This window comes from Peribacillus sp. NPDC046944 (assembly GCF_050272735.1).
Lineage (GTDB): Bacteria > Bacillota > Bacilli > Bacillales > DSM-1321 > Peribacillus.
Genome location: NZ_JBNNML010000001.1, coordinates 1 through 57245, shown reverse-complemented (window position 1 = coordinate 57245; position 57245 = coordinate 1). Strand labels below are relative to the sequence as shown.

Here is a 57245-nt window from a genome sequence, read left to right as displayed (position 1 = left end):
TAATGGAACAAATTAAAATTTTTACACCAGAAGAAATTGAAGCAAAGGTTGAGGCAGGAGAAGCGATTGAACTTGTCGATGTCCGTGAAGACGAAGAAGTGCAAGAAGGCATGATCGAAGGAGCGAAGCACATTCGCATGAATGATATCCCTGCCAACCTTGACTACTTCGATAAGGATAAAGAATATATCTTCATCTGTCGTTCAGGACGCCGCAGTGAGAATGTATGCCATTACCTTCAGGAGCAAGGCTATAAAGTGGCAAACATGGATGGCGGAATGATGCATTGGACAGGGGAAGTCATCGTTAAGTGATGGGGTTTTTCAAGAAGCCTTGTTACTTTTGCAAACGGAAGACGAAAGACGTCACGACCTATCTGAACGAAGATCGAAAAAAGATACATGTTTGTGCACAGTGTAAGGGGTATGCGGAAAGACGTGCATATTTCCGAGCTAAATGAGTGGGGCCCTTCTTTCGGAGGGCTCTTTTTTCTGGGGATATGTTAAAATAAGGATGTTGAAGTCAGAATATATAGACAAAGGGGAATCTGTCAAGTGCATGTACATAAAGTAGCGGTCATCTCGGGAGATGGAATTGGTCCTGAAGTAATTGATGAAGGTATAAAAGTATTGAATAAAGTAGCTGAATTAGCGGGCGACTTTTCGTTTGAATTCACCTATTTTCCATGGGGGTGCGAATATTACCTGGAGCATGGGAAGATGCTTCCTGATGATGGGCTGGAACGGTTGAAGGAATTCGAGGCCGTCTATCTTGGGGCAGTCGGTTATCCTGGTGTTCCAGATCATATTTCCTTACGGGAACTGTTATTGAAAATAAGGAAGCAATTCGATCAATACGTGAATGTCCGTCCCATTAAGTTGCTGAAGGGTGCGCCTTGTCCACTGAAGGATGTGACTCACGACCAAATCGATATGGTGGTCATCCGCGAAAACAGCGAGGGAGAATATGCCGGTGCAGGGGATTGGCTATTTAAAGGAAAGCCAGAGGAAGTGGTGTTACAGACAGGTGTCTTTTCCCGTAAAGGTACGGAACGGATTATCCGTTACGCCTATGAATTGGCACGGAAGTCGGGAAGAACGCTAACGAGCATCAGTAAAGCGAATGCCTTGAATTATTCGATGGTTTTTTGGGATGAGGTGTTCGAGGAAATTGGACAGGAATATCCGGAAGTGGAAACGCATTCTTACCTGGTTGATGCGGCGAGCATGTTCTTTGTCAAACAGCCTGAAAGGTTTCAAATCGTCGTCACCTCCAATTTGTTCGGTGACATCATCACCGATTTAGGCGCCGCCATTGCTGGAGGGATGGGGCTGGCTGCCGGGGCCAATTTAAATCCTGAACGAGCGTATCCGTCCATGTTCGAACCCATCCATGGTTCTGCACCGGATATAGCGCAGCGAGGCATCGCCAATCCGCTTGCCGCCATTTGGTCTGCGAGCCAGATGCTTGATTTCTTCGGTCATGAAGATTGGGGCAAGAAGGTACTGGGTGTCATTGAACAAGTGATGGTCGATAAAAAGGTGCTCACTCCTGATATGGGAGGAAATAGTTCTACTGAAGAAGTCGGCAATGAAGCGGTGGCTTTACTATCGGATTTATAAGTAACACGTATAATCCATGAATAAAATGGGCACCCTGCTCAATAACCATCAAACGTTAAAAAGGCAGGGGAAAGCCAATGATTCAAGTGAAGTTGTTTGATTATGAGCATGAAAAGGATTTGGAAGAGGAGATGAATGACTTTCTCGTCGATATCCGTGATAGTCAAATCGTCGATATTAAATACAATGTCGCCACGACCGGTGAAGAGGAACATGAACAGATTTATTGTTTTAGTGCGATGATCATTTATAAAAAAAGGTGAAATCCGACCCATATGACTTGGTGTCGGTTTTTTTTACATGTAAAAAACAGGCCATACTGTTCAAGGGATTTGTCTTCTGCGAAGAGAATAGGTAAAGTTAGACGTAATACAGTGTGATGGTGTATTAAAAGGGGAGATCCATTTTGGATAACAATATGAAGCAACTCATGAAAGAACTAAAGAAATCAAACGGAGGCCATGTGTTCTACTGTTTCGATGAACTGGAGACTTATATTCATAACGAAACCCTATTCATTATTTCCGGTGTTGAACAGGGAAACGATATAATGGTCGTCGAAAATGATCGGATCTTTCCTTTCGTATATAAGAAATTACAAGGACAATTAAATGACGAACAGCTGAAGAAAGTGCACCATATCAATAATTTTGATTTTTACTGCTTTGAAGGAGACTTTCATCCTAACACGATGGTCGAGTATTTTTTAAGGAATGTGGAGGGATACATGGCGAATGATGTTTCCCTGCAAACCTGGGGCCACGTTGAATGGGGGGGAAGTGAGGAAGTCGTGTTCGAGAGCATTAGCGAATATGAAAAGGGCGTCAATCAAATCATTGCAAAAAAGGGCATGGTTTCTGTTTGTGCCTATGATGAATGTAGGCTGACCCCGACACTGAAATCCATGTTAATGAAGCACCATGGCGTGTTCATGACGGATGAAACGTGCACAATCATAGCTAACTAAACCAGGCAGAGGTGAGATAGTTGGAGCGCTTTACTGAAGAGGTAATCGGTATCATACAACATATTCCCCCGGGGAAAGTCATGACGTATGGGCAAATCGGCCAACTGGCTGGACACCCGCGCGGTGCAAGGCAAGTCGTCCGCATTCTTCATTCAAGCAGCAAGAAATATAACCTTCCTTGGCATCGGGTGATCAATGCGAAGGGTGAAATTGGCTTAAAACAGGAAGGGCTGGCTTCCCAACAAATCTTCTTACTAGAGAGTGAAGGAATCCACATCACAGAACATGGCAAGGTCGACCTTGAGGTGTACCGCCATCACCCTGAGGAAGCCGAGGGATGGAATATGGATCGTGGTTGAAAAAACGCAAATCGTGGTTGAATTAAGGGTAGGCGTGGTCGAATAAATCGGCGTTGTGGTTGAATAATGGCCATTTGTGGTTGAATTCCTATCAAGGACAAATCATAGCTACACAAAAGAGGCTGATCCCGTAACGAACGGGATCAGCCTCTTTACATTCTATGAACGAGCATATAATGCAGCATTCATGCCGGCAAGTCGACCGGTCACTAATGCAGAAGTGATGTTATAGCCACCCGTGTATCCGTGGATGTCCAAAATCTCGCCACAGAAATACAGCCCGTCCATTAGTTTGGAGGCCATTTCCTTAGGTTGGATTTCTTTGACGGATACGCCGCCACCCGTTACGAAGGCCTTTTCAATCGACTGGGTTCCATGGACACCGAATTGGAAATCCTTACATAGTTCGGCGAAGCGGCGGATTTTTTCATTGGAGATTGTCGCACCTTGTTCTTGAAGGTCGATTCCACTCCGTTCCAGCAAGAAGTGGAGATACCGTTCCGGTACAAGTCCTTTTAATGTGTTTTTAATTGCCTTTTTCGGTTCGGACTTGATTTTCTTTGCGATATCTTGGAAGACTTCTTCTTTGTTCCGATCCGGAAGGGCATCGATTTTCATCGTCACTTCAGCGAGGTTCCACTTTTTCATTGCCTTGACGACGAATTGGCTGCACCGAAGAACGGCTGGTCCGGATACTCCGAAGTGCGTAAAGAGCATGTCCATTTTATGCGTAATCAACGTTTTGCCTTTTGGGTTCAGTACGCTTAATGAAACATCTCGAAGTGCGAGCCCTTGTAGCGTCTTTTCTTTAATGAATGTTTCATTACTTAGGACCGGGACTTCCGTCGGGAACAGCTCGGTGATTGTATGTCCGGCCTTACGTGCCCAAGCATAGCCGTCACCGGTTGAGCCTGTTTGCGGGACTGATTTCCCCCCGACGGCAATCACGACCGCATCCGTTTCGAAGATTTGACCATCTTTCAAGCGAACGCCGCTCGTTTTCCCATTATCATAGAGAACCTCAGCGACAGGGGAATTCTTATAGATCTTCACCTTCAAATCGGCCAGGCGCGTCAATAGGGCATCGACAACGCTTTGTGCTTTATCGTTGACCGGGAACATCCTGCCATGATCTTCTTCCTTTAGGGCCACGCCTAACTTTTCGAAGAACTGTATGATGTCTTCATTGTTGAATTCAGAAAACGCACTATATAAAAATCGCCCGTTTCCAGGGATATGCTGAATGATTTCATCGATGGAGAGCCTGTTCGTCACGTTGCAGCGCCCGCCACCTGATATCGCTAGTTTCCTGCCTAATTTCTCGCCTTTATCCACTAATAATACGTGGGCACCTTTTTCGCCAGCCGCAATGGCTGCCATCAATCCGGAAGGGCCACCGCCAATTACTATTACATCATATTTCAAAATGATCACGCCTTTATTTTTTTCAGTCTCTTCATTATATAGCAAGACCCTGTCAGAATGCGAACTACAATAAAAAGGAATGATTTGTTTGTATAAAATCCGTGAAAACGATAAACTTGAGTGTAGTTTTCTATAGAAAAAATCCTTTATTATGTTAAGATAAAGAGCGTGTGAAACGTAACTGAAAGAGGCAGGAAGGGATAAAATGTCGTCTAAGTTTTTAAAAGGGGCTTTTATATTAACCCTGGGAGCGATTATTTCCAAGGTTCTTGGTTTATTTTACGTCATCCCATTTGAACATATGGTTGGAAATAAAGGGGCCACACTCTATCAATATGGATATGTTCCCTATACGATATTCATTAGTTTCGCCACGGCTGGCATGCCGCTTGCCGTTTCTAAATTTATATCGAAGTATAATGCGCTCGAGGAATATGCAGTGGGGGAGAAGCTATTCAAATCGAGCTTGAAGTTAATGATGATCACCGGGTTCCTCGCCTTTGTGGTGCTTTTTACAATGGCACCGGTTTTCACTACCATGCTTGGCGTCAATAAGAACAGCGTGAGCGATATCACCTCTGTCATACGGGCGATCAGCTTCGCTTTGATCCTTGTGCCATTCATGAGCATCATCCGCGGGTACTTCCAAGGGCATGAAGCCATGGAGCCAACGGCGATTTCCCAGGTCGTCGAACAAATCGTCCGAATCGTATTTCTACTGGCCGGTGTGTATATTGTCCTGCATGTCCTTGACGGTGAATTGGTGAGAGCCATCCAGATCGCAACATTTGCGGCGACTGTCGGAGCACTCGGCGGTTTAGTCGTTTTGTTTTGGTATTGGAAGAAACAAAAACCGTATTTGGACAGCTTGAAGGAGAGAGACCGGGGGACGATGTCCATCTCTTTGATCCAGATTTATAAAGAGATTTTCTTATCATCGATTCCATTCATCTTTGTCGGGATCGCGATGCCTCTGTTCCAATTCGCGGACTTGATGACCTTCAACAGGGCAATGTCTTCGATTGGCTTACTGCATGTGGCCGAGGAGGCACTAGGGGTTCTCAACGTATATGCCCAAAAGCTTGTCGTGATTCCGATGACACTTGCTACCGGATTTTCGATGGCGTTATTGCCAACGGTGACGAAAGCTTTTGTAAGCGAGGATCAAACCGAGTTCACCCGCCAGCTTGATCAGGCTTTTCAAATCTTATTATTCATAACCATTCCGGCGGTCGTTGGGATGTCGGTGCTTGCTGATCCGATTTATAGTGCCTTTTACAGTCACGATTTGCTTGGGATTAGTGTGCTTAAGGCTTATGCGCCCGTGTCGGTTCTATTTGCGCTCTTTTCGATTTCTGCTGCTGTATTACAAGGTATCAATCAGCAAAAATACACGGTGCTCAGTTTGCTAGTCGGATTTTTGGTGAAGTTGAGCTTGAACATTCCGATGATCAAATTATTTGAAACGGAAGGTTCCGTATATGCGACGGCACTGGGCTATCTGGCCGCAGTCCTATTGAATTTGTACGTCATCTCCTACTTTACGGGCTATCGTTACAGCCTTACGATAAGAAGGACCGTCTTGATGGCGACTTTTTCCGCGATAATGGGACTTGCCGTTTGGGGTCTGCACAGCTTGTTATCCCTTTGGTTAACTTCTGAAGGCCGATTCCAGGCAATCTTGATTTCCGCCGTATGTGCGATTTTTGGGGCACTGATCTACGCGGCGCTCTCCTTGAAGAGCAAACTTGCCCATCGCCTATTCGGTACGAGAATTGATAGGTTGAAGAAGAAGTTGGGATTATAAAAAGATTGTGTTTTAAATGTAAGAAAAAGGGTAATGTTATATTATCCCCTGATTTAAATATATTGGCCTTGCCTGTCATGAAAATGGGCAAGGCTTTTTACTGAAAAGGCTTTAGGAGGAAACAATGAGAATTGATAAGATTTTATCCAATATTGGGTACGGAAGCAGGAAAGAAGTGAAGAAGCTCCTGAAGTCCGGAGCCGTGAAGGTCAACGACCGGATATTGAAGGACGCGAAGGAACAGGTGGACCCTGATGTTGAAATCGTAACAGTTCATGACGAACGGGTTGAATATAGAGAATTCATTTACCTAATGATGAATAAGCCTCCGGGCGTATTGTCGGCAACGGAAGACAAACACCAAGAGACGGTCATCGACATCCTTGAGCCGGAGGACGCGGTCTTTGAACCATTCCCGGTCGGCAGATTGGATAAAGATACAGAGGGGCTATTGTTGATCACGAATGACGGCAAGCTTGCACACCAGCTGCTATCCCCGAAGAAACATGTGCCGAAAACATATTTTGCGGTCATTGATGGTGAAGTCACGGAACGGGATATTGAAGCATTCCGTAACGGTGTCACCCTGGACGATGGGTATGAAACGAAACCAGGCGAATTGAACATTTTAAAATCGGGCCTGACTTCTGATATCGAGTTGACGATAATGGAAGGGAAGTTCCATCAAGTGAAGCGGATGTTTGAATCTGTCGGAAAGAAAGTCGTATATCTGAAGCGTCTTTCGATGGGAAGCCTGCAACTAGACGAGGATCTTGAACTTGGGGAATACCGGGAGTTAACGGCAGAAGAACTTGAACAGCTGAAGGCAGGTCAGCCTGCTGAATAAACAACAAAAAATGAGGCGGACTAGTAGTCCGCCTCAAATTACTTTTTACATATCGATTTTGTTCGGGTGGTCATTCTTTTTTTAAGATGACATCTTCACTTTTTTGCTTGTTGTTGTCCAAACACCACGGCTTGGGCTTTGAACAAGGTCATTGTACTCTAGGACATTTAAATCGCGTTGCACTGTTCGAGGAGTGATGCCAAATTCTTCTACAAGCTCTTGAGTAGAAACCGTACCGTTGTTACTAATGAACATATAAACGGATTTAATACGGGTTAACATGCGATTTGTTGAAGGTTTCAAACAAAATCACTCCTATTCTTTTCATTGTTATTCTGAACAAATGAAAACAACCGATATGTCGGACAGCATTTCAGCTGCCACTATGTACGTACTATACCCACCCTTTAACTCCTCGGAAACATTAAGAAAAAACAAGATGCCATATGCTTTATTTTACCCCTATACATATCTAAATTCCATACCAAATTTTAGAATTAACTAAATATTACATCTATTATATAGTTTTTTTAACCAAAATATTCATTTAAATTCAAAAATAAATGAATTTCAGGGTAGAATGAAAGCATGCCTTTATTTTGTCAAAAATTCCAAGGAGTATTCATGGGTAAGGGAAAAATTCACTCCACTTCTAAACGATCATGTCCTTTTGTGAAGATAACCTTTCATCGGCAACCAACATATACTATGATATTTACAGTACCATTATCATAGAGTATGAGATGAACTTGATGGTTTGTAAGGAAGTACACTTCAAGATGATTCTTTTAGAATTGAAATATAACCATATACGAGGTAGAGCATATGAACGAAAGATTAATGGAGTTTCTATTGCGGGACGAAGTGTCCAGACTTACGGGCATGAAGCGGCAAGTATATGAATTTATCGTGTATGAAGAAGATTACCTGGCTTCAAAAGCGGAAACGGTCGATCAATTTATGAGATTATTAGTAAAGCATTCTCCGCCGCGACTCGCGGCCCGACATTTTAACATGCCTTATGAAGAAATCATTCGGTTCATGTGTGAGATCGAAGAAGAGCTGAATGCCCGGTTAGAAGAACGATGTAAAAAAGTGAAATGGATGGATTTTACGGAAAAGAGCCAGCGAACGCTTGATGATCATGATAAGAAGTTGTATCTATTTGTGAATTGAATAAGAAAAACGGTGCAACGCCTTAACGCTGCACCGTTTTTTGTATGGGGTTGAATGATCAATAAACTTTATCACCATTAAAAATTGAATTTTTCACGATGACATAATCTACAGTTCGAATCGCTTCTAATTTCGTTCCACCAGCATAAGAAATGGAGGATTGAAGATCTTGTTCCATTTCTTTTAATGTGTCTTTTAACGCACCTTTGTGCTCGACAAACATTTTCTTGCCTTCTACATTCTTCTTTTCACCTTTTTGAAACTCTGAAGCTGAACCAAAGTACTCTTTATAGATCTTTCCATCTTTCTCAACTATTTCGCCTGGAGATTCATCATGGCCAGCGAATAATGAACCAATCATCACCATAGTGGCACCAAATCTAATAGATTTCGCTATATCCCCATGTGTACGAATGCCACCGTCCGCAATAATCGGTTTACTTGCGGCCTTTGCACATAGACGCACCGCTGCTAACTGCCAGCCACCCGTACCAAATCCTGTCTTGATCTTCGTGATGCAAACCTTACCTGGTCCAATTCCAACTTTTGTTGCATCGGCCCCGGCATGTTCTAATTCTCTTACGGCTTCTGGAGTACCGACGTTACCTGCAATTACGAAACTATCAGGTAAGTGATGTTTGATATGTTGGATCATATTGATTACAGCATTGGAATGGCCATGCGCGATATCTATCGTAATGTAGTCCGGTACAATACGCTCTTCAGCCAATTCTTGTATGAACCCATATTCTTCTTCTTTGACTCCGACACTGATGGAAGCGATACACTCACACGCATGCATATCTTGAATAAAAGCTTTGCGCTTTTCTGGTTCAAAACGATGCATGATATAGAAGTACCCATTCTTAGCCAAGGATGTAGCGACTTTCTCATCTATAATGGTCTGCATATTCGCAGGTACCACAGGTAACTTGAAGGTATGTTTACCTAACTTTACAGTAGTATCACATTCCGAACGACTATTAACTATACATTTAGCGGGAATTAATTGAATATCTTCGTAATCAAACACATTTTCCATTGTTTACACCTCTATATACGAATGTTGTAATATTTTTTTATGAAATTGTTCGCCCATTGGTAATTTACATCATTTTCATCATTAAGTCAAAGCTTTTATTTTTAAATAAATCAAAAAATTATAAAAAGAAGCGGTTCTGCATCCTATGAATCTCCTTATCACGTACAATCTAAGCCCCAGGTACAACAGGTGTAAGCGACCCACATAAAAAAAGAGAAAAGAACTTCAGTAGAAAAAATTGTAAAAAAGAAGAAAAGAGTGTACATTTAACTTATGAGAATGAGAATCAATTACATTTAGTTTCCGAGGAGTGGTCATGAGTGAAACAGGACGATATCTATGATGTAACCGTAATTGGGGGAGGGCCGGCTGGCCTTTATTCCGCTTTTTATAGTGGGTTAAGAGAAATGAAGACAAAGATCATTGAATATCAGCCACAATTAGGTGGGAAGATCCATGTATATCCTGAGAAAATGATTTGGGATGTCGGGGGACAGACACCTATTACGGGAGCTGAGTTAATTGATCAACTTGTGGAACAGGGATTAACCTTTAATCCCACGGTAGTATTGAATGAAAAGGTGGAGTCGATCAAGCGGGATGAAGAGGGGATGTTTGTCTTGCTTACGTCTTCTGGCGGCCTGCATTATTCGAAAACGATCATCGTGGCCGTCGGTGGGGGGATCTTGAATCCGCAAAAGCTGGAAATCGATGGGGCAGAGCGTTATGAAGTGTCCAATCTGAATTACACAGTGAAGTCCTTAGAACGATTCAAGGATAAGACGGTAATCATTTCAGGCGGCGGGAATTCTGCTATCGATTGGGCGAATGAATTGGAGCCTATCGCCAAAAAGGTCTATGTGGCCTATAGAAAAAATGCGTTGGCAGGTCATGAATCACAGATAAGCCAATTGATGAAAAGTTCTGCGGAATGCCTGTTCAATACGTCCATTACAAAACTGGTCGCTTGTACCAATCATGAAGTCATTGAACGTGTAGAACTAACGAGTCATGAAACAGGGGAGGTTTCCCATTTATCAATCGATGAAGTGATCATCAACCATGGGTATGAGCGTGATGCCTCGCTACTTGAAAACAGTGAAGTGAAGGTGGATATGGCCGATCATTATTATATTGCAGGCAATGCAACCAGCGAATCCTCTGTAGAAGGGATGTATGCCGCAGGGGATATTCTTCAGTATGATGGGAAAGTGAACTTAATAGCGGGTACCTTCCAGGATGCCGCAAATGCAGTCAATCAAGCGAAACAGTTCATCCAGCCTGATGCGCACAAGGTGGGAATGGTTTCTTCACATAATGAAATATTCAAAAGACGTAATAGGGAAATCGTTCAACAGATGATGACGCGATAAGACATGCAGAAAGCTCCAGTCCCCTTATGGGCTGGAGCTTTTTGCGTGTATTTAAAGGGATTCCTTAATCACCTTTTTGTAATGGAAAACGGAAAGGATACCGAAGATCGAGTACAGTATCGTATAGAGGACCATGACAATGATCATAGGTGTCCAGACTTCCGTACCAAAGAAGAACCAGCCGGATTTAACGGCAAAATAGCTATGGAATAACCCAACGACTAGAGGAATCCCAAAGTTGAAGACCTGTTTGGCCTGAATCCCTTTTAACAAATCACCTTGTGTGAAACCAAGTTTTCGTAAAATGGTATAGTTCGCTTTTTCATTTTCGCTCTCATCCATCTGTTTGAAATAAAGAATGCATCCTGATGTGATCAAGAACGTTAATCCTAAAAAGCCGACGATGAACATCGTAAGACCCATGTTTATTTTTATACTTTGCAGTTCTTGGTATTGTGAACCACTATATTCTTTATCCTGGAAGGAAATCGTATCGAAAATCTTATTTGCCTTTTCGATATCACCCTTATTCTTTAAGTCAATCCCATAATAAACGGGAGAATCCAGTTGGAGTTCAGGGTCCAAATCCTTTTTCAGACGGTCAAAAACTGCTTGATCCACAATGGCTACTGGCATTCCGCCATTCGTTAAATAATAGGGAAGGATGGAGTCATCTTCTGGCCCTAAATAGTTTTGGGGAATGCTCATGTTTTTTCCCTTCAATTCGATTTTCCCGGAATCTTTAAGAGATGTTAAACTCTGTAGCGTTGGACTATACCCGCTGAAGATGGTCTCTTTCGGTGTGACATCGATCCTCTTCACCGACCGATCACTGACAATGGCAAGATTCATGATATTCGGGTCAAAGCCCGCTTCTTCTATGGAGCTATCCAGTATATCCTTTATATTGACCTTTGCCCGAATGACCTCTATCTTATTTTCGTTATATCCGATTGATTTTGCTGCCAATGCCTCTTTTAACTTGTTTGAATCCTCGCCATTGGACAGGGAAAAGTCAGTAGGTACATAGGATGTGGCCATTTTCTCCGATGAGTAATAGGAGATATAGGTCAAGGATAATAATCCGATTGCAAGAGCGGAAACGGTCGTGATGATGGTCAGTAAAACGGAATTGGATTTCATCCGGAACATGATGGATGAAAGCGAAAGCACTTCATTGATGTTCAGGTATCCATTCTTCCTCTTGCGGACAATATTAAAGAGGAAAGACACCGATCCCTTATAAAATAGGTAGGTTCCGATGATGACGGACCCCAGAATGAATAGCATGGCTATTAAAAGGGAATTCGCCTGAGAGAAAGAACCATCAAATAACTTCGTTGAAACATAATAGCCAGCAATGATCAGAATGATTCCAGCTATCCCAAGGATCATTTCAAAAATCGAAACCCTCTTCACTTTTCCTTCCGTGTTCGAAGTCACCCTAAAAAGTGATAAGATGGTCTGTCTTTTGATGAAACCAAAGTTCATCAACATGATGAATAGATAGATGATACTGAATACGATAAGTGTCTGAATGAATGGTTGCATGGTAAAGTGAAGGGCGGCGATCGCCTGGACTCCCGTAAGCTTGAATAATATCATGATGATCAATTTTGAAGCCGCAAACCCTACGAATATCCCCAGGAATACGGAACAGAAATACAGGATTAAATTTTCGACGCTCAGGATGCGGAAAATCCTGTTTTTGGTCATTCCTATTAATTGAAATAAGCCAATTTCCTTGCTGCGACGTTTAATGAAAATGCTATTCGCATATAAAAGAAAGATGGAAACGATGGCAATCAACAGAACGGAGGCTGCTTGAATGGCAGCTCCCCCTTTAATCCCCCCACTTACTTGATCCATTGACGGATCGTATTGCAAGGTAACAAAGGCATAATAAAGGGAGGCACTGAAGACCAAAGCGAAAACGTATAGATAATAATTCTTCAGGTTCTTTTTCAGACTGCGAAAGATGAGTTGATTAATGCTCATTATGCACCCCTCCTAGTACACCTTGTGTTTTCATGATATCTCTGAAGAAGGATTGTCTCGTTTCTTCCCCTTTATTCAATTGAGAATAGATCTGTCCATCTTTGATGAAGATGACGCGGCTACAGTAACTGGCTGCCACTGAGTCATGCGTAACCATGATGATGGTGGCATTACGCTTTTTGTTCAATTCGCTCATCTTGTTCAATAAATCGGAAGCGGCTTTTGAATCAAGGGCGCCTGTCGGCTCATCGGCAAAAATGATGCTTGGTTCATGGATGAAGGCCCGTGCCGCAGAGGTACGCTGTTTTTGGCCGCCGGAAATTTCATTCGGATATTTGTCCTTGATTTCATATATGCCAAGTTCATTTGCGAGTGTTTCGAACTTTTGCTCAGCTTCTTTTTTCGGCGTTTTGGTGATCGATAATGGTAAAAGAATATTTTCCTTGACCGTCAGAGTGTCCAATAAGTTATAATCCTGGAAGATGAATCCTAGGTGATTCTTACGAAATTCAGCCAGCTTCTTTTCTTTCATGCCGGAAATTTCTTTTCCTTCGATGACGATGGTTCCATTACTGATCTTATCAATCGAGGAAAGGACATTCAGAAGCGTGGTTTTTCCTGAACCGGACGCTCCCATGATACTGACGAATTCCCCTTCGTGTATGTTGATATCCAAGCCTTTCAAGACTTCTTGTTTATTGAATTTATTGCCGTAGCTTTTATGGATCTTTTTCGCTTCTAGTATATTCATTCCAATACACTCCCTTTATTTCGATATCTTCATTATAAAAGCCTTTCCCTTTCTTTTCCTTCGATTGGCCGAACAAAGAACAAAAGCATGTGACATCTTTGTCACATGCTAAGGAATTTAACGAATTGATTTTTTTGCGGGAAAGTCAGGATGAAAGTGGTCCCGATTCCGGGAGTGGACCGGACGGTTATATCGATGAATAAGGAATCCGCCACTTTCTTGGTTAAGTATAACCCCATTCCCGTCGCCCCGTGGTCTTGATGATTGGTCGTTGATGTGAATCCTTTATCAAAAATGCGGGGAAGGTCCCTTGGGTCGATGCCGCGGCCAGCATCCTTCACTTCAAGGATCGTTTGTCCATTGGATTCGTGGCTCTGTATCAAAATATCGGATCCTTCACTATATTTGATGCTATTGGTCAATAGTTGCCGAATAATGAATGCGACCCATTTACTATCGCTTAAGCACTCGGCTTTTTCCAATTGGATATCGAATCCAATCCCTTTTTGCATGCACCAAGATTGTAATGTCTTAATCTCGTCGAAAATAATCCCTTCCAAATCGGTGTTACCGATATATAGATCATTTTCCATGAAGGGTAGCCGCCGTTGATGCAACTGTTGATCAAGCAAAAGGTGGATGCGGAGCCATTCATATGTCATATGGGATTTGAGTTCTTCATCTTGTATGCGATCAATCATTAAACGTAGGGCCGTCAAAGGCGTCTTCACTTCATGAATCCAAGATAATAGTTCGTCCTTTTCCTGCTCCAATGTCATTTGTCCGTATGAAGCTGTCCGTTTCAGGTATTCGATTTGATTGCTGATGCTACGCTCGATGATTACTTCAAAAGGGCTTCCCGGTTCCGCTAATTGGCTTACATCCAAATTATCTTCCCGTTCCACTAAACTTCGATAGAATTTCGTTTCCTTGTGGTAGCGGACCACCAAAAAGATGATGAACATGATGAATGATAAAAAGACCATGTAGAGAATGGGGGATAAAGGAATGGCCGAATCAAGATAGGCGACGAATATGATGAATAAGTGAAAGAGGATGTAGAAAGTAATCCAGCTAAACCTTTCCCATATAAATTTCTTAATCATACATGATCCTCTTCGACCGCAATGTAACCTTGTCCCACTTTTGTTTCGATATACTGTCCCAACCCCACCTCATCGAGCCTTTTCCTCAATCGATTTACATTGACCGTCAAGGTATTATCGCTGATAAAGCGCTTATCATTCCATAAACTATTGATTAAATCATCGCGGCTCACTATTTTATTCTTCTGCTCAATCAGCCTTTTTAGGATGAACACTTCATTCTTTGTCAGCTCGATTGTTCCTGTCTCGGTTACAACTGTATTCTTCTCATAATCCAAGGTGGCGCCGCACCAGGTTTTTAGTTCGATCTTTTCTGTATTGTAATTATAGACACGACGAAGCGTCGCTTGTATCTTGGCAATCAGTACATCAAAATGAAAGGGTTTCTGGATGAAATCATCTGCCCCAAACTGCATGGACATCACGATGTCGGTCGGGTGATCGCGTGAAGATAAAAAGAGAATGGGTACGTTCGAGTGGGTGCGAATCATCCTGCACCAATGGAACCCGTCGAATTTTGGCAATTGGATATCGATGAGGACCAAGTCGGGTTTAATGGCAGTGAATTCCTGCATCACCTTACTGAAATCGTTGATTCCATATACATCATAGGACCATTGTGCCAATCTATCTTTAATCTCATTGAATAATGTTGTATCATCTTCAATTAACAATAGTTTAAACAAGTAAGGGTCACCACGCTTTTCATCAATTTAATGAAAGTATATAGTAAATTCATTTAAGGTTCTAGAGGAGAAAGAGATTTAGGGTGGGATCTAGTTACAAAAGGTGACATCCATTTCCTGAAAAAAACACCCATGTTTGAATTTCATCTGAGTCTCTGTATGTAGTCCTTTTTGGTTTGTAAAGGAATCGCATAGAAAATTAGTATTGACTTACCGTCTCTTTTTTGGAATAATGTTAATAATCAAATATTGGTATCTTTAATTCAGTCCCGTGAGGCTGACAAGGACAACGGATTTTTATGATGTGGGAGACGTCCATGCATTTTTTGCCTGGCTACTACTACTCGTCATAATGCAGAAGAGGTTTATTGTCGGTTGATGACAATAGACCTCTTTTTTCTTTGTGGGTATCAGTTTAAAAATGGAGGAAACGTTATGGGAAAAGTAGATGCAGAGTTTTCATGGCAAGCTGTACCGCAAGGAAATCGTAATAACTTTTGGAAGATTCTATCCATTATGCTGGGGTTCACTTTCTTCTCGGCAAGCATGTGGTCGGGAGGGGAATTGGGAACGGGATTAACATTGGTTCAATTCCTTCTCATCGTATTGGCGGGCAATTGTGTACTGGGCTTGTATACGGGGGCGTTGGCCCATATTGCCGCGAAGACCGGCCTTTCTACACATCTGCTTGCAAAGTATGCCTTTGGTGATAAAGGCTCTTATGTGCCCTCCTTATTGCTGGGGTTAACGCAAGTAGGTTGGTTTGGAGTGGGGGTAGCGATGTTCGCGGTTCCGGTTGAAAAGGCAACAGGGATTAATATCTATCTATTGATTATAAGTTTTGGAGTGATGATGACGATATCTGCCATCTATGGTATTAAGGCACTCGTGCTGTTAGGGTTCGTTGCTGTGCCGGCCATTGCCATTCTGGGTAGCTACTCGGTATTTGAGGCAACCGAAACAATCGGTGGGTTTCAGGGGTTATTAGATTATCAGCCTACTGAAATGATGGGAGTGGGCGCTGCCTTAACCATCTGCATTGGTTCATTCATCAGCGGGGGTACCTTGACGCCAGACTTTGCCCGCTTTGCCAAGACGACCCGGTCAGCCGTTGTCGCAACGGTGATTGCCTTTTTTCTAGGCAATTCACTTATGTTCATATTCGGGGCGATTGGGGCAATGACGTACGGTGTTTCGGATATTTCTGAAGTCATGTTCTTGCAAGAGCTGATTTTGCCGGCAATCATTGTATTGGGACTGAATATTTGGACAACGAATGATAATGCGCTATACGCTTCGGGATTGGGATTTGCCAATGTTACGAAAATTTCCAAGAAGAAACTTGTCGTGGTTAATGGAATCATCGGCACATTGCTAGCAATGTGGCTGTATACTAATTTCGTCGGTTTTTTGAATGTACTAGGAGCAGCAGTCCCGTCCATTGGGGCCATCATTTTAGCAGACTACTTTATCGTGAAACGTAGGAAATATGGGAAATTCGAAGAGTTGTCTTTCAAAAAGGTCAATTGGTTATCGATGATTGCTTGGGCAGGAGGCGTCGCTTTGGCCCAGTTCGCACCTGGCATCGTGCCAATTAATGCTCTAATCGGGACCATCATCCTGTATGTTGCCTTGATGAAATATGTACCTATCAACAAAATACTAAGAAGAGGTGTACAGTCAGATGCTTATTAAACATGCTAAATTAAGAGGAAAAGAAGGTCTTTGGAATATTGTCGTCAGAGAAGGAATGATAGAATCGGTTACGCAGAGCCTTAATGAGAACGTTGAGAACGAGTTGAATCAGCCGATTTATGATGTGGAGGGGTCACTTGTTCTCCCTCCCTTTATTGAACCGCATATCCACCTTGACACGACGTTGACGGCAGGAGAGCCAGAGTGGAACCAAAGTGGGACGTTATTTGAAGGAATCCAGCGGTGGTCCCAACGAAAAGAGTCTTTGACGAATGAAGATGTGAAAACCAGGGCGAAAACGGCTTTAAAATGGCAAATCGCTCAAGGAATCCAGCATGTCCGTACACATATCGATGTGACCGATCCGGAACTTACGGCACTAAAAGCCATGCTCGAAGTAAAAGAAGAAATGTCGGATTTCGTTGATTTGCAGTTAGTGGCTTTTCCACAGGAAGGAATTCTCTCTTATCCGAATGGAACGGGATTACTGGAAGAAGCGCTAAAAATGGGGGCCGATGTTGTAGGGGGCATCCCCCACTTTGAGTTCACTCGCGAATATGGCGTGGAATCGATGAAGATTGCGTTTGATTTAGCGGAAAAATACGATCGCCTCGTGGATATACATTGTGATGAAATCGATGACGAGCAATCACGTTTTGTCGAAGTCGTTGCTAAAGAAGCTTACGAGAGGGGACTAGGTACACGAACGACAGCCAGCCATACGACGGCAATGGGTTCGTATAATGATGCCTATACCTATAAGTTGTTTCGCTTATTGAAGCTTTCGTCCATTAACTTCGTATCCAATCCATTGGTGAATATTCATCTTCAAGGAAGATTCGATACATATCCGAAACGAAGAGGCTTAACACGTGTCAAAGAATTACAGGAGGCAGGACTAAACGTATGCTTTGGTCACGATGACATATTCGACCCATGGTATCCACTAGGAACGGGAAACATGCTGCAAGTGCTGCATATGGGCATTCATGCTTCTCAACTAATGGGTTACGAGCAAATCGTCAATTCCATCGATTTAATTACCGCCAATAGTGCAAAAACCTTGCAAATCGAGGACCACTATGGAATCGAGGCGGGAAAACCTGCCAACTTCATTGTTTTAGCGGCAGAAAATGAATACGAAGCAGTCCGTAAACAGGCCATGGTACGCTATTCCTTCAGAAACGGGAACGTGATAGCCGAAACAAAGCCAAGGGAAACGACCATTAATCTGGGACAAGGTACAGAGAACATTACTTTCAATAAATGATGGAAAAGCTAGGCACACAGGGTGTCTAGTTTTTTTGCGCTTGTAGGCGCTCTTCGCAAATTGGTAGCAATTCCATCAATTGCCGTGTGCGAAAGTGCGTAGTTGATTGGTCATGTATGATTCCAAAAATAAATGGCTGCTGCAGATGTGAACGTCCACACTGCAACAGCCATATTTGTTATTTGTTCAAAATACTGTGCTTTTTACCGTAAGTAAAGTAAATGATTATACCGATGATCATCCAAATAAGGCACGCAATCCAGGTGTGTGCGGATAGTTGGGTCATCAGGAATATGCATAAAATAAATGAAATGACTGGAATGGCTGGGAAGAAAGGTACCTTAAATCCATCATTCGGAATGTCTTTGTTTTTGCGTAAGTAAATGACGCCGATTGATACAACAGTGAAGGCTAAAAGAGTACCCATGTTTACAAGCTCTGTTAACTTATCCAATGGGACGAAGCCTGCGCATAAGGCAATGAGAGTCGCAAAAATCCATGTGTTTTTTACTGGTGTTTTACGTTTCGGATGAACTTCGCATAATAATTTTGGTAGTAAGCCGTCACGACCGAATGCGAATACTAGGCGAGTACCACCGTAAAGCATAACAAGGATTACGGTCATCATCCCAACGACGGCACCTATGGAGATAATACCGGCCACCCAATCTTGGTTAACCACTTTCATGGCAAAGCTTACAGGGTCACTTACATTTAACTGTGTGTAAGAAACCATACCCGTCAATACAAGGGATACAGCAACATACAATAAGGTACAGATAAAGAGCGAACCAATAATACCGATTGGCATGTTACGCTGTGGATTTTTAACTTCTTCGGCTGCAGATGATACTGCATCGAAGCCAAGATAGGCGAAAAATACTAAGGCCGCGGCACTTAGAACCCCGCTTGTACCAAATGGGGTGAATGGCTTCCAGTTTGTCGGTTCAACGTAGAATGCGCCGACTATAATAAATAGTAAAATAACGGCCACTTTTACACATACCATAATCGTATTGAATTTTGTCGATTCTTTAATGCCTAATGTCAACAAGGCGGCAATAAGGAAAATGATCAATATAGCTGGCAGGTTAATGTATGTGCCGTTGGCCGGATCAAATGAACCGGATATTTCGTGAGGAAGCAAAATATTAAACCCGGCAAGTAGCGAGCTAAAATAGGATGACCAGCCTGTAGCAACGGCAGCAACAGCTAAGCCGTATTCAAGTAATAGGGACCAGCCGACTAGCCAAGCAATGATCTCCCCAAAGACAATGTAGGAGTATGTGTAAGCACTCCCTGTAACTGGAACGGATGAAGAAAATTCAGAGTAGCACATTGCGGCAAATGCACAAACAAAGGCGGCAATGATAAAAGAGAACACAATCCCAGGTCCTGCATGCTGGGCTGCAACGGTACCTGGAAGGATGAAAATTCCTGTACCCACAATGGCACCGACACCGAGTAGGATTAAATCAAACGCTCCTAGTGTCTTTTGTAATTGTACTTTTCCATGATTTTGTAAAAGTTGATTCACGGATTTTTTTCGAAATAAGTTCGTTTTCATTTTAAACACTCAATTCTTTTTTTGAATATCATAAAGATTCTAAACATTAACGGATTAAATGTCAAATAGATTTGTCGATATAGTGCATTTTTTGTCGAATTATGTGTACGTTTTTTAAATCTTCAAAGCCTCACATGGATAGTATTCCATATTTCGGATCAATTAAGCGAGCCATATGAAATGAGCTTTATTTCTTAAATAAACTCTTAAACCGTATAAAAAAGGATTAGAAGGGTGAGTTCTAATCCTTTTTATATTTCGTTGCACGTTATTTCATTTGATCTAATATTTGATGGTAAGCAAAGGCCTCTTTAACCATCCCTTTGTTTTGATACATTTTGGACAGCTGCGATACGGGAGCGGGGTCATCCGGGTACAATTCCATCTCCCATGAGAAACATTCGATGGCTTCATCGTATTGCTTAAACTCTGCATAATATTGTCCGAGTTCCATCATTTGATCGGGATCATCCAGCAAGGTCATCATTTTGTTTATTTTCCGGAACACCGGAGAATGGGGAGCTGATTTTTGGATGGGCAGCAGCTTTTCATGTACCTCTTTAAGATCATAGGTCTCAAGCAATTTACCAATAAGTTGTAGTAACCTTTGTTCGGATTGTTTCTCGCCATCTTCTAGGACGAGCTGTTGAATCATAACCATGAAGGTATCTATATGGGTGGCAATAAACGTCGGATCTAAATGTTCCCATAATGTATGCAAGATCTCCTCATAGGTATCCGGTAGGGCATTAAGGAAATTCATTAAATAGAGAGCGGCTGTTTCATAGTGTTCCTCCTGAAGCATCTCTTCAATCATGGATTTGGTTTGTGGTAGCACCTGAAATGGGTTGATGTGTAAATAGTCTAAGGTTACGATCCACTTTTCCATGGATACGAATTGCAAGGCCATCGTGGTATACGCTTCAATGGAAGTCACCTTCGAATACTTTTCGACTTTCTCCATCCAGAGTAAGAGAAGGGTCAAGAAAGAGTCCTGTTTCCTCAATAAACCTTCTAGCATTTTTCCTTCATCAGGTTGTAAGCGATATTTGAAGCAATGCCATTCAACAAAAAGCGAATCTTTCTCCTGGATGGTAGATAGTGACGAGGATGTGTAAAATTCCATATAGGAATGGAACTCCAATGAGTTTTTAATCTCTCTCGCAGAATTCAGGTCGGGAGCGAAGTTTGCCAAGATCTTAATGATTTGAAAGGCCTGCATGAAGTTGCCGTTTCTTCTATAGTGGTAAAAGATTTTGTATATGACATTGCTCAGTTGTTTCTTTGTGAAAAATGAGTCGAGCGTCGTAGCGATGTAGGCTACTTCCTGGAGGGAATATTGATTTTGAAGTTGGGAGAAAAGCTTATTCTTATTTGGAATAGTGGCGGTTTGGCTGGGGATTATTGCGGAGAGGAACGGATGGTCTGAGTGTAAGACGATACCCATTTTCCGTATTTTATCGATAAATGAATGTTTCTCTATCTTTTCTACCTTTTCACCATATACAAGATTATTCTTATAGTAAATGAGATAATAATTTTCATTTAATGATGATTCTACTTCAATCATCGTACATCGTGAGAATACGACGACTTGCATCACTTTCCCTTGTGAGAGTTTCTTTTTTTCTTTGATGGAAATTTCAACTGGCATAATAAGTTCATTATTCATATGTAACACAGCCCCTTTTGATCGTATGCGAATTCATGTGATTTTTATTATCCATTATAACATAGCATTTACTGGATTTTCTTTTAGAAAAGCCACTACGATTGAACTTTGTGATGTTATCAATAGTATGAAACTACTTTTCCCTTTTGAGAAAACTTTAGGGTTGCTGGTGAAAAAATGCGTAAATGGTATACTTGATGGGTGAGTTTTTAGCACCTGAAAGGAAGTAACGATAATAATGAAGTACTTCAAGACGCAAATGAAACAGTTAATGAAAGAACACTCGGAACTACAAACGCAATTGAAAGTGTTGATGAAAGAACACAATCTAGAGAAGAATTTTGCCCTTAAGGCTTTATATCATGCAGAGGTTGCTGATGGCGGAAAGTACCAGAAGGCCTATCAAGCCCTTGATTCTCCTAGGGACTGATATTCAATGAAATTGAGAAAAGTGTGAGATTTAGCATAGTTATAGAATATCTCCCGTACTAATAAACGACTTATGTATCGTTTGTTTTCTTATAGGGAGTTTTTTTATGCCCATAAAGCGGGGACATATTTGTTCTGCTGGGGAACTCCTATCTAAGATAAAGGGTTAAACCCATCCATAAATTGATTGGGAGGTGAATATAATAAACGACTTGGAGGTGAAAGGGAGGCTCAGGCATGATTATATGGAGAGGACTAGGTTTTTTAGTTTTTGTCATTATGGTGCCATTGGTGTTCTTATTCGGTTGGATCTTGGAGATGACGGTTGACCGGTCGCTGCCCGAAGATACTTCATTAATAATCGGTTTGTTTGTGGCCGGGATCATTGTCTGGTTTCTGGGTAGAAAACTAAATGGGGGTTCTGAAAAGGTTCTTGTCGATCAAGAAACAGGTACTGCCTATAGAATGGGGACCCGCCATAGTCTATTCTTCATTCCGATGCAATTTTGGGGACCGATCTTTATAACGATCGGAGTGATTCTTACCATTAAACTATTCATCTGATCAATCATCATCGAGCCTATGGTATAAAGCAGTACAGTTGACACTGTGCTGCTTTTTTTACGGAAGGGATGACGAACCAGCTCCCTGTTCCATATGGAAAAGTACCTATTCTGAAAGATAATGCATAATTATTCAGTCAATGATATAATGTGTAAGATTTTGTGAATTTTAGTTGATAAAGGAGTAGGGAAACGCATGAAGAAGATTTTATACACGGCACTATTGACCATGCTGGCCATCGTTTTGGGGGCATGTACCGGTAATCAAACAAATACCATCTCGGTGGCGGATTTGACGGATAGGGAAGAGGATATTCTTTCCCTGACCACGAGTGACGCATTCTTATTCGATTTCAATATCGATGATACATATCAAGAAGTTTCTTTTTGGATTGAAAAATATGAATCTGGTAAATTGGTTGGTAAAAAGATCAATGATGCTACTGCTCCGGTTTACGGAAATGGTTCATTGATGTTCGCCAGAACCCAAAATCCGGACAATGAGAACCAGTTTACCTTCATGACTGGAATAAAAACGGAGGGTGATGATGAAAGTGATCATTCGAGTTTTAGCAGTTTAGTGACAGAGCAGAGGGATCTTGAAAAGGCTTCGATTACAACGGAAAAAATATCAGAAACCCTTCCCATAAAGGATGAAATGGTGCTAGCGAGTATTTGTTATACACTTGATGAGGAAGGTGCAACTTCCCTATCCAGTGATTTTTATGAAGATCCAAAAAGCAATATGGATGAGTTAAAGGATTTCGATGTGGTGTATTTACTTAAAGGTGAATTTAAATAAGGCCAAAATGCCAAAGAAGGGAACCATATGTGCATGGTTCCCTTCTCCAATGCCTATTGCCTGGAAGATGCTGTTATATTAGAATGAGCAATGTTGAATGGAGGAATGAAAATAATGTCCGATTTACCTAATTGTCCAACCTGTCATTCAGAATATACATATGAAGATGGAAGCCTCTATGTTTGCCCGGTGTGTGCACATGAGTGGTCCATAGAATCAGAAACGGAAGAGATCAAGACCATTAAAGATGCCAACGGCAATGTCTTGAACGATGGTGACTCCGTAACGGTCATCAAGGACCTTAAAGTCAAGGGAAGTTCATCCGTCTTGAAAATGGGGACAAAAGTGAAAAGTATCCGATTGGTGGAAGGCGATCATGACATCGATTGCAAAATAGATGGTTTTGGTGCGATGAAGTTAAAATCCCAATTTGTAAAAAAGGTCTAACACAGGTTCACATACGTCTTTTTTCTAAGGTTGCCCAAAAGATAAAGCAGCATCACAAAGGTGATGAGCCCCTTGATGGGAGAAGTATGTGAACTATTAAAAAGGTGGTTTCTTATATGAGTAAAATGCCCGTCATCATCGATACAGATCCTGGAATTGATGATGCCATGATGCTGACACTTGCCTTTGCACGTGAGGCGATAGACGTACGTTTAGTCACAACCTGTTCAGGGAATATTTCTCAGGATAAAACGAATTACAATGCACGGACCTTCCTCAGCTACATTGGTGCGGACGTGGAAATAGCCAGGGGACTGGAGCACCCGATATTCCGTGAGCTAGAAGTAGCTGAGGATGTTCATGGTGAAAGTGGTTTTGCGAATGTTGTGTTTCCGGAGCCGACATTGCCGGTCAGTGAGCGTCCAGCCATATTCGCGATGCTAAAGACCATTATGGCGAGTGAGGAAAAAGTGACAATCGTTGCTACAGGCCCGTTGACGAATGTGGCAGCCCTTTTGTTGGCACATCCTGAAGTAAAACAGAAAATCAAGTGTGTTTCCTGGATGGGAGGTGCGGCAGTTGGCGGCAATATGTCACCGACCGCTGAGTTCAATGCGTATGTCGACCCGCATGCTGCCGAAATTGTTCTCCGTTCAGGTGTCCCTATCGTAATGAGCGGATTGGATGTAACGCATAAAGCCTATGTAACGTTGGAAGAAGCCCATCTCATTTTGGATATGGGGACGGACTTTTCGGAAAAAGTGTACCAAATGCTAACATTCTACCTGAATGTTGCGGAACAAACGCCATTTAACGAAGACCATTTTGCAGAAGTGTTACGTTTTCACGACCTTTGTGCCATGATGTATGTAATAAAGCCAGAGCTTTTCATGGGACAGGACTATTATGTGCAAGTTGAATTGGAAGGGCGTTTAACGGCAGGGACAACCGTCGTGGATTATGCAAGGCGCAGTGGAAAAACGCCAAATGTCCATGTGCTGCACGGTGTCGACCGGGAAGGCTTTGTCTCCGAATTCATGAATGCCGTAGAGTTTGTTGGAGAAAGAATAAGAGTGAACTAATAAGGAAAACCGCACCGGATGATAAGGGGCGGTTTTTTTATGTGATGGCCTGGATGTTTTTAGGATACAATCGGGGTTACCCGAATTGGAGTTTCATGCTTTTTATTTGTTCAATATGCCGTTGCTCATGTAAGGATAATAATTCGATCCATTGATCTAAAGAAAGATGGCCGAATAGTGGATGCTTTGCTTTTTTTCTCCGAAAAATGCTCCGATCTTCCTGTTCAAAAATTACATTCAATAAATGATTCCTTGATTCAAACAGCCGATCCAGTAACTTTGGTAACTCCATACGCTCTTGAGAAGGTACCACCATCTTAGGGGCTTTGAATTTTTTTGTCAGATCCGAAGTTAAGTAGATGTCTTTTTGGATGATCTGTTTATAGTCCCGGTCTTTTAAACCACGGACAATGGCCTCGGTAAAAACAGTTTCAGAAAGGAATAGATGATGACAAATTTGGGCGATACTCCAGCTTTCAGGTGAAGCCTTGTAATCCATCATGGGACTGTTCAATCCTGAAATTTCCTCGATTAATTGATTCCTTGTTTCAAATAATAGACTAATCTCTAGAAAACCCATGAGAACCTCCTGTGTTCAGATGATGTAAGGAAAGTAAATGGAATGTAAGCGTTACCTTCATTGTACAACAGGGTGGGAATCTAGTGTTGAAAGAAATGAATAATGGATGAAATGCCTTTGGCTTTTTCTCCAGGATGATAAAAGGCTTGCTGCCTTAGATGTGCCAGCAAGCCTTTTATTTGAGAATATTAGGTGGGCTATCCAAATCGTCAACTGGGTATCGAGTGTATGAACGATTGGGGTGTGGAGTCCGTCCTTTGTTCTTTTCTTGGCCATTCTTCGGTGAACTCTACTTGGTCATAGTCAAAGAATGTTGTGAGGATGTCTGTTCGATTGTCGGTGAAGAGCTGTTCAGCTACCGCCGCTACGAGTTTTGGTATGCTGAACTTCAATCCCGAAAGTGCTGAAGCTGAAATGCCGCAACTGATCAAGGCGGAATAGTTAAAGGCGAAAATTCCGTGCAGTCGCCCTTTTCCTTTATCATCACGGCTTTGGAAAGCAAAGCCGGGGCTTAAGTAAGGATGTGCATCAATCGTAGGATTAGCCAGATTTTCCGGGGCGTGATAGCGGTCGCTCCAGCGGACAATGTGCTTTTCCACAAGCCGTAATTCAGGCCGTAAAGAAGGATCTGTGACAAGGCCGGTACTGATGATCAAAAAATCAAAAGTGAATGTTCCCTTAGGCGTTGTCACGACAGCTTGATCATTTACGTTCTTTACTTGAAGCCATGGGGAGCCCAGGTGCATGTCGAATCCGGGCCATGAGGAGGCACGTTGAAACATATCTGTGGTCGGTGGTTGATTATGCTTAAAGAAATGGCTCATCACGGCATACTTATCAGCATCCGGTAGGGTATGGAAACGCTCGATTATGCCGGAAGCCTCCATATGCCGGATCGGATTGATGCGGGGAATCTCTTTGCGCCTGATGAAGACATGGGCTTTTGCGACGTCTTCAGAGAGGGCGAAATGGGCATTATCAAAAGCAGAGGCTCCGCCGCCCAAAATAGCGACCCTTTTCCCTTTGAGGGTGGAAAAGTCAATCGGTTCCGAGGTATGTGCATAGAGGTGGCGAGGCAAGTTCTCTGTTATCATGGGTGGAATATGCCATTCGCCCCCACCTTGAATCCCGGTGGCTAAAATGACCTTGCGAGCAAGCAGTAGGGGCGTGTGGGCTCCTTGGCCTTCGATATGCAATTTATGGATTCCTTCTTCGGTAGGCTCGACCAGCTTTAATTTCACCTTATTGATGACAGGCAGGTTGAGGACTTCCCGATACCACTGAAGATAATTCATCCATTCCTGCCGGGGTATCTTATCCATCGCTTCCCAGCTTTCTTGACCGAATTGCGCTTCCCACCATGCGCGGAAAGTCAAGGAAGGGATGCCAAGATCGATGGTCGTCAAATGCTTGGGTGTCCGCAATGTCACCATGCGAGCATAGGTTCTCCAGGGCCCTTCCAACCCTTCGCCATTTTCATCGATGACAAGGATGTTGGATATTTTCTCACGGAAAAGTCCAAAAGCCGTACCTAACCCACTTTGTCCGCCCCCGACAATGATTGCATCATAGATATGTCCTGCCGGTTGCTTGGATGGATCCACCCGATCGTTGCTACCGATCGAAAGGTAGGACAAATCAGTTCTAACTTGTTTGGTTAATGTTTCTATGCTCATGATCAATTCATTCCTTTCATGGACGATTTTTATCAATATATGTTTTGTTAAGTAACTTTTCATGTAAGTTTATATAACATACTATTAGATTATCATGGATTCACCGGAAATTCTTTAGATGAATTGTCTGAAATTTCTTTTTATTATTGGTCACAATCACTAATCGAATAAGTGGTTAGTGTAAAATGGGTTTTTTTTACATGCGTTTCATTAAAAAAGTCCATACTACTACATAGTCGGATGGCTGTTACGTTAGGAATGATAGTTTAATTTCGGGTAACGATAAAAAAGGAGAAGAGCTAATGGCTTTACTTGCTTTGCAAGAGATAGCGGTAGCATATAACAAACAAAGGGTTTTAAAAGATCTCACACTTAAAGTTGAAGAAGGACAGCTGGTTTCCCTACTGGGTCCAAGTGGATGTGGGAAGACAACGACATTGCGTTTAATTGCGGGGCTTGTACAAGCTAGTGAAGGGAAGATTCTATATAACGAGAAAGATTATACGAAAGTCCCTGTTACGAAGCGGAATGTTGGCTTTGTGTTTCAGAACTATGTCTTATTTCCGCATATGACGATCTTTCATAATATTGCATTCGGACTGAGGCTTAGGAAATGTTCCAAGATGGAGATAGAAAAACGTGTCATGGATGTGCTGGAAATCGTAAATATGTCAGGGTTTGAAATGAGGTATTCGCATGAGCTTTCCGGTGGACAAAAGCAACGCATTGCGATTGCAAGGGCCATCGTCATCGAACCGGATATCCTTTTATTTGACGAACCATTGAGTAACCTCGATGCAAACTTACGGGTGAACATGAGGACGGAAATACGGCGGATTCAACAAAAGTTAGGGATTACCACGGTGTACGTATCTCATGATCAGGAAGAATGTTTAGCGATATCCGATCAGGTGGCGATCATGAATCAAGGTGCCATCGAGCAGTTTAATAGTCCGGCGGCGATTTACAATTATCCTCGAACCAAATTTGTCGCAGACTTTATCGGGTATAAGAATTTCATTTCCTTCGATGAGCGGCATGATGACGGAGACCATATCGTACTGATTAAATCAGGGTACGTATTTGTTCTCCAAAAGGATGCGCATATGTCTAACTTGACTGGGAAAACAAGTACAATCAGGCCGGATGCTTTAATGGTGCAAGCAAAAAGTCCTTCGGGAAATCTGCAACATAATTGTTTACCGGGAAGAATTAAGGTTCGTACATATCTAGGAAGAAGTTATCAATATAGTGTGGGGACACCATTCGGGGATTTTATCGTGAATGGGGAGATGACAGAACCATATCATGTAGGTCAAGAAATCGTTCTGGTCTTTCCGAAAAACCAGATGGTGCTGGTTGATTAGAGTGGGAGGGTGTCGTGAGGCAGAGACGTTGGTGAGTCAACGTTTCTGTCTTTTTCATTTTCTTATATAAAAGTGTTTAACATTTGTACAGCTAATGATAGTCCGGGTATTCGATGGGAAAAGGGATGAAAAAGCTAATTTCATAGAAAAATAATCTTGAAAAGTGCCTTTATACCAGCCTCCCAAAGCGTTTTTTATCCAGATGACCTTCTCGGTTAAATAAAAATTGTAGTATTTGATATATAACCGTTGTATAATGTTTGTATAACATTTGTGCAGAGTGGAGGTATCCGAATGAAAAAGCGTATGGCGATTGTGGGGGCAGGTCCAGGAGGGCTTGCTGCAGCCATGATTCTAGCAAGTAAAGGTTATCAGGTTAACGTATATGAAAAGCAATCCTATATCGGTGGTCGAAATGCCGAAGTGAGGTTGGGAGATTATAAGTTTGATATGGGACCGACATTTTTATCGATGGTTCATATCGTCGAAGAATTATTTACGGCCGCTGGGAGGAATTTGCATGCCTATTTGAACGCAGTGGAACTCAATCCAATGTATGAACTGATTTTTGAGAATCGGAAACTGCTCATGACCCGTGATACAGAGCAGATGAAACGGCAAATCGAGTCGGTGTATCCAGGCAATGGCGAGGGATATGAAAGGTTCTTGAAGGAAACGGCAAAGAAAATGGAGGCCCTCTCACCCATTTTGCAATCCAAGATGGATCGGTTCATGCACTATTTTCAGCCGAAAGTTCTTCGTGCGCTTCCTGAACTTGAATTGAATAAGACGTTATATGATGTCTTGTCCCGTTATTTTACCGTGGATGAATTGAAGCTCGCGTTCACGTTTCAGTCTAAATATTTAGGCATGTCACCGTGGGAATGTCCAGGTGCCTTTTCAATCCTTTCTTATATGGAACATGCTTATGGTGTCTTCCATCCGATTGGCGGCGTGAACGAGTTATCTAAATCGATGGCGAAGGTCGTTCGTGAGCATGGTGGGAAAATCCATACGAATAGCGGGGTGAAAAGCCTTTGGATTGAGGGGAAAACGGTGAAAGGCGTTGACCTTGAAAACGGAGAAAGGGTGGAGGCGGATGAAGTCATCATCAATGGTGATTTTGCCCACGTCATGACCCACTTGGTCAGTAAAGGCCAGTTAAAGAAATATACACCTGAAAAGTTGGCGAAGAAGAAATATTCTTGTTCCACATTCATGTTATATCTAGGGTTGAATAAGAAGTTCGACTTGCCGCATCATACCATCGTTTTCTCGAAAGATTATCAAAAGAATGTGGAGGAAATAACGAACTTGAAGATCCTTTCTGAAGATTCTTCGATCTATATTCAAAATGCGAGTGTCACCGATCCAACGTTAGCTCCCGAAGGAAAGTCCACCCTGTATATCTTGGCACCTGTACCGAATAATTTTAGCGGGATTGACTGGGAAGAAGAGCAAGAAGCATTCCGGGCACTCATTTTAAAGACGGTCGAAGAGAAGACGGGATTCAAAAACCTGGAGCAGTATATTGAAGTTGAAAAAATGATCACGCCCCGTAATTGGGAAGAAGACAAATTGGTCTATAAAGGGGCGACCTTCAACCTTGGGCATCAGCTTTCACAAATGATGGTATTTAGACCGCATAACCAATTCGAAGAGCTCAAGCATTGCTGGCTCGTTGGTGGTGGAACGCATCCTGGAAGCGGGCTTCCGACCATCCTGGAATCTGCACGCATTACGGCGAATGGCATATTGGAACAGGATAAGCGGGACATCATTCCTGTATCACCGCTTCCCGTCGTGGAGGGATTTTGATGAAGACAGCGATTATTGGTGGCGGTGTCGGAGGGTTGATGGGTGCCTTGTTTTTATCGAAGCAGGGGATCGATGTAACGATTTATGAAAAAGAGGCGCAGCTTGGAGGGAGGCTGAATTTTGTCGAAAGAGATGGTTTTCGGATTGACCAAGGTCCGACCATCGTCCTGTTACCTGAGATGTTTCAACAACTTTTAGATGAAGCGGGCATCGACCGGAAAATCTATGAACTCCTCCTATGTGATCCCCTCTATTCAATCCAATTTCCCGATGGAGTGTCATTCACGAAATATCCGGACTTTGAGCGGCAAGTGGAGGAATTCAGAAGGGTCTTTCCTTCAGAAGTAGAGGGTTTCAAGCGTTTTATGAAAGAGGGAAGCTATCGACTTGAGCTGGGGAAAAAATCATTCTTGGAAGAATCCTTTGTGAATCCCAAAGATTTTTGGACACCAAGCAAGCTCAAAACATTGATGAAGCTAAAACCCTATCAATCGGTACAGAAATTGATGTCTCAATACTTTAAAGATGAAAGGCTACAATCGGTCTATGCACTTCAATCTTTATATGTTGGCGGTAATCCCTTTCAAGTTCCCGCGATGTACTCGTTAGTTTCATTCGCTGAGCATGAGCAGGGAGTCCACTATCTAAAAGGTGGGTACGCAAGCCTCATCCCCGTCCTTGAAAACGAACTGAAACGACGCAATGTGACAATACACCTGAATAGCAGGGTGGAGAATATCCCTACGGAACACCAGAAAGTAACCGGGGTTGAGACGAAGGGTGGATTCATCCCTTATGATTCTGTCGTGTTTAACGGGGATTTCCCAAATATCAAGCATGTATTGGGACGAAAAGAGGAAAGGACATTCACCCCATCTTCAGGCTGCCTTCTCCTGTATTTCGGTTTAAATCGCATATACAAAGAAGCAAATGTGCATCAGTATTTCATGGGGGATAATTTTTCTGAGCATATGAAAGATGTATTCGACAGGAAAAAGCTTCCGGTGAACCCTTCCATATATGCCTTTCATCCATCCATCATCGATGATAGCCTGGCCCCGGCCGGTAAAGGTGTGATGTACACGCTGGTTCCAGTACCGTCCGAGTCGGATATTGATTGGTCCAACGAAACGGAATGGATAAATGGAATAATCAACCGTATGGAGAAATCATCTTTCCCAGGATTGCGCGAAGCCATTGAATGGATGGAAATACGGACACCGACGGATGCCGAGAAATCTGGCTTGTATCGAGGCGGAAGCTTCGGTGTCGCACCAACCTTATTGCAATCTGGCGTTTTCCGGCCGCAGGTGAAACCGTATCCTATTGATAATCTGTACGCAGTGGGAGCATCGGTTCATCCAGGCGGCGGCATTCCGCTTGTTATGCAAGGAGCAAAATTACTTGCGGATCAAATCCAGCGTGATCAAGCCCTGAAAGGAGTGAGTGTCCATGTATGATGTGAAAGAGGCGTACCGGAATTGCGAAAAGGTGATTGCCCACCATTCCAAAACCTTTTATAAAGCCTTTTCCATTCTGCCGAGGGATGAGCGACAAGCGGTATACGCCGTTTATGCTTTCTGCCGGACGGTCGATGACATTGTCGATGAGGGGGAGAACCCTGCAACTGAACTTGCCGTTTTCACGAGTGAGTTCGAGCATTTCCTAAGTGGAATATACGATGCATCCAACCCCATGTGGGTGGCTCTTCATGATGTGTTTCGACGCTATGAGATGGATGAACAGCATTTCCGTGAAATGATCAAAGGCCAGGAAATGGATATCACGATCAATCGCTATGAGACGGTGAATCAACTCTTGAACTATTGTTATCATGTAGCGAGTACAGTGGGTCTGATGCTCCTGCCGATCCTTGCACCGAAGAAAGTGGCTGCTTTAAAGGACGGCGCCATTGCATTGGGTTTGGCCATGCAGGTGACCAATATACTGCGTGACATAGGAGAGGATTTGGGTCGTGATCGAATTTATTTGCCTCATGATGTGATGAAGGCCCATGGTTTGACGGAAAAGTCGCTATGGTCTGGAAAGGTGGATGTCCCTTTTGTGGAAGTGTGGGAGCATCTAGCGAAAGAGGCTGAAGGGTTTTACCAAGAAGCTTTTCAAACCTTGAATGAATATCCAATCTATTCAAGGATACCAGTCAAAAGTGCCGCCTATTTATACCGTGAGATTTTAACGGCCGTCCGTTCGAAGAAGTATCATGTTTTTCATGAAAAGCATTTTGTGACCAATCAGATGAAGCAACGGATACTCGTCAATATGTAGAAAAACAGGTCACTTCCTGTGCGAAGTGACCTGTTTCAGTATGTAGACACACTCGGATAAAAATAGAGACTGTCTATATTATGGAGGGTGATTTTCGCTCCAGGCACTCGCTTTCCGCGGGCGGTCCGTGAGCCTCCTCGGCTTACGCCTGTGGGGTCTCCCGAAGACACTTTTCCCGCAGGAGTCTCGCACCTTCCGTTTCAATTGATTTTGTTATATTGTTCCATTTTTATGATAGAGCGGGCTACGTTTAGACCGCTAATCGTTACCATCGGTGAACCGCCGCCAGGGTGAGTGCTACCACCGACAAAGTACAGGTTTTTGATATCTTTACTGGTATTTTGTGGGCGCAGGAATGCGTCTTTTTTTCGGTTGGCAGAGACTCCGTATAAGGCCCCGCGATGGGCCCCGAATTGTGCGGCGATATCGGAAGGGGTTATGATTTTTTCTTCCACGATATGTTGAGTGAGATCGAGGCCATGGGAAGATAACGTTTCAAAGATCAATTTCTTATAGGCAACCGGTTCTATTTGCAATTTTCCATTCGGAGGCAGGGCGGGGGCATTAACCAGGATGAATAAGTTATCCCCTTTTGGCGAGCGGCCAGGATCCGTATGGGACGAATTGCAAATGTAGATGGTCGGCTTGGCACTGTATTTTTTGTTGACGAAGAGGTCATTGAACTCCTGTTGATAATCATCGGAAAAATAAACGGTATGATGCTTCAATTGGGTAAAACGTTTGTTGATCCCGGCCAGTATAACGAATGCCGAAATGGAGGGGTCGATTTTATCCACCTTATCGTTTTTAAAAGAAGGACGGTCCTTTTCAGCAACTAGTTCAGGATAGGCTTTCAATAAATCGGCGTTCATGATCACATGGTCAGCCATCACCTTTTCCCCGTTTTGTAACTCGACTCCGGTTGCTTTATTGTCGGCCACGAGCACCTTCTTTACTTGCGATTCACTATGAAGGCTGACACCCATCTTCTTGGCAAGCGAAGCAAAGGCTTCCGCGATTTTTACATTGCCCCCTTTTACATAGTACACCCCTTCGACCATTTCCAAATAGGCAATCATCGCAAACGTGGCGGGTGCTTGGAATGGGGAAGAGCCGATGTATGTGGCATATCGATTATAGGCTTCGATGATGCGAGGATTGGAAAAGTAAGAACGGAAAAAAGAATCCAATGTCTGCAAGGGGCGTACGCGCATCATCGCCGCCCCCAATGAAGGCGAAGCATAATCACGCCATGAACGAAACGTTCTGGGGAGGAAATATCGTTCCGAGAGCTTGAATAACCTGGTGATTTCCTTAATGAAAGAATCGTAATGGCGAGCCCCGGCAGGATCAACTTTCTGAAGTTGAGAAAGGACGGTTTGCTGATTGCTGGAAAAGTCGAAATGGGTTCCATCCGGAAAGATGTTGCGTGTATGATTCTCCAGTTTGATCATCTCGAAATAATCATCGGCCCGTTCTCCCGTTTGTTCGATCACCTGTTTAAACACCGAAGGCATCGTGATGGTATTGGGACCGAAATCAAACGAGTAATCACCAAGTTGAATTGGCATCATTTTCCCGCCGAAATGACGATTCTTTTCGTAGAGTTCGACGTGGAATCCTGCATGTGCTAGGGTGATGGCCGACGATAGACCGCCGAGACCGCCCCCGATGATGATCACTTTTTTCATGAATAGTGCCGTCCTTTCCATTCATAAGATTGTCTGGACCATGATTTCCACATGGATGCATGCATGATGCCGATGAATGAAGCCGCGGATAACGGCATCAAAAATGATAGATACCCTCCTTGGTTCGTCACACGGTCCACAATGTAACGCTGGCATGTAATGAGGAGATATGGAATGAAACAAACCGGCTGGAACTCGATAAGCCCGTATGCAAGCAAGAGAAGGGGGCCTATGTAAAAGAAACTATAAAAAACCGTCAATAATACGACCAGAGGAAAAGAACGGCCTAGGCCATTGTAAATGTTTTTTAAAAACCCATCCCATACTTCCTGGTTCGTCTCATACATCCGGCAGGACACTTCATCGGTGATGTTCGCAAGCATTACCTTAAATCCTTGCTCTTTCATCTTACGTGCAATATGGACATCCTCGACCAATGAGAATCGTACCGTCTCGTGGCCGCCCATCTTCATATAAGCCATTCGTTCAAATAGCATAAACCCTCCATGTGCAGCGGTCGTAGCTAGGATATTCGTCCGGTTGGCAAACATGATCGGCAAATGGAACAGGATGACAAAGTGTTGCATGGGGACAAGGAGCTTACTTAGAAAAGATGGGACTTCAAACGCGGAGAACCCAGTTAACAGGTGCGCCCGGCTTGTTTTCATTAGTGAGAGTGATTTTTCGAGACAATGGGGTTTCAAACGCACATCCGCATCGATAAAAAGGAAGTATGCCCCGTTCGCCTCTTGTTGCAGTTGATGACATGCATGGACCTTGCCTACCCATTGTTCAGGCAGCTTTTCCCCGGAAAGGATGCGAAACCGGCTGTCGCCTTCGGTTGCCTTTTCCAGGATGGAACAGGTTTGATCTGTGGACTGATCGTCCAACAAAATGAATTCAATGTTCGGATAGGTCAAAGCCTGTAAGCACCGGACCATGGATTCGGCATTCCGTTCTTCATTTCTCATGGGAACCATGATGGAAACGAGCGGTGTCTTGTCTAGGTTTGCATGTTTGGGCAGCCTAGGCAGGGATAGCGCATTCAGCATCGTCCAGATGATGAAAATCGTTAAGCAGATGATGAAAGAAAATAACATGTAGCACACTCCCCTATAGTAAAATCGAAAACTTGTTGAATTGTTTTGTTACGACAAGCTGCTTTAATTCATCCAACTGCTCGGTGCAAACTTGTTCCAGTCCAGCCGTTTTTTCGTTCCGTGACCTACCGGGTAAATCGTGATGATATAGCGGATTTCCTGCTTCTATGTACACTTCTGGCTTTTTCCTTTGGCCAAATGAATAATAAAAGCTAATCGGGACGACCGGTGTATGCGGACAGTGTTCCAATACATATGTAACGCCTGGTTGAAAGCCTAGCGGACGCATTTCTAAATGAAATTCATCTCCTTGTGGAAACATCCAGACACTCTTTCCACCTTCTAATAACTGTTGCGCATATTGGAGGGATTGCAGGATATCTTTTGGATGATTGCGGTTAATGGAAAAGGCTCCTAATCTTTTAAAATACGGATACTGCTTTAACCCTGATTCATGCATCATGATATAGAGGTCTCCAGGAAGGACGGTTCGGCTTAGATGAAAAAAGATGAGTCCGTCCCACCAAGAACTATGATTCGCGATATAAATTGCCGGCGTTGTTGGAAGGGTTCCTTTGGAATATAAATGGATTTGATCAAAGGACCGTCGTAATAAACGTTGATGATAAAGGGAAAACATGGAGTGGAATAGTCGGTTTTTATTGGCACGGATCATGTTGCTTCCCTCCTTCTTAAGGCGAGTAATAGGATGAAGCTGGCTAATAGAGCAGTGAGCGAGCTTGCTAGCCAAAGTTTTCCGAGTAGACCTAATAAGATGAACATCCCAATCATTAGCGCAAATAAAAGAACCATGCGTTTTTCCCATCTTATATTTTGATTTGTGTCTTTCTTCCATTTGAGAATGAACAAAAGAAACAAATGAAGGACAAAGGCGACCAGAAACCAGCCGACAAAATTACTAAAAGGGATCCCATAGTACACGCCTGTTTCTTCCCATAGCCAATATTGTTTCACTTTATAGGAAACCGGATCGATGATTAAATCGATGACCACCGCGATGCATCCTCCGACAATGGCATATAAGAGCCCGCCATGTGGAACGATTTTTTTTGCCAATACATGAGATGTTCCCATCACCATCAGCCATGCGAACCCAATCGCAATGGGGACTCCGAATAAATTGGGGGCGAATTTTTCTGTGTAGCCATATTGTCCGAACAAAATACTGTAGGCAGAGCCGAGGTATTCAATAAGAAAGGAAGACGAAAATATGACACTACTAATCAAGAGCCCGTACTGCCAATTAAACTTCTTGATGAAAAAGATCACCCCTAACAATCCGGCCAACACCAAAAACATGGCATTGGCCCATTCTAGCCACGGCGCTATCCAATCAAAGCTAAGAAGGATGATTCCGCATGCATACCAAAAAAGGAATACTTTATATAAGACTTCATCCAATGTCATGTATATATGATACCTCCCTAAATGAATATATCTATACAAACATTGTACAATATATGTACAAATATTGAAAATGGTTTTTGTTTAAAGGGAAGGCTCACGAATCGTACACATATTTAGCGAAGTATCTACTCATTTTTTACGCAACATAAAATAAACCGGCCTGCTGTCGGTAGGATCTGTAGGATTCAATGCGAGATTGGTCGTCAATATACTAGGCACATGTTCCGTCACTTGTCATAAGATAAGGGTATATGGAATGGGGAGGTCTTTTTAGATGTATGATTATATAGCGAATGATCAGGAAGAGAATCGTCAGCAGGACTTGATACACAAGTTAGAACAGGCGATTAATGGGGAGTATAGCGCCATCTTGTGTTACGAGAAACTAGCTAGGATGGCTCCTAACGAAACAGAGCGGAAGCAAATCCTTGAAATCAGGGAAGATGAGATGAAACATTTTCAGGTGTTTTCACAAATCTACATCAATCTGACAGGATACCAGCCAACACCGAAAGTGACGGAAACATGCCCGGATTCATATAAAGCAGGCTTGGAGTTTGCCCTTGTGGATGAACAGAAAACCGTGGATTTTTATTTGGAAACAGCAGATGGTGCAGCAGACCGGTCGGTAAGAAAGGCATTTCGTCGTGCTGCCGCAGATGAGCAAAACCATGCCGTGTGGTTTTTGTATTATATGGTGAAAAATAAATAGAAAGAGCGCCGAAAGCGGTGCTCTTTCTATTTATGATAGGGAGGTCTTCTCGATTGGAGCAGGTGCCTTCGGTGAAAAGGTCAGTGAAACAATTCCACATAAAAGCAGCCCAACACCAAACCAGTTAAGCAAGCTCAGGCTCTCGCCGACAAGAAAGACACCAAGAAGTGCCGCTACCAATGGTTCCGCGAGTGACAGCGATACGGCAGTTGATGATGGGACGGATAGGAGGCCTTTGTTAAAAAGCAAGTAAGCCAAAGCTGTCGCAAAAAGGCCAAGGTGAAGGCTGATGGCCAACCCATTAGTGGAGCTGATCCAGCTACTATCAAAGATGAATAGCATAGGCGACAATAGCAAGGCACTTAAAGTAAAGATGACCGCAGCCGTTGCTTCTGGAGGCTGTTTGCCCAGAATTTTCTTGCTTACGAGTGTATACACGCTAAAGGACGCCCCGGCACCAAGTGCAAGTAGGATACCAATTGGGTCAATTGGTCCTTGCCCTTCATTGGCAAAAAGAAGTAAGCATCCCGCAATCGACAAACCTGTCGCCAGCCACCAAATCATGGAAGGTTGTTTTTTTTCAATCACCCATTCAAGGAAACCGGCAATGATCGGAGCGCTGCTCAGTGTAATGATGGTACCAATGGCGATTCCGGTGAGGCTGACACCCATGAAAAAAAGCGGTTGATAACAAGCCATGCCTAGCGTGGCCAAGAGTGTTTCCTTTACTGGCCAATTATGGACCGTTACTTTCCTTTGCAAGAAAGCGATAAGTACGAGAACAATTCCTCCGAAAGCGAGGCGGACCGCACCAATTGCAAAGGGATGGGCGCCATCCGGGGCGAATGATTGGGCGGTTCCCGTCGTTCCCCACAGCATGGCACCCATGATGACGAACAGATACCCAGACTTATCTCTCATTTACTCTCTCCTATTGGTATAATTTTATTATTCTGATAATATTACCATACTATTTGAGTGGAAATCGAAGAGAAAGGCCATTTGTTCGGGAGATAGGAACATAGTATACTAGTCTCACAGTAGTTCATAGAAGATATAGGAGGAAATAGTGATGTCATCAAGTACTAAAAATAATCAAATCGGTCCCGCTCGGTTTGCCGTTGCTATTCACTCTCTGGTTTGGCTGGCGCAAAGTGGGAAGCTGCTGACGAGTTCCGTGATTGCATCAAAGGTCCATTCACATGCTACGTTTTTACGGAGGGTGATGGCCCAGCTTGCGGTAGCTGGAATCGTCGAGACCAAGGAAGGGCGTGAAGGTGGATATAGTCTTCATGTACCCGCCGATATCCTGACCTTGGCAGATGTATATCTGGCAGTGCGACCGGAATGTCTTGATTTCCTGGATACGAGTGAATGCGGGGAAGTCGGGAAACAGCTTGATCATGCTTTGGAAGAAATCATGAATGAGGCAGAACAGGAAACCCTGAAGCTCTTGAAAGGGTACACGCTAGAACAGTTCATGGACAAAATTGATTTTTCCGAAAGTGGGTACCTAGGCTAATATCCTTGCAGAAGGATATTCTGCCCTATATAATGTGCTTAAAGTAATTGCATTAATTCAAGGAGGGTCTTAACATGAAGGTGGAAATTTGGTCGGATTATCAATGTCCGTTTTGTTATATTGGAAAGCGTCGTTTCGAGGATGCGTTGAATCAATTTGAAAATAAGGATCAGGTCGAGGTTGAATTCCGTAGTTTTGAGTTGAATCCGGAAGCGGAACGGGATATCAATATGAGCCAAAGTGAGATGTTGGCGAAGAAATACGGCATGTCACAGGCTCAGGTGGAAGCCAACAGCCAAAATATGACCCAACAAGCTGCAGAGTTGGGGCTTGACTATCATTTAGACAAAGTCGTCTTGACGAATTCCTTTGATGCTCACCGCTTGATGCATTTTGCCGAATCAAAAGGAAAAGGGAAAGAAATGAATGAACGTCTGTTCAAAGCATACTTCACGGAAGGCAAGCATATCGGCGACCATGCCACATTGGCGGATTTGGCAGAAGAAGTCGGTCTTGATCAGTCTGAAGTGGAAAAGATGTTAGCGGGCACAGCCTTCACGGCGGAAGTAAGGGGCAACGAACAAGAAGGAAGTTTGCTTGGGATTACGGGAGTTCCATTCTATGTGATCAACCGAAAGTACGGCGTCTCAGGAGCTCAGCCTGCCGAAGCGTTTTTAGATACATTGAGGAAGGTATGGGCAGAGGAAAACCCGTTGCAAATGGTGAATGATACAGGGGATGCTTGCACGGATGGTTCTTGTAGCGTACCGGAAAAGTAAACGCTACGAATGGAGACTTGGACATGTTCTGAGTCTCTTTTTTTATGTAAAGGATCCCGGGGATACGGAAAGAAGCTTCTTTTTTATAGTTTGATAGACTGAAAATTTGTATAATGGGGATAAGACTATAGATGAAGCATACATATGGAGGGTCATGAATGAGTAAGCTTAACGGCAGGACAGTTGCTCTTTTGGGAGCAAGGAAAATGGAAGAACTCAGTAAAATCGTTGATAATCTAGGGGGCGTCCCGCTTGTCCGGTCAGCACAAGGCACGGTATATCTGGATGATTCCCATCTGGAGGAGGATGTTACCCGTTTAATAGAAGGAGAGTTCGATTGGATCATTCTTACGACGGGAGTGGGCACGGAACTCTTATATAATACCGCTGTAAGAATGGAAGCGGGGGACCGTTTTATAGAAGCTTTGCAAAAAATGAAGATTGCCGTTCGTGGGTATAAAACGAAAAACCTGCTTAAGAAGCTTGGCCTGGAGCCTGACGTCCGTGATGATGATGGCAGTACGGCAGGATTGGTTCGCAATCTTGATGGACATTTGCTCGGCGGTGTGAAAGTCGCCTTGCAACTGCATGGAGATCCGGCACCGCTTTTGATGAACTGGTTGGATGAACAAAAAGTCGAACATAAAGAGATATTGCCCTATGAACATATTGCCCCGGAAACCGAAACGATGCATCTCTTAATTGGGGAAATCCTCGATGGGAAAATAGATGCCGTTGTGTTCACGAGTGCGCCCCAGCCTCGAAATTTGATGAGATTTGCCCGTGAACTAGGTGTGGAAAAACGCTTAATTGACCGCTTTGCAACGGATGTCGTGGCCCTGGCTGTCGGTAAAGTGACGGCGCAAGTCATCATCGAGGCAGGGATCGACCGGGTCATCTATCCAGAAGATCAACGGATGGGCAGTGCGATGGTCGAGCTGGTGAAGTTTTATACGAGTTAAATGAAATCTATCGTAAAGCGTTAGTCTTCTAATCTTTCATTCAGTAAGCCGCCGATCGATGACAGGGGGGAAGCCTTATATGGAATGGACTATTGGTGATGTATTGTGGCAATTATTTTTCCTGGGACTTCTTGTATTACTGGTTGTGATGATCGTGAAAATCATTCGTTTTTTTCAAAAACATACGAAAGGCGTTTCCAGCGTGGAAAAGAAGACGAAAGAACTTGAGGGACGCATCAATAAAGACAAAAAGTGAAGAGGACCCGGTTATATTACATACAATCTTTACTTCCTTCCTAAATGGGGTAGAGTACCTAAGTAACTTTTTCTTGGGGGGGAAGTATATATGAAACGTACCGGTGAATTTGTGTTAAGCATTATTGGAGTATCGATCGCAGCCATTTCCTTACTTGTGGGAATCATTACGGCTGTCTACACCAGCACGGTCGACCTAACGGAACTGGTTGAATACTCATTAGGTTCCGACGTGGAGATGGCGGCTTCCGAAATGGAGATGACACTCCAACTGTTCCATGTACTATTGTGGGGAGGAATTGTATCGTTGGCGTTTGCTCTGCTAGGTGGACTGATTGCCATCATTCTCTTGAAAAAAGGCAGAGTGAAAGCGGCCGGTATTGTATTCATCATTATCGGCATTCTTACCCTATTCCATATATGGCCACTGATCTTCTTCATCGTGCCGGGAATTATGTGCCTAGTAAGGAAAGATGGAATCCAAAATGAAGAGATTGAATATAACCAGTATTAAGTATCATTCTCCATGTCTAGTTGTTTACATCAAATGAAGGGGCGCATTCGATTTACTTTATCGAATGCGCTTCTTGCTAGGTTGCATAAAGTACCAAACTGAACGGAGGAATCGAACCAATTGTTCCTTTGTCTGTTTATTATCTGTTGCCTCATTCTACCATCTGAAAGGATAATTCAACCGCTATAACGAATAATTCAATAATATGCCAAAGTTAGGGGGAAATGTGGGCATTTGTATGAAGTGATTATGTCCTTACTGTGATATAATGACTAGACTAAAACACAAGAGAGAGGGACTTCGATTGGAAAAAAGCAAAGAGGTTTTTTCGTGGGTTAAAGCGATTGGGATTGCGGTCGTATTGGCTTTTCTGATTCGAACATATATATTTGCCCCTATAGTCGTGGATGGGGAATCTATGATGCCGACTTTACAAGATCATGAAAGAATTGTGCTCACTAAGTTTGGCACGAGTATTGGTAGCATTGACCGATTTGATATTGTCGTCTTCCATGCAACGGAAGATAAAGATTACATAAAACGGGTGATTGGCCTACCGGGTGATCATATTGAATATAAGGATGACACGCTTTATATTAATGGCAAGAAATATGATGAACCCTATTTAGATGAATATAAAGAAGAAATGGGCGGGGAGCCATTGACTGGTTCTTTCAAGCTTGAGGAAGTGTCAGGCAGCATGACCGTACCGGATGATCACCTGTTCGTGATGGGGGACAACCGCCAGAATAGTCTGGACAGCCGTGAAATCGGACCCGTTTCCATAGAGGAAATAGTCGGTAAGGCGAATTTGGTGTATTGGCCGATCAAGGAATTTAAAATCGTGAAATAAAAGGAACGGACTCGACAATCGAGTCCGTTCTTTCGTTATGTTTTAGAAATCCGCGTTTCGCCTGCACCATCTTGGATGATGCGTGTTTTGAAATCGACTTCTATCATGAGAGGATGGATTTCTGCATATTGCTCTGAAAAAATCCACCGTCGTCCTGGTTTGCCCAACAATAGAAATGCCCCTTCGCTACCCATGAAAGTAAGACCATCGGGATTCAAGGATTCATCATCCCGGATTGGGATATCCTTGTTGATCAGCTGTTGGCCAACCCCCTCGACATCCGGAGTCGTCAGATTGATTTCCCCGATGTTTAATAAAGAGTTCATTGAAAAAGGCTCATTGCTCTCGGATGCGATGGAATGCCTTGCAATGAACTCGACAACATTATGGCTAGGGTCGGTGAAATAAAGCGAATGGGCATGGATATGGCTGAAGTACACTTCATCAACCCCCTCTTCCCTATTTAAAGGAGTGCGTGCGGTGATCCATTTCTTCGCCTCATTGAATTGATTGGAAGGGATGTTGAAGGCCAAATGATAGAATGGCTTGCTACCGCTATTGGCTTCAGTGAAAATCAATTCACTTGCCCCTATCTTTATCGAAAAGCTATTAGGTGTCTCTCCGAGTAATTTGGCGCCAAGCCGGTTCAGATAAAAAGCTTTTGTTTTTGCTAGAGAATTTGAAGCGAGGTTTACTTTGTTGATCAGCATAACTTCACACCCCTTTTCCTTATTTCTTCCATTATAAAATAATTCGGCTGGATAAGCGCCAAAAGGAAATTTAACTGCAAATTTTGAAGTTTTTTTTAGAAAAACCACTCATTTGGGTTAAATTGGGTTATTCTATAAGATAGAAGTAATCACGTTAACCAGACCCGTACCGAAATTGGATTACTTCTTACATAGGGTGTCTGAGATGGAGTACGAAGAATGGACATGGTAAAAGAGTTAATTTCAAACTATGGTTATTTTGCGATATATGGACTTTTAGCATTAGGGATCATCGGGTTGCCTGTTCCCGATGAGTTCATGATGACGTTTGTCGGCTATTTGGCTTCTATTTCTGTTTTGAATGTACAAGGTGCATTCTTTGTCAGCTTTCTAGGTTCGGTTTCGGGGATGTTGGTCAGTTATTTCATCGGGAAAAAAATTGGCAAGCCTTTCCTAAGGAAACATGGAAGGTGGATTCGGATGACTCCGACACGGTTGGAGAGTCTTGAGAGATGGTTTAATAAATACGGACCGTGGACCCTTATCATCGCCTATTTCATTCCGGGAATCCGCCATTTTGCCAGTTATTTTTCTGGAATGAATGGAATGGGTAAACGCAAATATTGTATCTTTGCTGGTGTAGGGGCATTCAGTTGGTGCTTGGTGTTTACTGCTGTTGGCTATTTCATTGGTGTTTTGACTTAAAGGATAATGGGGCTTGCCTGGCAACAAAGACTGGTTCCTTTATATATGATGGAGATCCGTTCTGTTCGTGGAAGCGGGTCTATTTTTTATGAGTGGATTGTGATTGAATCATGTACCTGTTTTATGAGCGTCAAATTACGGGAATAAGAAAGAATGGTCTCAACACTTGGCGATACATATAGAAATAGTGATAAAATGAGAAATATATGAAAAAGGGAGTTGTCATGATTTGAGTGAATTGAATTGGCGCGAAGAAGTAGAAAAAAGAAAAATGGACCTTTTGGTCGATACACAGAACCTATTGAAGATAAAGAGTGTATTGGATGAAAGCCAAGCAACAGAGGAGGCTCCATTTGGCAAAGGAGTCAAGGAAGCATTGGATTATATGCTCCAGTTAGCGGAAAAAGACGGATTTACCGTGAAAAATGTCGATAATGTTGCCGGGCATATTGAAATGGGCGAGGGTGAGGAGTTAATCGGGATTTTATGTCATGTCGATGTAGTTCCTGAAGGAGATGGCTGGAGCTCTGATCCATTTGGCGCCGAGATACGCAACGGGCGGATTTACGCGCGTGGGGCAATCGACGATAAAGGGCCGACGATGGCGGCTTATCATGCCATGAAACTTGTCCGGGAGCTTGGCAAGCCATTGAACAAGCGTGTTCGAATGATCATTGGTACGGATGAGGAATCAGATTGGCGTTGTGTCGATCGTTATTTCGAAGTGGAGGAAATGCCGACGATGGGCTTTGCCCCGGATGCAGATTTCCCTATCATCAGTGCGGAAAAAGGAATCTGGGATTATTCCATCATTCAGCCAGCGGATGCAGGTCCCGGAACGAATTCAGAAGTGAATGTTTTGGAATTTTCTTCAGGACGAAGAACGAATATGGTACCCGACTTCGCAACGGCCATTGTGGAAGCGGCCAACCCTGCTGAAATCGTTGCAGGCTACCAGAACTATTTACAAAGATATTCGCTGAAAGGACAGGCTGTGCCACAAAAAAATCAAGTCCTACTAGAACTGAATGGGGTTTCAGCCCATGCGATGGAACCGAAAAATGGAGTCAATGCGGGTCTGCATTTAGCTGTGTTCTTGGCGGACTTATCACTAGATCCCCATGCAAAATCCTATTTCACTTTCATCAAGGATTATCTATTTGAAGATTCCCGTGGAACTAAGTTGGGTGTCGCCTATACGGATGAACAAACAGGTGAATTGACGATCAATGCGGGCACATTCAATTATTCGAAACAAGGCGATAGCTCCATCGGATTCAGTATGCGTTACCCGGTCACATATGAATGGGAAAAGCAAAAAGAAGCGTTAGAACAAAAGCTTTCCACATATAATCTACGTGTGGAATCCAATTCGCTTTCGACTCCTCACTATGTGAACAGTGATAGCTTCTTGATCAAGACGCTCCAAGAAGTGTATGAAGCGGAAACGGGTGAACAAGCGGAGCTCCTTTCCATCGGCGGCGGAACATATGCCCGCTCATTGAAGGAAGGCGTCGCATTCGGCCCTCTATTCCCAGGTAGTGAGGATATCGCGCACCAAAAGGATGAGTATATCGATATAGAAGATATGCTGAAGGCAACGGCCATTTATGCCCGTGCCATTCATGAACTAGCCAAATAAGAGGGTAAGAAGGAGTAAGACATGGGGAAGATCATTTATAACGGTGAATTGAAAGACCGGTCTGCCATCCAGATAGATGTCGAGGATCGAGGATACCAGTTCGGCGATGGTGTTTATGAAGTCATCCGTGTTTATAACGGAAAACTATTTGCAGCCGACATGCATCTAAACCGACTCATGGACAGCGCGAAACTGATTCAACTGAAGGTTCCTTTTACAGTGGCGGAGATCAAGGAGAAGACAATAGAACTGATTACTGCAGAGAATCTGGACTATGGTATTGTCTACATGCAATTGACGAGAGGCACTTCGCCCCGTAATCACGCATTTCCAATAGGTGAAGTAGACCCTGTTTTTGTCGCTTATACCAAGGACATGCCATATACAGGAAGTAAGCCTGGGGTTAAAGCTGTCACGGTTGAGGATATCCGCTGGTTACGTTGCAACATCAAGAGCTTGAATTTACTAGGTAATATATTGGCTAAGCAGCAAGCCGTTGAAGCAGGCTGTGACGAAGCGATCCAACATCGGGATGGAACGGTTACGGAGGGAAGTTCATCCAATGTGGCAATCATCGTGAAGGGTACGCTGAAGACGCACCCGGCAACGAATCTGATCCTGAATGGGATTACCCGCCAGATCCTACTTAAGCTGTGCAACGATAAGGGCATTTCTTATGTTGAAGAACCTTTCACCCTCTCGGACATGATGGATGCGGATGAAGTCCTGTATACAAGCACAGGCGTTGAAATCACGCCAATCACCGCAATCGATGGGCAATTGATTGGGGATGGAAAGGCCGGAAGCATCACACTCCAACTACAAAAGTTATTTACACAGGAAATCGAGTGGCAATGTGGTAGTTTAACTGAATAGATTCCCAATCCCCCTGTCTGAATGGAGGCAGGGGGATTTCTATGTGTACATTTTTCGAAACGCAACATGCTCATGAACCCGTTCTCTATACGGTCCTTTTTTAGTAAGCATCCATTTTGACATTTTCAAACTACAGGCATATACTTTTTCATATCAAAAGTTTACCTTGCGCAACTTTTTAAGCCGCGTTTAAAAAGGAGTTGGAGTGCATGTCTTCTTTACATGGAGATACGAGAGGCTTTAAAAAGCTGCTCCCCTTTTTAGGGCCAGCTTTTATAGCCGCCGTTGCTTACATTGATCCAGGGAATTACGCAACGAACATTGCCGCGGGTTCAAAATATGGCTATACGTTATTATGGGTTATTCTTGCGTCCAATTTAATGGCGGTCTTGATACAGTCCTTGTCTGCAAAATTAGGAATAGCAACAGGGAAAAACCTTCCTGAACTATGCCGTGAGACATTTTCCAAAAAGTCTTCGTTCTTATTATGGATTCAAGCTGAAATCGTCATAATGGCGACGGATTTAGCCGAGTTTATCGGAGCGGCACTCGGGATTTATTTACTGTTCGATCTTCCGCTTATCACTTCTGCGCTTATTGCGGCAATCGGGTCATTTGCCATTTTAGAGTTTCAGCGCAGGGGATACCGTACATTTGAAGCGTTGATCACAGGGATGATATTCGTGGTGGTGCTTGCTTTTGGCGCCCAAGTTTTTTATGCAAAACCGGATACCTCAGCACTCCTTATGGGGCTTCTTACACCCAAGTTCGAAGGAGTCGATAGCATTTTACTATCAGCTGGGATGCTTGGGGCGACTGTCATGCCACATGCGATATATCTACATTCTTCTCTGACGCAAAAGCGAATCGTTGGGAAGGACGAAATGGAAAGGAAACGGATTTTTCGTTTCGAGTTTATCGATATCGTCATTGCCATGCTCATAGCGGGTGCCATCAATGCTGCCATGCTAGTGGTTTCGGCTGCATTGTTTCATAAAAGTGGGGTGCTTGTAGAAGATTTGGATGTGGCCTATGACCAATTTGCCTTGATGCTAGGGCCATCTGTTGCCATGTTTTTTGGAATCGGCTTATTGTTTGCCGGTCTATCAAGCTCGTCCGTCGGTATGCTCACAGGGGATGTCGTCATGCAGGGGTTCATAAAAAAACATATCCCCATCTATTTGAGAAGGCTGATCACGACGATTCCTCCATTAGTGATCATTTTGATGGGAGTGAATCCGTCCAAAGCACTCGTAATGAGTCAAGTCGTACTATCGTTTGGGATTGCATTTGCGCTCATTCCACTCATATGGTTTACAAGTGATAAGAAGATCATGGGCAATCTAGTCAATCACAAAGTGACGTCGGGCTGTGCCTGGATCATCGCTGTCCTCATTATCGGACTGAACCTGTTTTTGCTATATGAGACGCTACTTGGGTAATACCATTAAAATCGGATAAAGCAAAGGGGAGGACCAGCTGATGGTCCTTCTCTTTTGCTTTCCTTTCCTAAGGAAGGTGTAAGAAGCGGGGGTAGCCTAATGGAAGAGCGATGGATATACGAATTGTTGTAGTCATAAGGTGGCATGAATAATGGGGAAAAGGGGAGACTGAGAAGGGCTCCGCGTTTGATGCTACTAGGGAAGTTTTTGCGTGGGAATTATGGTAAAATTATATAGAAAACGGGAAGGGATGTTAGTGTCCGATGAATACTCATTTTTTCTTTGCTTTAGTACTGCCAGATGATATAAAGCGTCATTTACATAACCAGACAGATGAAGTGAAATCGGCGTTTCCATTTAAGAAATGGTTACATCCAGCCGATTATCATATTACGATGGCATTTCTGGGAAATGCCGAAGATACAATGAAAGAAGAAGCGCTGGAAAAAATAAAACGTGCACTCTCCAATGAACAGTCGTTTGAGCTCGAGGTAGAGGGGATCGATGTTTTTGGTAAAAAAGAGAGCCCGCGTATTTTGTGGGCAGGCGTCAAACAGGAAGAAAGGCTGACTTCCATCCAAAAGAAAATCTATGCATCATGCGTAGAGGCAGGTTTTGAATTGGACAAAAAACCGTTCAAACCGCATATTACTCTGGCCAGGAAATTCGAGGGTGAGACCCCTTTTTCCATCAATGAGGCCCGTCAGCTGGCAAATCCGGAAGCGAAAGCATTTCAAGCTTCCCAAATAGCCCTTTATCAGACACATCTTGGGGCATCCCCTTCATACGAACCAGTATATACAATAAACCTTCAATAATAGAGGAAGATGGGTGGTGGTCGAATGGCACAGCTCATAAAAATACAGGATTACATTTCCCGGTATGAGCAGGATATTTATCGATATCCGTCACAATTTGCAAAGTTAAAAAAACAACAGTGGGATAAACTGCAGGCCGCCTATCACGCAGGTGAGCTAGAACAGCTGTACAGCCAACCGGATGAAGAACAAACCCTGTTCAAAGGCACGACGACGGAGGAAGAGCCAAAGGGGCTCTTCCGTAAAGTAAAAGGATTGTTCCAAAGGTCGGACGGTCAAGAGAAAGAGGCCGAAGAAATTCATATACCGAACACCGTGATCAATCATAATGTCTTTTCGTTAAGGGTTCCTGCAAATCCAGCAAACTTGGATGAGCTTAAGCAGAATTTCTTAAACCAGTTACTTCGTTTCCAGATGAAATGGGGCAGCTCGACGCTTCGTGAAAGGTCTTATGTGGACCAATCATTCTTTCTAGAAGAAAAACTCCGCTTTTTCCTGCAGCGTTTTCCTGATACATTTCTTGTTTTATATAAACCTATCTTTCTATTGAAAAATGCTCCGATCGAAGTCGATGTCATTTTGCTTACGCCGGTGGATGTGTGGTGCATCACCTTTCTGGAAGCGGAAGAGGATGCAGCCTTTATTGGATCGAGCGATCGGTTTTGGCTACGGCGGCATCATAAGTATCCGGACAAAAAAGTTCTCAATCCTTTCTTGGCCGTTAACCGGATGGGAAGTATTGTTTCCCAGTTATTTGAACTGTATGAAGTGAATCTACCGATAAAAAAAGTGGTCCTTTCGCGGAGTGGCTATATGGATTACCCGGAGACTCCATACGACATTGATTTATTGGATAAGCGGACTTTTCCGGAATGGTTTGACAGGATGCGGTCGATATCTTCCCCGCTTAAGGCGCAGCAGCTAAAAGGGGCACAGGCTCTCTTGGATTATTGCCAAACGACTTCAAGCATACGTCCGGAATGGGATGCCAATCAACAACAGGATTCATAATCGTTGGAGGGGATCGTTAGCCTCATAAACGGAGCGGATGCATTCCCTTATGCAACCACTGGCCCCTCATTCCAGGTGGTTCGGAAATGACTATGTAAGAGGTGTTCAGAAACGGCTAATCGAATGAATTGCTTTCTTATTTTTTTGTATGATGTCTGCAATCACCTATCAAGTGAACCGCTCTCCTTAAATAAATGATTGAATTTTTTATAAGCGGGTAAATTAATTTATCTATTCATTTTATTGAAAAATTATTTTTACATACCTTCAAGGGCCTAAGGAACTGATGGGAAAGAGCTCCCTTGAGCTACGGGAGTCGATGACATCTCAATCTTTTAAAGCATCGACCGTACTTCCTGACTGCATGATGGAAAGGTGTAAATGAAGAACGTGGACTCTATTTCAAGGTAAAGTGAGAGCCGTTTAGAATTTTCGATCCTCCAAAGGTCAGGCAGATGGAGAAAATGTCGGGATGAATGAGGTAGAAGTAGGGGTCCTGAAGGAGAAATTTCGGGTCATGTTCAAGGGTAGTCAATGCTTATCCTTTTCGAAATGATTCCTTTGTACTTGTTTTATGGGTATAATCGTTTTATAGTACTTGACGAAGAAACCATATTTCAACTAAAATTTAATTTATGGCTATTGTTAGATTGCTCAATAGCTATTTTTTATTTTCTTATCATAATGATGTTTTATTGCGGGATTAGTTCCGATGCACGTATACATGCAGCTACGCCAACAGGCGGGTTCTTTAATAAACATTAGGTAGTGGTATTACATACACTAGGTGAACGTACTTACATTTGTATGATTAAGCGAGGAAATCGAAGGTGAGCCAGTTGGAACATTTAATAGGTCAGGAGTGGGATATATCCCCTGCTGGAGGAGCTACGGGAGAAGCGTTCATTGCCGAGAAAGATGGGCAAAAGCTGTTCCTGAAACGAAATTCATCGCCATTTTTAGCTGTTCTTTCGGCCGAGGGCATTGTTCCAAAATTAGTGTGGACAAAACGCCTCGCAAATGGGGATGTGATTACGGCCCAGCATTGGATGGAAGGTAGGGAGCTAACTCAAGCAGAAATGGCCAAAGAGAGGGTTGCCAAACTGCTTCAGAAAATACATCAATCCGACCCTTTATTAAGCATGCTTAAAAGGCTTGGTAAAAGTCCTTTACGGCCTGAAAGTATACTTACAGACATAGAAAACGGTTTATCTTTAGAGGTGAATAACCTAATGATCATCAAGCAGGCCATTCAATTTCTAGAGAACAATCTACTGTTGATTGAATGCGATGAGAATGTCGTGTGCCATTGCGACGTGAACCATAATAATTGGCTTATGACCGAAACCGACGGATTGTTTTTAATTGATTGGGATGCTCCGGTCATTGGTGATCCAGCCATCGATCTTGGCATGCTATTGTATTCTTATGTGCCACGCGGTGAATGGGAACAATGGTTAGCCCGTTACGGTAAAAAGCTGGATGCGGGATTGGAAATGAGGATGAAATGGCACACAGTTTCCCAACTCGTGCTTTCCATCCAGTGGCATCATAGTAGAGAGCGGTACGAGGAAAGAAATGATTTACTGATGAAACTAGAATCCCTATTAATGGACGGTTAATTAAATTGATCGATGTCATCAATCCATTGGGACAAATCGTCCTGATGGGAATTGATATGTGCCTCTAAATCCGAGGCTCCGATGCCTGTCTGGCTATATTCGTAAATTTCTTTTAGTATCGTTTTTACATTTTGATCGATATCGGCATTGACCATCAATGATTTGACAAGCCTTTCAACTTGTTCATATTCGGCGACGGAACCGCAGCAGTCCGTGTTTTGGTTGTATAAAATGTCTTTTAACAGATGTAATTGGTTTTCATGGGAAAGCGGCATATTATCGCTCCTTTCTAATTATGAAATCAACTGGATCCCTAAAGATTTTTTTGCTGTTCTCTTGATTATGGTGTGTGTTGCAAAAAGTTTTATACATGATAATCGCAGAGACTGCCGCCTGGATGGCCGGCAGTTTTTTTGTTTAATGAGGGAATGGAGCAGTCCGATTACGAGAAAATGAACTTGCAGGAATCCATAATCTCGTGTTATGGTTTGAACGATTATATTATAAATAGGGGTGTCATCATGCGTTTAAGAAATAAACCTTGGGCTGAAGACCGTTTGAATGAATATCCGCAATATGTGATTCAGCAGCCAGTGAGCCATAAAGGTAAATGGCATGAAGTATTCGGTAACGATAATCCGTTATATATTGAAGTAGGTACGGGAAAAGGCCGTTTTATTACAGAAATGGCAAAAGCCCATCCTGATGTGAATTTCATTGGAATTGAAGTATATAGAAGTGTAATCGTTGCGGCACTCGATTTGCTTATTGAAGCGGATGTGCCAAACTTAAAGCTGTTGAACGTGGATGCAGCCAATTTAGCAGATTACTTTGCAAAAGGTGACGTGGACCGCGTTTATTTGAACTTCTCCGATCCATGGCCGAAATCGCGTCACGCGAAGCGCCGGTTAACGTATAAGACCTTCCTTGAAACGTATGAAAGCATTCTTCCGGATCAAGGGGAAATCCACTTTAAAACGGATAACCAAGGTCTGTTCGAGTCATCCTTGAAGAGCATTTCCGAGTATGGCATGCTGTTGAAATATGTGAGTCTTGATTTGCATAACAGTGATTTCGAAGGCAATATCATGACGGAATACGAAGAGAAGTTCTCAAGTAAAGGCAATGTGATCTACCGTTTAGAAGCAAAATACCGGTAACGTGCAAAAAAAACCAGGCGATGGGCGTCTGGTTTTTTTGTTTGGAGTAGCCTTTATTGGAAAGTAGTGATCACTCCGTATCTTTTCAACTTTTGATAGATGTTCGATCGGCTGATGCCAAGTAATTGTGCAGCTTCTGTCTTATTTCCTTTTGTTTGTGCGAGAGCTTCAAGTAAAATTTCTTTTTCGGTATCTTCAATTTGTTTCTTTGGGAAAAGGGTCTTGGTTGGATAAGATGGGTTTAGTGTGTTTTGGTTTGGCTGCGGGGTAGTGGTTTCTAATTGGATATGGTAGTCGGTTATCCAGTTTTCTGAACAAAAGTGATAGGCACGTTCTAACACATTTTCAAGCTGTGCACATTGCCTGGCCAATTATATTTTTGTAGCTTCTGAAAGGCATCCGTCGTTACACCGATGACGCCTTTAGGATTATAGCGCTGAAATTTTTGCATGAAATGCTCACATAAAATCGGTATGTCTTCCAGTCTTTTTCGGAGTGGAGGGATTTCAAGTTGGATGACATTGAGCCGGTAATAGAGATCTTCCCGAAATTTCCCTTCTTTAATGAGTTGGAGGAGGTTCCGGTTGGTCGATGCGAGAATCCGAACATCGGATTTGCGTGTTTTAGTGCCGCCGACGCGCTCATACTCTTTTTCCTGTAATACGCGTAGAAGCTTTACCTGAAGGGATAGCGGCATTTCACCAATCTCATCAAGCAAGAGAGTGCCACCTTCCGCAAGCATTACCTGCTGGAAAGTAGGGGCACCTTTTAGGTGTCTTGTTTTTTTCTGGGAAAGAGTTACATGTTATCAATTTCAATAAATGGGAGCAGATGTTAAACTGAAGGGTGAGGAGGGGATAAAATGGAAACTTTACAAATAGGGGAAATCAAATTAACATGGCTGAATGGTGGCGTGACCCACCTGGATGGTGGAGCGATGTTCGGTGTCGTACCGAAACCACTGTGGTCCAAGAAATATCCGGTCAATGAAAATAACCAGATTGAATTGCGGACAGATCCGATACTCGTTCAAGTGAACGGATTAAATATGTTGATAGACTCCGGGATCGGGAATGGAAAGCTGAACGACAAACAGAAACGGAATTTTGGCGTGACGGATGAGTCCGGGCTCATAGAGGATTTAGGTCGGCTCGGGATCAAACCAAATGAAATCGATTACATTCTAATGACCCACCTACATTTCGACCATGCCTGTGGGTTGACTAAGCCTGAAGGAGATTCACTGGTCCCGGTTTTCGAACGTGCCGAAATCATCACGACCCAAATCGAATGGGATGAAATGCAGCAACCCAATATCCGCTCAAAAAGTACATACTGGAAGGAAAACTGGGAGGCGATTGCCCACCTTGTCCGTCCTTTTGAAGGAGAACGTGAAATCACGGAAGGCATTAAAATGATTCATACCGGCGGACATAGTGATGGACATGCCATCATCCTGGTTGAAGACGGTAAGGACAAGCTGATCCATTTAGCCGATATCATGCCAACGCACGCCCATGCGAATGTCCTGTGGGTACTGGCTTATGACGACTACCCAATGACTTCGATCTCGGCAAAGGAAAAGTGGATGAAATATGGTCTGGAGAACGGGGCCTGGTACAGCTTTTATCATGATGCCCAGTATTGTGCCATCAAGTGGGATGAAACGGGTAAAGAGGTAAAGGATGAAGTGAAACGGAAACGGTAAGTCATAGAAAAAGGAGGCGATTTGGGTCGCCTCCTTTTTTTGTTCAATCATGTTGTGCATTCAATTCCAATATCGTCCCGGTAGTAGCATCTGCAATGAATTCAAATTGTTCGCGGTTACCATCGGTATTTCTAGTGATGCCGCCTTTATATACTTGGTAGTCCAAATCATTTTTTTGATAGGTTTCGGGTTTCATTAAAATCCAAGATCCATATATACTTCCATCTTTTCTGACTGTTTCCTTCACCTGCGCCAATACTTTGTCAGGAGAAGGCGTATTTGTTTGATTCAAAATTTGTTTTGTAGCATAGCCTGTAGCGAAGCCGGCTGCTGCCCCCAATAGAAACGTTTTCCAATTCATGAATTTCTCCTCCATTGCTTTTTATTACTCACTCTATCTAGTATACATAAGAAGTCTTTCTTTGACTAACGATTTGAAATTTTACCCATTTGCTGATAAATTAAAACATGCTAGGTGGTAACTATCGTCTAAGTTAGGTAAAATAGATAGGAAATCAAAGTAGTTAAGGGGTAGAGATATGGATCAAGAGACTTTAACACTATTTAAAACATTGACGGAATTACCAGGGGCTTCAGGAAATGAGCATGCCGTGCGTAATTTTATGAGAAGTGAGCTTGAAAAATATTCAGATGAAATCGTTCAGGACCGCCTTGGAAGTATCTTTGGCGTAAAAAGAGGAAATGAAGAAGGCCCAACTGTAATGGTGGCTGGACATATGGACGAAGTGGGCTTCATGGTCACTTCTGTTACGGAAAATGGCATGATCCGCTTCCAAACACTTGGAGGTTGGTGGAGTCAGGTTCTTTTGGCACAACGAGTGGAAATTATTACGGACAACGGGCCGGTAATCGGGGTCATTGGTTCCATACCTCCGCATTTGCTTGATGAATCGCAGCGTTCGAAACCTATGGATATCAAGAATATGTTGATAGATATCGGTGCGGATGACCAGGAGGATGTGAAGCGGATCGGGGTTAAGCCTGGTCAGCAGATTGTTCCGATTTGCCCTTTCACGCCGATGGCCAACGAAAAGAAAATCCTTGCTAAAGCATGGGATAATCGCTATGGTTGCGGTCTTGCGATTGAACTATTGAAGGATTTGAAGGATGAAAAATTACAGAATATTTTATATTCGGGTGCGACGGTTCAGGAAGAAGTGGGATTACGGGGTGCCCAAACGGCTGCACATATGATCAAACCGGATATCTTCTTCGCCTTGGATGCAAGCCCGGCAAATGATATGTCCGGCAATAAAAGTGAATTTGGACAGCTGGGTAAAGGTGCATTATTGCGTATTTTAGACCGGACGATGGTCACACATCGCGGAATGAGGGAATTCATCCTCGATACGGCCGAATCCAATGATATTCCTTATCAATATTTTGTTTCTCAAGGCGGAACGGATGCAGGAAAGGTCCACATTGCCAATGATGGGATTCCAAGCGGCGTGATTGGGATTTGCTCACGTTACATTCATACCCATGCATCGATGATCCATATTGATGATTATGCGGCTGCCCGTGAATTGATTGGGAAGTTGGTCCGCGCTTGCGATAAAACGACATTTGAGACATTGAAGAATAACGGATGATAATGAAAGCTGAAATGGAGGGGACACCCTTCCATCAGCTTTTTTTGCATAGAGGGAAGGGCATACATATGAAAATTGTAGTAGGCAGTACAAACCCGGCGAAAGTGCAGGCCGTGATTAACATCTATAAAGAAGCAGAAGTCATCTCGCTACAGGTGGAAAGTGGGGTTTCGGAACAACCATTTTCAGATGAAGAGACCATGAACGGGGCTGTGAACCGGGCCAGAAATTGCTTGCTTGAAAAGGGGGCCGATATCGGAATCGGTCTCGAAGGTGGCGTGGTTAAAATGGAACGCGGCTTATTCGTATGCAACTGGGGGGCAATGGCCACGAAGGATGGCGATATCTTCATTGCCGGAGGCGCGAGAATTCCCCTCCCCGGAATGATTGCGGATCGCTTGGAAAACGGGGAAGAGCTCGGTCCGATTATGGACGATTTCACCAAGAAAGCGAATATCCGCAAGAAAGAAGGGGCTATCGGGGTATTTACGAATGAACGGATTACCCGTGCCGATATGTTCGGAAATATCATGGAAATGCTTGCGGGGCAGTATGAATATAAGAAAAACCATCAATAAAAGAGACTGTCAGAACAAAGCAGAAACAGACAGGATTTAGGATATCGGTGCTGATAATATAGAAAACAAGGGAGGGGAAAGCCATATGGGGTGGGTAGAATCCATTCAGAAGGCCCTTGACTATATAGAGGAGCATTTAATCGACGACTTGACCATCGAGAACATTTCTAGTCAGGCGAATGCATCAGCCTTTCATTTTCAGCGGACGTTCACCATCTTGACGGACATTTCCGTTGGAGAATACATCAGGCGCCGTAGATTGACATTGGCTGCCCAGGAACTTGTAAGCACCAATGGCAAGGTCATTGATGTAGCCTATAAATATGGCTATGACACTCCCGAGGCTTTTTCAAAAGCTTTTCGGCGGCAGCATGGAGTACCTCCTAGCGAAGCCCGAAAGTATATGGGAAAGCTGACATTCTATGAACGCCTGGTTATCCAGGTGCTTCTAAAAGGGGCGGAACCGATGAAGTATAATATCGTGGAAAGAGATTCTTTTCGAGTGGTCGGTATCAAGCGGGAGTTTTCACTAGAGAACGAAGAAAATCTGATAGGAATCCCGAAGCTTTGGGACGAAGTGAACTCGGATGGTACCAGCAATCGGTTAGGAAAATTGAATAACGGCCGAATCAAAGGGTTGCTAGGGATATGTGTCGATTCCCCTGAAGATGAGCGGAATTCAATCGATTATTGGGTGGCCACGGAGTATGACGGAAGCGTCCCAAAAGATTATTCTGGCTTGACGATACCTGCATCCAAGTGGGTTGTGTTCGAGGTCAGTGGACCGATGCCCGAGGCGATGCAAAAGGTTTGGAAACACATCTTTTCCGAATGGTTTCCGGCAAGCGGACATGAACATGCAGGAACACCGGAAATGGAAGTGTACGTTGAAGATGATGCTTCAGCCGCAGATTATTACTCCGAGATATGGATCCCTATTAAGAGATAAAGGATGGGCTTGTAGGCAAAGACTGTGTCCCACAAGCTTTTTTTATACATGTAAAAAGCACTCCATAAGAGTGCCCAGACTGTAGATAAACTCGATGAAAATCGACTTTGCCTACAGTTTTTTTTGTTTTAAAATAGAAGTATTAAAACTTGGAGTGATGAGGATGCTTTCGAAACATAATT

At 43.3% G+C, this 57245-nt stretch carries 60 protein-coding genes; 39 read left to right on the top strand and 21 right to left on the bottom strand.

The genetic code is table 11. The features are described 5' to 3' along the window. Positions 1 to 2 precede the first annotated feature (2 nt). The 5 genes from ACQKIC_RS00300 to ACQKIC_RS00280 all read left to right on the top strand — a co-directional run bounded on the left by ACQKIC_RS00300 (position 3) and on the right by ACQKIC_RS00280 (position 2948). Complete coding sequence (locus ACQKIC_RS00300) at positions 3 to 314, top strand: rhodanese-like domain-containing protein (protein WP_402874682.1); 312 nt, start codon at positions 3 to 5, stop codon at positions 312 to 314. Between the two features lie 240 nt (positions 315 to 554). Next, positions 555 to 1622: a tartrate dehydrogenase gene (locus ACQKIC_RS00295; RefSeq protein ID WP_402874685.1), complete on the top strand. Its 1068-nt coding sequence runs from the start codon at positions 555 to 557 to the stop codon at positions 1620 to 1622. A gap of 77 nt (positions 1623 to 1699) precedes the next feature. Then, entirely contained in the window at positions 1700 to 1885 is a 186-nt protein-coding gene (locus ACQKIC_RS00290; protein WP_402874688.1) for a sporulation protein Cse60, read from the top strand. Between the two features lie 155 nt (positions 1886 to 2040). Continuing rightward, complete coding sequence (locus ACQKIC_RS00285) at positions 2041 to 2589, top strand: MEDS domain-containing protein (RefSeq protein WP_427668482.1); 549 nt, start codon at positions 2041 to 2043, stop codon at positions 2587 to 2589. Between the two features lie 20 nt (positions 2590 to 2609). Next, a complete protein-coding gene (locus tag ACQKIC_RS00280; RefSeq protein WP_403122226.1) occupies positions 2610 to 2948 on the top strand; it encodes an MGMT family protein in 339 nt (112 codons plus the stop codon). Positions 2949 to 3107: 159 nt separating this feature from the next. Here ACQKIC_RS00280 and ACQKIC_RS00275 read toward each other — a convergent pair whose 3' ends face one another. Continuing rightward, a complete protein-coding gene (locus ACQKIC_RS00275; RefSeq protein WP_427590675.1) occupies positions 3108 to 4373 on the bottom strand; it encodes an NAD(P)/FAD-dependent oxidoreductase in 1266 nt (421 codons plus the stop codon). Positions 4374 to 4578: 205 nt separating this feature from the next. Here ACQKIC_RS00275 and ACQKIC_RS00270 point away from each other — a divergent pair, with 205 nt between their 5' ends. Further along, positions 4579 to 6180, top strand: a complete 1602-nt coding sequence (locus ACQKIC_RS00270; RefSeq protein WP_402957837.1) for a putative polysaccharide biosynthesis protein — start codon at positions 4579 to 4581, stop codon at positions 6178 to 6180. 124 nt (positions 6181 to 6304) lie between these two features. Next, the gene (locus ACQKIC_RS00265) at positions 6305 to 7027 is read left to right on the top strand and encodes a pseudouridine synthase (protein WP_402874702.1); all 723 of its coding nucleotides are present in this window, start codon (positions 6305 to 6307) and stop codon (positions 7025 to 7027) included. Between the two features lie 81 nt (positions 7028 to 7108). On the opposite strand, the gene ACQKIC_RS00260 is transcribed toward ACQKIC_RS00265, so the two are convergent. Continuing rightward, positions 7109 to 7330: a DeoR family transcriptional regulator gene (locus tag ACQKIC_RS00260; protein ID WP_402874705.1), complete on the bottom strand. Its 222-nt coding sequence runs from the start codon at positions 7328 to 7330 to the stop codon at positions 7109 to 7111. Positions 7331 to 7852: 522 nt separating this feature from the next. Here ACQKIC_RS00260 and ACQKIC_RS00255 point away from each other — a divergent pair. After that, the gene (locus ACQKIC_RS00255; protein WP_402874708.1) at positions 7853 to 8203 is read left to right on the top strand and encodes a hypothetical protein; all 351 of its coding nucleotides are present in this window, start codon (positions 7853 to 7855) and stop codon (positions 8201 to 8203) included. Positions 8204 to 8261: 58 nt separating this feature from the next. On the opposite strand, the gene guaC is transcribed toward ACQKIC_RS00255, so the two are convergent. Continuing rightward, positions 8262 to 9245, bottom strand: coding sequence for a GMP reductase (guaC, locus tag ACQKIC_RS00250; RefSeq protein ID WP_402874711.1), 984 nt, complete (start codon positions 9243 to 9245; stop codon positions 8262 to 8264). A gap of 320 nt (positions 9246 to 9565) precedes the next feature. Here guaC and ACQKIC_RS00245 point away from each other — a divergent pair, with 320 nt between their 5' ends. After that, positions 9566 to 10618 (top strand): NAD(P)/FAD-dependent oxidoreductase, encoded by a 1053-nt coding sequence (locus ACQKIC_RS00245; protein ID WP_427590674.1) that lies wholly within the window; start codon positions 9566 to 9568, stop codon positions 10616 to 10618. 51 nt (positions 10619 to 10669) lie between these two features. Here the strand turns inward: ACQKIC_RS00245 and ACQKIC_RS00240 are convergent, their stop codons facing one another. The 4 genes from ACQKIC_RS00240 to ACQKIC_RS00225 all read right to left on the bottom strand — a co-directional run bounded on the left by ACQKIC_RS00240 (position 10670) and on the right by ACQKIC_RS00225 (position 15159). Then, entirely contained in the window at positions 10670 to 12616 is a 1947-nt protein-coding gene (locus tag ACQKIC_RS00240; protein ID WP_402986705.1) for an FtsX-like permease family protein, read from the bottom strand. Next, positions 12606 to 13367, bottom strand: coding sequence for an ABC transporter ATP-binding protein (locus ACQKIC_RS00235; RefSeq protein WP_402986704.1), 762 nt, complete (start codon positions 13365 to 13367; stop codon positions 12606 to 12608). Before ACQKIC_RS00235 ends, ACQKIC_RS00240 begins: the two co-directional genes overlap by 11 nt. A 101-nt stretch (positions 13368 to 13468) precedes the next feature. Further along, the gene (locus tag ACQKIC_RS00230) at positions 13469 to 14473 is read right to left on the bottom strand and encodes a sensor histidine kinase (protein WP_407407379.1); all 1005 of its coding nucleotides are present in this window, start codon (positions 14471 to 14473) and stop codon (positions 13469 to 13471) included. Then, positions 14470 to 15159, bottom strand: a complete 690-nt coding sequence (locus ACQKIC_RS00225) for a response regulator transcription factor (protein ID WP_402874724.1) — start codon at positions 15157 to 15159, stop codon at positions 14470 to 14472. Before ACQKIC_RS00225 ends, ACQKIC_RS00230 begins: the two co-directional genes overlap by 4 nt. A 435-nt stretch (positions 15160 to 15594) precedes the next feature. On the opposite strand from ACQKIC_RS00225, the gene codB reads away from it, so the two are divergent. After that, positions 15595 to 16854 carry a cytosine permease gene (codB, locus tag ACQKIC_RS00220; protein WP_402874726.1) on the top strand — a complete coding sequence of 420 codons (1260 nt, stop codon included), beginning with the start codon at positions 15595 to 15597 and terminating at the stop codon, positions 16852 to 16854. Continuing rightward, the gene (locus ACQKIC_RS00215) at positions 16844 to 18124 is read left to right on the top strand and encodes a cytosine deaminase (RefSeq protein WP_402874730.1); all 1281 of its coding nucleotides are present in this window, start codon (positions 16844 to 16846) and stop codon (positions 18122 to 18124) included. The genes codB and ACQKIC_RS00215 overlap by 11 nt, the downstream gene beginning before the upstream one ends. A 178-nt stretch (positions 18125 to 18302) precedes the next feature. Here the strand turns inward: ACQKIC_RS00215 and ACQKIC_RS00210 are convergent, their stop codons facing one another. Next, positions 18303 to 19691: an amino acid permease gene (locus ACQKIC_RS00210; protein WP_402874732.1), complete on the bottom strand. Its 1389-nt coding sequence runs from the start codon at positions 19689 to 19691 to the stop codon at positions 18303 to 18305. 268 nt (positions 19692 to 19959) lie between these two features. Further along, entirely contained in the window at positions 19960 to 21363 is a 1404-nt protein-coding gene (locus ACQKIC_RS00205) for a tetratricopeptide repeat protein (RefSeq protein WP_427590673.1), read from the bottom strand. Between the two features lie 238 nt (positions 21364 to 21601). On the opposite strand from ACQKIC_RS00205, the gene ACQKIC_RS00200 reads away from it, so the two are divergent. The 5 genes from ACQKIC_RS00200 (at position 21602) to ACQKIC_RS00180 (ending at position 24686) form a co-directional block, all read left to right on the top strand. After that, positions 21602 to 21793, top strand: a complete 192-nt coding sequence (locus ACQKIC_RS00200; RefSeq protein WP_402874739.1) for a hypothetical protein — start codon at positions 21602 to 21604, stop codon at positions 21791 to 21793. 236 nt (positions 21794 to 22029) lie between these two features. Further along, positions 22030 to 22356: a hypothetical protein gene (locus tag ACQKIC_RS00195; RefSeq protein ID WP_427590672.1), complete on the top strand. Its 327-nt coding sequence runs from the start codon at positions 22030 to 22032 to the stop codon at positions 22354 to 22356. A gap of 195 nt (positions 22357 to 22551) precedes the next feature. Further along, positions 22552 to 23157, top strand: coding sequence for a hypothetical protein (locus ACQKIC_RS00190; protein ID WP_427590671.1), 606 nt, complete (start codon positions 22552 to 22554; stop codon positions 23155 to 23157). Positions 23158 to 23271: 114 nt separating this feature from the next. Then, positions 23272 to 23604: a zinc ribbon domain-containing protein YjdM gene (locus tag ACQKIC_RS00185; protein ID WP_402874746.1), complete on the top strand. Its 333-nt coding sequence runs from the start codon at positions 23272 to 23274 to the stop codon at positions 23602 to 23604. A 116-nt stretch (positions 23605 to 23720) separates the two neighbouring features. Next, positions 23721 to 24686, top strand: coding sequence for a nucleoside hydrolase (locus ACQKIC_RS00180; RefSeq protein ID WP_427590670.1), 966 nt, complete (start codon positions 23721 to 23723; stop codon positions 24684 to 24686). Positions 24687 to 24762: 76 nt separating this feature from the next. Here the strand turns inward: ACQKIC_RS00180 and ACQKIC_RS00175 are convergent, their stop codons facing one another. Beyond that, the gene (locus ACQKIC_RS00175) at positions 24763 to 25266 is read right to left on the bottom strand and encodes a DinB family protein (protein WP_427590669.1); all 504 of its coding nucleotides are present in this window, start codon (positions 25264 to 25266) and stop codon (positions 24763 to 24765) included. A gap of 209 nt (positions 25267 to 25475) precedes the next feature. Further along, positions 25476 to 26942, bottom strand: a complete 1467-nt coding sequence (locus ACQKIC_RS00170; RefSeq protein WP_427590668.1) for an NAD(P)-binding domain-containing protein — start codon at positions 26940 to 26942, stop codon at positions 25476 to 25478. A gap of 302 nt (positions 26943 to 27244) precedes the next feature. On the opposite strand from ACQKIC_RS00170, the gene ACQKIC_RS00165 reads away from it, so the two are divergent. The 4 genes from ACQKIC_RS00165 to ACQKIC_RS00150 all read left to right on the top strand — a co-directional run bounded on the left by ACQKIC_RS00165 (position 27245) and on the right by ACQKIC_RS00150 (position 32413). Next, positions 27245 to 28309, top strand: a complete 1065-nt coding sequence (locus ACQKIC_RS00165) for an ABC transporter ATP-binding protein (RefSeq protein ID WP_427590666.1) — start codon at positions 27245 to 27247, stop codon at positions 28307 to 28309. A gap of 294 nt (positions 28310 to 28603) precedes the next feature. Further along, complete coding sequence (locus tag ACQKIC_RS00160; protein ID WP_402957813.1) at positions 28604 to 30127, top strand: phytoene desaturase family protein; 1524 nt, start codon at positions 28604 to 28606, stop codon at positions 30125 to 30127. Continuing rightward, entirely contained in the window at positions 30127 to 31587 is a 1461-nt protein-coding gene (locus tag ACQKIC_RS00155; protein ID WP_427590665.1) for a phytoene desaturase family protein, read from the top strand. Before ACQKIC_RS00160 ends, ACQKIC_RS00155 begins: the two co-directional genes overlap by 1 nt. Then, positions 31580 to 32413, top strand: coding sequence for a phytoene/squalene synthase family protein (locus ACQKIC_RS00150; protein ID WP_427590664.1), 834 nt, complete (start codon positions 31580 to 31582; stop codon positions 32411 to 32413). The genes ACQKIC_RS00155 and ACQKIC_RS00150 overlap by 8 nt, the downstream gene beginning before the upstream one ends. A gap of 200 nt (positions 32414 to 32613) precedes the next feature. Here ACQKIC_RS00150 and ACQKIC_RS00145 read toward each other — a convergent pair whose 3' ends face one another. From ACQKIC_RS00145 to ACQKIC_RS00130, 4 genes are read right to left on the bottom strand one after another with little or no spacing between them, the layout of a single operon-like run. Beyond that, entirely contained in the window at positions 32614 to 34104 is a 1491-nt protein-coding gene (locus tag ACQKIC_RS00145) for a phytoene desaturase family protein (RefSeq protein WP_427590662.1), read from the bottom strand. Further along, on the bottom strand, positions 34101 to 35204 hold the full coding sequence (locus tag ACQKIC_RS00140; RefSeq protein ID WP_427590661.1) for a glycosyltransferase: 1104 nt from the start codon (positions 35202 to 35204) through the stop codon (positions 34101 to 34103). Before ACQKIC_RS00140 ends, ACQKIC_RS00145 begins: the two co-directional genes overlap by 4 nt. Before the next feature lie 13 nt (positions 35205 to 35217). Next, on the bottom strand, positions 35218 to 35880 hold the full coding sequence (locus tag ACQKIC_RS00135) for a lysophospholipid acyltransferase family protein (RefSeq protein ID WP_402986676.1): 663 nt from the start codon (positions 35878 to 35880) through the stop codon (positions 35218 to 35220). After that, positions 35877 to 36632 (bottom strand): carotenoid biosynthesis protein, encoded by a 756-nt coding sequence (locus ACQKIC_RS00130; RefSeq protein ID WP_402986674.1) that lies wholly within the window; start codon positions 36630 to 36632, stop codon positions 35877 to 35879. Before ACQKIC_RS00130 ends, ACQKIC_RS00135 begins: the two co-directional genes overlap by 4 nt. A gap of 274 nt (positions 36633 to 36906) precedes the next feature. Between ACQKIC_RS00130 and ACQKIC_RS00125 the strand changes: the two genes are divergently transcribed. Beyond that, complete coding sequence (locus ACQKIC_RS00125; protein ID WP_402957805.1) at positions 36907 to 37344, top strand: ferritin-like domain-containing protein; 438 nt, start codon at positions 36907 to 36909, stop codon at positions 37342 to 37344. A 30-nt stretch (positions 37345 to 37374) separates the two neighbouring features. Here the strand turns inward: ACQKIC_RS00125 and ACQKIC_RS00120 are convergent, their stop codons facing one another. Further along, positions 37375 to 38265 (bottom strand): DMT family transporter, encoded by an 891-nt coding sequence (locus ACQKIC_RS00120; RefSeq protein WP_427590660.1) that lies wholly within the window; start codon positions 38263 to 38265, stop codon positions 37375 to 37377. A gap of 151 nt (positions 38266 to 38416) precedes the next feature. Between ACQKIC_RS00120 and ACQKIC_RS00115 the strand changes: the two genes are divergently transcribed. The 6 genes from ACQKIC_RS00115 to lepB all read left to right on the top strand — a co-directional run bounded on the left by ACQKIC_RS00115 (position 38417) and on the right by lepB (position 42229). After that, a complete protein-coding gene (locus ACQKIC_RS00115) occupies positions 38417 to 38866 on the top strand; it encodes an RrF2 family transcriptional regulator (protein ID WP_402874780.1) in 450 nt (149 codons plus the stop codon). Positions 38867 to 38940: 74 nt separating this feature from the next. Beyond that, positions 38941 to 39645 carry a DsbA family oxidoreductase gene (locus tag ACQKIC_RS00110; RefSeq protein ID WP_427590659.1) on the top strand — a complete coding sequence of 235 codons (705 nt, stop codon included), beginning with the start codon at positions 38941 to 38943 and terminating at the stop codon, positions 39643 to 39645. A gap of 158 nt (positions 39646 to 39803) precedes the next feature. Next, positions 39804 to 40607, top strand: coding sequence for a uroporphyrinogen-III synthase (locus tag ACQKIC_RS00105; protein WP_402874786.1), 804 nt, complete (start codon positions 39804 to 39806; stop codon positions 40605 to 40607). A gap of 79 nt (positions 40608 to 40686) precedes the next feature. After that, entirely contained in the window at positions 40687 to 40863 is a 177-nt protein-coding gene (locus ACQKIC_RS00100; RefSeq protein WP_427590658.1) for a DUF4083 domain-containing protein, read from the top strand. Positions 40864 to 40953: 90 nt separating this feature from the next. Next, positions 40954 to 41376, top strand: a complete 423-nt coding sequence (locus tag ACQKIC_RS00095; protein WP_427590657.1) for a DUF4064 domain-containing protein — start codon at positions 40954 to 40956, stop codon at positions 41374 to 41376. Positions 41377 to 41680: 304 nt separating this feature from the next. Further along, entirely contained in the window at positions 41681 to 42229 is a 549-nt protein-coding gene (gene lepB, locus ACQKIC_RS00090; protein ID WP_402986666.1) for a signal peptidase I, read from the top strand. 35 nt (positions 42230 to 42264) lie between these two features. Here the strand turns inward: lepB and ACQKIC_RS00085 are convergent, their stop codons facing one another. Next, entirely contained in the window at positions 42265 to 42939 is a 675-nt protein-coding gene (locus ACQKIC_RS00085) for a VOC family protein (RefSeq protein WP_427590656.1), read from the bottom strand. A gap of 219 nt (positions 42940 to 43158) precedes the next feature. Between ACQKIC_RS00085 and ACQKIC_RS00080 the strand changes: the two genes are divergently transcribed. The 7 genes from ACQKIC_RS00080 (at position 43159) to ACQKIC_RS00050 (ending at position 51055) form a co-directional block, all read left to right on the top strand. Then, entirely contained in the window at positions 43159 to 43644 is a 486-nt protein-coding gene (locus ACQKIC_RS00080) for a DedA family protein (protein ID WP_402874802.1), read from the top strand. 229 nt (positions 43645 to 43873) lie between these two features. Next, the gene (pepV, locus tag ACQKIC_RS00075) at positions 43874 to 45286 is read left to right on the top strand and encodes a dipeptidase PepV (RefSeq protein WP_402874805.1); all 1413 of its coding nucleotides are present in this window, start codon (positions 43874 to 43876) and stop codon (positions 45284 to 45286) included. 21 nt (positions 45287 to 45307) lie between these two features. Next, positions 45308 to 46162 (top strand): D-amino-acid transaminase, encoded by an 855-nt coding sequence (gene dat / locus ACQKIC_RS00070; protein WP_427590655.1) that lies wholly within the window; start codon positions 45308 to 45310, stop codon positions 46160 to 46162. A 209-nt stretch (positions 46163 to 46371) separates the two neighbouring features. Continuing rightward, entirely contained in the window at positions 46372 to 47604 is a 1233-nt protein-coding gene (locus ACQKIC_RS00065; RefSeq protein ID WP_427590654.1) for an Nramp family divalent metal transporter, read from the top strand. A gap of 263 nt (positions 47605 to 47867) precedes the next feature. Then, positions 47868 to 48422, top strand: coding sequence for an RNA 2',3'-cyclic phosphodiesterase (gene thpR, locus ACQKIC_RS00060; protein ID WP_427590653.1), 555 nt, complete (start codon positions 47868 to 47870; stop codon positions 48420 to 48422). Between the two features lie 24 nt (positions 48423 to 48446). Next, complete coding sequence (locus ACQKIC_RS00055; RefSeq protein ID WP_427590652.1) at positions 48447 to 49433, top strand: NERD domain-containing protein; 987 nt, start codon at positions 48447 to 48449, stop codon at positions 49431 to 49433. 839 nt (positions 49434 to 50272) lie between these two features. After that, positions 50273 to 51055 (top strand): phosphotransferase, encoded by a 783-nt coding sequence (locus ACQKIC_RS00050; protein ID WP_402874818.1) that lies wholly within the window; start codon positions 50273 to 50275, stop codon positions 51053 to 51055. On the opposite strand, the gene ACQKIC_RS00045 is transcribed toward ACQKIC_RS00050, so the two are convergent. After that, the gene (locus ACQKIC_RS00045; protein WP_407406261.1) at positions 51052 to 51330 is read right to left on the bottom strand and encodes a YtzH-like family protein; all 279 of its coding nucleotides are present in this window, start codon (positions 51328 to 51330) and stop codon (positions 51052 to 51054) included. The two genes, ACQKIC_RS00050 and ACQKIC_RS00045, sit on opposite strands and share 4 nt — an antisense overlap. A gap of 246 nt (positions 51331 to 51576) precedes the next feature. Here ACQKIC_RS00045 and trmB point away from each other — a divergent pair, with 246 nt between their 5' ends. Then, positions 51577 to 52215: a tRNA (guanosine(46)-N7)-methyltransferase TrmB gene (gene trmB, locus ACQKIC_RS00040; protein WP_402874824.1), complete on the top strand. Its 639-nt coding sequence runs from the start codon at positions 51577 to 51579 to the stop codon at positions 52213 to 52215. 53 nt (positions 52216 to 52268) lie between these two features. Here the strand turns inward: trmB and ACQKIC_RS00035 are convergent, their stop codons facing one another. Further along, positions 52269 to 52586, bottom strand: coding sequence for a helix-turn-helix domain-containing protein (locus ACQKIC_RS00035; RefSeq protein ID WP_427590651.1), 318 nt, complete (start codon positions 52584 to 52586; stop codon positions 52269 to 52271). Beyond that, complete coding sequence (locus ACQKIC_RS00030) at positions 52550 to 52933, bottom strand: sigma 54-interacting transcriptional regulator (protein WP_427590650.1); 384 nt, start codon at positions 52931 to 52933, stop codon at positions 52550 to 52552. The genes ACQKIC_RS00035 and ACQKIC_RS00030 overlap by 37 nt, the downstream gene beginning before the upstream one ends. 144 nt (positions 52934 to 53077) lie before the next feature. Between ACQKIC_RS00030 and ACQKIC_RS00025 the strand changes: the two genes are divergently transcribed. Then, a complete protein-coding gene (locus ACQKIC_RS00025; protein WP_402957769.1) occupies positions 53078 to 53923 on the top strand; it encodes a YtnP family quorum-quenching lactonase in 846 nt (281 codons plus the stop codon). Positions 53924 to 53966: 43 nt separating this feature from the next. On the opposite strand, the gene ACQKIC_RS00020 is transcribed toward ACQKIC_RS00025, so the two are convergent. Then, positions 53967 to 54284, bottom strand: a complete 318-nt coding sequence (locus tag ACQKIC_RS00020) for a PepSY domain-containing protein (protein ID WP_402874856.1) — start codon at positions 54282 to 54284, stop codon at positions 53967 to 53969. 178 nt (positions 54285 to 54462) lie between these two features. Between ACQKIC_RS00020 and ACQKIC_RS00015 the strand changes: the two genes are divergently transcribed. The 3 genes from ACQKIC_RS00015 to ACQKIC_RS00005 all read left to right on the top strand — a co-directional run bounded on the left by ACQKIC_RS00015 (position 54463) and on the right by ACQKIC_RS00005 (position 57063). After that, complete coding sequence (locus ACQKIC_RS00015) at positions 54463 to 55536, top strand: M42 family metallopeptidase (protein ID WP_402874859.1); 1074 nt, start codon at positions 54463 to 54465, stop codon at positions 55534 to 55536. A 68-nt stretch (positions 55537 to 55604) separates the two neighbouring features. Further along, complete coding sequence (locus ACQKIC_RS00010) at positions 55605 to 56114, top strand: DUF84 family protein (protein ID WP_402874861.1); 510 nt, start codon at positions 55605 to 55607, stop codon at positions 56112 to 56114. Between the two features lie 85 nt (positions 56115 to 56199). Then, entirely contained in the window at positions 56200 to 57063 is an 864-nt protein-coding gene (locus tag ACQKIC_RS00005) for an AraC family transcriptional regulator (RefSeq protein ID WP_427590648.1), read from the top strand. The last annotated feature ends 182 nt before the right edge of the window (positions 57064 to 57245 follow it).

Excerpts from the sequence above, each read along its gene's own strand:
- ACQKIC_RS00010 (WP_402874861.1), top strand. The coding sequence starts at position 55,605 with ATGAAAATTGTAGTAGGCAGTACAAACCCGGCGAAAGTGCAGGCCGTG.
- ACQKIC_RS00095 (WP_427590657.1), top strand. The coding sequence starts at position 40,954 with ATGAAACGTACCGGTGAATTTGTGTTAAGCATTATTGGAGTATCGATC.
- ACQKIC_RS00215 (WP_402874730.1), top strand. The coding sequence starts at position 16,844 with ATGCTTATTAAACATGCTAAATTAAGAGGAAAAGAAGGTCTTTGGAAT.
- ACQKIC_RS00265 (WP_402874702.1), top strand. The coding sequence starts at position 6,305 with ATGAGAATTGATAAGATTTTATCCAATATTGGGTACGGAAGCAGGAAA.
- ACQKIC_RS00200 (WP_402874739.1), top strand. The coding sequence starts at position 21,602 with ATGAAGTACTTCAAGACGCAAATGAAACAGTTAATGAAAGAACACTCG.
- ACQKIC_RS00055 (WP_427590652.1), top strand. The coding sequence starts at position 48,447 with ATGGCACAGCTCATAAAAATACAGGATTACATTTCCCGGTATGAGCAG.
- trmB (WP_402874824.1), top strand. The coding sequence starts at position 51,577 with ATGCGTTTAAGAAATAAACCTTGGGCTGAAGACCGTTTGAATGAATAT.
- ACQKIC_RS00150 (WP_427590664.1), top strand. The coding sequence starts at position 31,580 with ATGTATGATGTGAAAGAGGCGTACCGGAATTGCGAAAAGGTGATTGCC.
- dat (WP_427590655.1), top strand. The coding sequence starts at position 45,308 with ATGGGGAAGATCATTTATAACGGTGAATTGAAAGACCGGTCTGCCATC.
- ACQKIC_RS00290 (WP_402874688.1), top strand. The coding sequence starts at position 1,700 with ATGATTCAAGTGAAGTTGTTTGATTATGAGCATGAAAAGGATTTGGAA.
- ACQKIC_RS00160 (WP_402957813.1), top strand. The coding sequence starts at position 28,604 with ATGAAAAAGCGTATGGCGATTGTGGGGGCAGGTCCAGGAGGGCTTGCT.
- ACQKIC_RS00105 (WP_402874786.1), top strand. The coding sequence starts at position 39,804 with ATGAGTAAGCTTAACGGCAGGACAGTTGCTCTTTTGGGAGCAAGGAAA.
- ACQKIC_RS00205 (WP_427590673.1), bottom strand. The coding sequence starts at position 21,363 with ATGAATAATGAACTTATTATGCCAGTTGAAATTTCCATCAAAGAAAAA.
- ACQKIC_RS00085 (WP_427590656.1), bottom strand. The coding sequence starts at position 42,939 with ATGCTGATCAACAAAGTAAACCTCGCTTCAAATTCTCTAGCAAAAACA.
- ACQKIC_RS00080 (WP_402874802.1), top strand. The coding sequence starts at position 43,159 with ATGGACATGGTAAAAGAGTTAATTTCAAACTATGGTTATTTTGCGATA.
- ACQKIC_RS00005 (WP_427590648.1), top strand. The coding sequence starts at position 56,200 with ATGGGGTGGGTAGAATCCATTCAGAAGGCCCTTGACTATATAGAGGAG.
- ACQKIC_RS00270 (WP_402957837.1), top strand. The coding sequence starts at position 4,579 with ATGTCGTCTAAGTTTTTAAAAGGGGCTTTTATATTAACCCTGGGAGCG.
- ACQKIC_RS00185 (WP_402874746.1), top strand. The coding sequence starts at position 23,272 with ATGTCCGATTTACCTAATTGTCCAACCTGTCATTCAGAATATACATAT.
- ACQKIC_RS00230 (WP_407407379.1), bottom strand. The coding sequence starts at position 14,473 with ATGATTAAGAAATTTATATGGGAAAGGTTTAGCTGGATTACTTTCTAC.
- ACQKIC_RS00235 (WP_402986704.1), bottom strand. The coding sequence starts at position 13,367 with ATGAATATACTAGAAGCGAAAAAGATCCATAAAAGCTACGGCAATAAA.
- ACQKIC_RS00195 (WP_427590672.1), top strand. The coding sequence starts at position 22,030 with ATGATTATATGGAGAGGACTAGGTTTTTTAGTTTTTGTCATTATGGTG.
- ACQKIC_RS00255 (WP_402874708.1), top strand. The coding sequence starts at position 7,853 with ATGAACGAAAGATTAATGGAGTTTCTATTGCGGGACGAAGTGTCCAGA.
- ACQKIC_RS00300 (WP_402874682.1), top strand. The coding sequence starts at position 3 with ATGGAACAAATTAAAATTTTTACACCAGAAGAAATTGAAGCAAAGGTT.
- ACQKIC_RS00165 (WP_427590666.1), top strand. The coding sequence starts at position 27,245 with ATGGCTTTACTTGCTTTGCAAGAGATAGCGGTAGCATATAACAAACAA.
- ACQKIC_RS00025 (WP_402957769.1), top strand. The coding sequence starts at position 53,078 with ATGGAAACTTTACAAATAGGGGAAATCAAATTAACATGGCTGAATGGT.
- ACQKIC_RS00065 (WP_427590654.1), top strand. The coding sequence starts at position 46,372 with ATGTCTTCTTTACATGGAGATACGAGAGGCTTTAAAAAGCTGCTCCCC.
- ACQKIC_RS00015 (WP_402874859.1), top strand. The coding sequence starts at position 54,463 with ATGGATCAAGAGACTTTAACACTATTTAAAACATTGACGGAATTACCA.
- codB (WP_402874726.1), top strand. The coding sequence starts at position 15,595 with ATGGGAAAAGTAGATGCAGAGTTTTCATGGCAAGCTGTACCGCAAGGA.
- ACQKIC_RS00110 (WP_427590659.1), top strand. The coding sequence starts at position 38,941 with ATGAAGGTGGAAATTTGGTCGGATTATCAATGTCCGTTTTGTTATATT.
- thpR (WP_427590653.1), top strand. The coding sequence starts at position 47,868 with ATGAATACTCATTTTTTCTTTGCTTTAGTACTGCCAGATGATATAAAG.
- ACQKIC_RS00140 (WP_427590661.1), bottom strand. The coding sequence starts at position 35,204 with ATGTTATTTTCTTTCATCATCTGCTTAACGATTTTCATCATCTGGACG.
- ACQKIC_RS00155 (WP_427590665.1), top strand. The coding sequence starts at position 30,127 with ATGAAGACAGCGATTATTGGTGGCGGTGTCGGAGGGTTGATGGGTGCC.
- ACQKIC_RS00130 (WP_402986674.1), bottom strand. The coding sequence starts at position 36,632 with ATGACATTGGATGAAGTCTTATATAAAGTATTCCTTTTTTGGTATGCA.
- ACQKIC_RS00135 (WP_402986676.1), bottom strand. The coding sequence starts at position 35,880 with ATGATCCGTGCCAATAAAAACCGACTATTCCACTCCATGTTTTCCCTT.
- ACQKIC_RS00190 (WP_427590671.1), top strand. The coding sequence starts at position 22,552 with ATGAAGAAGATTTTATACACGGCACTATTGACCATGCTGGCCATCGTT.
- ACQKIC_RS00045 (WP_407406261.1), bottom strand. The coding sequence starts at position 51,330 with ATGCCGCTTTCCCATGAAAACCAATTACATCTGTTAAAAGACATTTTA.
- guaC (WP_402874711.1), bottom strand. The coding sequence starts at position 9,245 with ATGGAAAATGTGTTTGATTACGAAGATATTCAATTAATTCCCGCTAAA.
- ACQKIC_RS00125 (WP_402957805.1), top strand. The coding sequence starts at position 36,907 with ATGTATGATTATATAGCGAATGATCAGGAAGAGAATCGTCAGCAGGAC.
- ACQKIC_RS00210 (WP_402874732.1), bottom strand. The coding sequence starts at position 19,691 with ATGAAAACGAACTTATTTCGAAAAAAATCCGTGAATCAACTTTTACAA.
- ACQKIC_RS00175 (WP_427590669.1), bottom strand. The coding sequence starts at position 25,266 with ATGGGTTTTCTAGAGATTAGTCTATTATTTGAAACAAGGAATCAATTA.
- ACQKIC_RS00100 (WP_427590658.1), top strand. The coding sequence starts at position 40,687 with ATGGAATGGACTATTGGTGATGTATTGTGGCAATTATTTTTCCTGGGA.
- ACQKIC_RS00115 (WP_402874780.1), top strand. The coding sequence starts at position 38,417 with ATGTCATCAAGTACTAAAAATAATCAAATCGGTCCCGCTCGGTTTGCC.
- ACQKIC_RS00120 (WP_427590660.1), bottom strand. The coding sequence starts at position 38,265 with ATGAGAGATAAGTCTGGGTATCTGTTCGTCATCATGGGTGCCATGCTG.
- ACQKIC_RS00180 (WP_427590670.1), top strand. The coding sequence starts at position 23,721 with ATGAGTAAAATGCCCGTCATCATCGATACAGATCCTGGAATTGATGAT.
- ACQKIC_RS00170 (WP_427590668.1), bottom strand. The coding sequence starts at position 26,942 with ATGAGCATAGAAACATTAACCAAACAAGTTAGAACTGATTTGTCCTAC.
- ACQKIC_RS00240 (WP_402986705.1), bottom strand. The coding sequence starts at position 12,616 with ATGAGCATTAATCAACTCATCTTTCGCAGTCTGAAAAAGAACCTGAAG.
- ACQKIC_RS00285 (WP_427668482.1), top strand. The coding sequence starts at position 2,041 with ATGAAGCAACTCATGAAAGAACTAAAGAAATCAAACGGAGGCCATGTG.
- ACQKIC_RS00145 (WP_427590662.1), bottom strand. The coding sequence starts at position 34,104 with ATGAAAAAAGTGATCATCATCGGGGGCGGTCTCGGCGGTCTATCGTCG.
- ACQKIC_RS00020 (WP_402874856.1), bottom strand. The coding sequence starts at position 54,284 with ATGAATTGGAAAACGTTTCTATTGGGGGCAGCAGCCGGCTTCGCTACA.